Genomic DNA, 57,671 nt, shown 5'->3' on the forward strand with positions numbered 1-57,671 from the left:
GGTTCGCCGTACAGGGTCCATTGATTTTTATCGAATTCCTCTGGGGCATAGACCTTGCCGATACATTCCGTTTCCAGGGTGATCCCTTCTGCTGTTTCGGTGGTCACAATGGCCGACATTCCCGTTGCGTCCCCCGCTTTAATGGTCATTCCCAATGTTTCTGAATGCAGGTCCTTGTCGTAAGTATGGGGAATGCATTTTTGTGTCTGGGAAACCACGGTTAGGCCCATCCTGCTGCAAAGCCATCCGTTCTGATTCCACATATAGGATGGAATGTACACCCCTTCTTCAACCAGAGCGCCTATTTCTTCCGATGAAAGATCGTTGTAATTACCAATCTGCCTTTCAAATTCAGCAATGGTCAGCCCGGCGCCGTGTCCTTGTGCCAGTGCAATCCCGTAATCCTCCACATTGTAGCTGCTGCTGCCTTTGATCTTTGTGATCCGGGCAGAAGACGCAGCCAGGTTGGTAATCATCGTCCCCCAAAAGAGATCCGGGTAGCCGCTGCCGCACAGGGTACATCCATACTCTTTAGCCAGTGCGTCCAGGTCTTTGGTAATGACCGGCGAGGAGTTCCATGGATAAAGGGATTCTTCGCAAGTGGAAATGGCGTTGACCTTGTTTTTTGCGCAAACGGAGAAAGCTTCTTTCAGCTCTTCCATGGTACTTCTGGTAGCGATCATGCAAATATCGGGATTCGTCGACTTGAAAACACGGTCTGCCTGATCGGCGGGAGAAACGATGACACCCATCGGGCCGCAGCCCAGAATCTCCCCCACATCTTTTCCAATAATCGCTGAATTCATATCAAAAGCAGCGACCAGCTCCGCACCTTTTTCAACGGCATATTGCATCAAATATTTACTCATTTTGCCGCAGCCGTATTGGGCAACTTTAACCTTACGTTTCATAATGAGACCTCCTCAATGATTCACGCAAAAGCGATAAACGGATTTCAAATTATGCAGCCCGGGTGCTAATTCTCTTTCTTACTAATCAGTATAAATGTTATAGTAAGTATAAAGTCAAGACTTTTTTGACTATTTTTTCATAGGGACCACTGGAATTTCAATTTTGTAGAACATGTTCCTTTGATTGTCCTCAAAGACCGGAAATTCTACCAGCACTTCGCACAGGTAGTCCCCGCAGACTTGAAACCCGTTGTCGCGGATCAGCGCAAGCAGCTTTCTGGCGTTGGCTTTTTCAGCATAGAAATCGTCGGAACAGACGCAGTAATACATGGCTGCCGGAATCGTTTCCGCTGATACGGTCGCATCTTCCGGGTCCACGAAAAGAAAGACTTCATGGGAGGAAAAGTTTTCTTTCATTAAATTTTCCTGTTTCATGATTGTTCCCACATTACAAAAATAGCTCATTGCAAGATCATTGTTGGCCAGGTGCATTTTCAATTCACGGAGCATGTATTCGTACCCGGCATAGTCCTGGTCAAAAAAATCTTTTTCCGAAGTATAGCGATAGATGTAACGCTGGGGGATATATTCCATGAACATCTGCCCGTCCTTGGGAAGTGCCTCGTACTGGCGGTAGTTTTCCAGTGTTCTGGCGATGGAGCGCTTGCTGCGGATCAGTTCCTCGATCTGCCCGTCAATGGCGTCCTGCTGCTGGACCAGAAAACGCTGAATGGATTCCGAATCCCCCTCGTCCAGCTGCTGGCGAATCTGCTTGAGGGTCATGCCGTATGCTTTCATGTACTGGATCATGTCCAATCTGGCGGACTGGATGATGTGATAATAGCGGTAGCCGGTGTGGGGGTCTATAATCATCGGACGAAGAAGCCCTTCTCGGTCGTAAAGCCGGAGCGTCTGCTGGGATATCCGGTTCAGCTTTGCCATTTGTCCGATGGTTAGTCTCTGCAAATCCATAATGATACCTCCTAAGATTATACTAACTATAAAGTGATGTGCACAGTATAGCATAATTTACAGAAAAGGGAAAATCTTTAGGCGGTAAGGGGTCAAAAAAGAAAAACATGTGAATAAGACTGGTGTACGAAGCAAATCGCTTTTTATGCACCAGTCCTGTTTTCACACGTTTTTTATGATATCCAAGAATATGGAGATGGCCGACACGGCATACTCTTCGGCCTTTTTCCGATCGCCGCGGCCGTGCTTATAAGAAAGAAGAACTTTCTCAAACATGCCTTTCAGGGATGAAATGTAAAACCAGGTAAGCTTCTCTGTATCGTCATATTTTAATAATCCTTTTTCCAGCGCCTCATTGAAAATATTTAAGATCAGCTTGTCGTCCAGTGAAAAACATTGGTCAACTATTTTTTTATTTTCTTCACTGAACTCGTTCCAATAGGTTTCCGGAGCAATGCGCCAGACTGGCATATCGACTGTGGCGATAAACAATTCACCATATTTTTTCAGCTTTTCCATAGGATCGTCGATGGTTTTCAAGTGGGAATTGACCAATTCCATCCATTTGGCATAATTGGTCGTCAGAACACTGACAAAGATTTCTTCTTTACTCTTAAAATGCCAATAAACGCTGCCTTTGCTGATTCCCACCTGAGAAATGATGTCGTTCATGGAGGTTCCGGCGTATCCCTTAGAAGCAAAAAGATCCAGGGATGTATCCAAAATCCGTTGTTTTGTATCCGTTTTACTTTTCATACAATCCTCTTAACTTGGCCTTTAATCACGGGTGAATATAAATTCATTTATGAATAATAGTTTAGCATAGACTGCAGGCAAAATCAACGTTGACAAGGGAAGGAAGAACGATTATATTAAAACCATACCAACTGGTCGGTTTAGAAAATAACGCCAGCCAAGAAAGGAGGGGAAAATCAACCGTTATTGAAATGGGTTTCAGCGAATGCTAGGAGGAAATAAATGAATAGTAATACGAAAAAAGGTCTTCCGTTAAAGGTAATGGTCGGGTACGGGTCTGCCGGATATGCAACATTATTTACCTTTACAATCGTTATTACCTATGGTTTGTATTTTTTTACCGATGTAGTGGGATTATCGGCGGGATTTGCCGGAATGTTGCTTAGCATCGGTACACTTGTCGATGCAATTACCGATCCGCTGATCGGGACCATCAGTGATAAGCGAAATCCGAAAAAAGGGCGTCGCCGGCCATTTTTGTTAATGGCTGCCATCCCCTTCGGGCTCGTATCATGGCTTTTATTCACTGACTGGGGATTCGGTTCCGGCATGTCTATGGTTTATTTTGCGATTCTCATCATTCTTTTCTATGTAGTCCAGACGCTGATCGATGTTCCTTATACAGCGCTGGGATCGGAGATGACACTGGATTATGATGAGCGAACCAAGCTGAGTTCCATTCGTTATACCTGGGCTACAGTGGGCGGCATTGTCAGTGGATTTACAATGGCGATCACCGCTTATTTGGGAAAGCTGTTTGATTCAGCCAGCATGGGATGGTCCGCTGCTAATTTAATGTTCGGACTTCTGTGCACAATCACCATACTGATCGCCTGGAAAACGACGAAAGGCCGGGAAAGCACAGAGATGGCAGATGGGGAGCCCTTCAATCTGGCGAAAGCTTTCAAAGGTCCGTTTTCCAACAAATCGTTCAGGCACGTGGCCCTTTCCTATTTGTTTGGCATCGTGGGCCAGACCGTAGCCGTTTCTGTTACCGTTTACTATATGTCGTATAATTTGCAGCTGTCGGAAAATCAAATTTCCGCGGCAATGGTTATTATGTGGGTTGTGGCCTTTTTCTGGATTGCGCTGACAAACCATATCGCATTGAAATACTCCAAAAAAGTCGCATGGAATTTTTCAATGGTGATTTGGATCGCAACCCTGTTCATTTTCGTATGGGTGATCAATGCTCCGGGAAACGCCATCGCGGTATATGTCATGACCAGTATTTATGTGGTGGGATATAATGCCATTTACCAAGTTACGTGGGCATCCATACCGGATTGTGTCGAAGTGGATGAATTTAGAACCGGACAGAGAAAAGAGGGCCTTTATTATTCAATGGCCTCTCTCACGCAGAAACTGGGTTCGGCGATTGCAGTTGCCATCTGCGGGTGGATCATTACATGGCTGGGATATGATCCTGGTCTGGCGGAACAATCACAGACCACATTGACTGGATTCGCCGTTTTGTTGTCGGTCGGCACCAGCTTTTTTCTGCTATTGTCGATCATTGCTACTGCGACCAACCCTATGACAAAAGCTAGACACACAGCAATTAAAGAAGCCATTGCCCTGAAAGAAGCAGGAAAGCCGTATTCGACGGAATCCTTTAAAGAACTTTTGTAGGATAAGGAGGGAAATCATGGAATTTATTTTTAACGTGCCCAGTAAAGTGATGTTCGGTGAACATTACTCCGATAATACAGGCCAATATTTTAAGAATGCGGATGTAGATAAAATTATGTGCATCTATGACCAAGGGGTAAAAAGCACCGGCATTGTAGATCGTGTTTTGGAGAGCGTAAGAGGCGAAGGCATTGAGGTCCTTGAATTTGGAAAAGTGGTTTCCGATCCCCCGGCTGGTCTGATCGATCAGGCTGCCGCCATCGCTCGAAAGGAGAAGGTTCAAGGCATTCTGGGAATCGGCGGCGGAAGCACCATGGATACGGCAAAGTGTGTGAACGCGCTGTTGGGAAATGAAGGGAAGATTTTGGATTACGCCCATGACTACGATACTATGAAGTGCACGGGCGGGTATTTGATTTTGGTGCCCACCACCTTTGGGACTAGTAGTGAAGTGACAGATGGGGGAGTTTTGAGCGTCCCTGATGAAAAGCGAAAAGTGAGCATTTGGGGGAAAAACCTGGGAGCCGATTTGGCAGTGATCGATCCTGTCCTGGCGCTGGGGATTCCAAAAGGAATAACGGCCGCAACCGGTATGGACTCCCTGGCTCATGCGGTGGAATCCTATATGTCTATGATTGCCACGCCCATTACGGAAGCCATTTCCCTGCAAGCGATCCGCACGATTATTGAATATCTGCCAAAGGCTGTGGAAGCGGGCAGCTGCCTTGAAAACAGAACCGGGATGTGCCTGGGCTGCTTGACGGCCGGGCTTGCCTTTAATAATGCCTTTCAGAATCAGGGCCATGGCTTGGCCCATCCTATGGGCGCCTATTGGCATCTGCCCCATGGAGTCGCATGCGCCATCGCCTTGCCCTTTTCCATTAAAGATAACGTCCATGCTGTGCCCGAAAAAGTACGAGCATTGGGCGAAATCATGGGTCTGAAATTGCCGGAGGAAATGGACAACGATGAGCTGGGAACCCTGGTGGCAGAACGGGTAGAAGCATTCGCTGACGGCATTGGCATTCCCAATTTGAAAGAGCTGGGCGTCGAGCCCTCCTTGATTGAAACCGTGGCGGAAGCAGTAAAATCCGAGCCGGACCAATATACCTATCCCCATATTCCCAAAACAGAGGATATGGTCGAATTTCTCCACAAAAATTACGATAAATAGGCTATAGGATATTTTATTAAGGCCGGAAGCTGCCAGCCGGGAAATAAATGCCGCTATTAAAATCTTAAAAAACACATTCGTTTCAGACAGTTTCGGCCTATAATGCCCCTTTCCAGCGCTGCGCAAATAAAAAAGTATCAGGATTGAGCCCGCTACTACTCAATCCTGATACTTTTTTTAATGGTCCGCTTCAAAACTGTCAGTGAAGATGATGTTTTGGCGAAATACCGATACTTTAACTATCTAACAATCGTCTTTAAAAACAACTCAATGCCCGAGGCTGCGTAGTGCTCCAGTTTTTCATGATTGTTGTCCTGGTTCTTGTAGGAGAGAATGATCTTTTCGAACATGCCCTCCAGGCTGGAAATGTAAATCCACATCAGTTTTTCAGGATCTTCTCCGGAGATTAGGTTTTGGTCGATGGCCTCCTGGAAGATTCCCTGGAGAATAATATCGTCCTGAGAAAAACAATTATCTAAAATTTTCCTGTTTTCTGCGCTGAATTCGTTCCAGTAGGTTTCCGGCGAAATACGCCAGACAGGCATGTCGATGGTGGCGATAAACAATTCTCCGTATTTTCGAAGTTTGTCGATGGGATCATCGATAAGGGCAAGCTCCGAATTGACAAGGCTGATCCATTCCGCGTAGCTTTCCGTAATGACCTGCATAAAAATTTCTTCTTTGCTTTTAAAATGCCAGTAAACGCTCCCCTTGCTGATGCCGACGGCGGAAATAATGTCATTCATGGAGGTACCGCCGTACCCTTTGCTGGCGAAAAGCTCCAGAGAAGCGTTAACGATTTCTTGTTTTGTGTTTCGCGTTGATTTCATATCCAGACTCCAATACCTGCTTTCTTAATTACCAAGACATTTAAGCACAAAAAAAATAAAAAGTCAATTCTTGATATTGGGTGTTGACAATTTTCTGAAAATATTGTACTATTTCAGTACCGACCGGTCGGTCTAGTAAACATGCCGGCCGATTTTAAAAAAACTACCACCCAAATATACTTTTTGAGTAAAGAGGAGGAACAACAATGGCTAGAACATTAAAGAGCACACCGAAACAAGATGGATTCAGAATGCCTGGAGAATTTGAAGAACATGAACGGTCCTGGCTGATCTGGCCGGAAAGAACCGATACTTGGAGAGACGGAGGCAAGCCCGCGCAGAAAGTTTTCGTAGACGTTGCAACCAAACTGGTTAAATATGAACCTTTGACAGTACTGGTTTCTGCTACCCAGTATGAAAATGCAAGAGCAAGACTGCCGGAAGAAGTTAGAGTGATTGAAATGTCCACCGATGATGCCTGGACCCAGGATAAAGGACCCAGCTTTGTAATTAACGACAAGGGTGAGGTAAGAGGTGTACATTGGGGATGGAACGCTTACGGCGGTTTGGAAGGCGGACTCTACTTCCCGTGGAAGCTGGACTCCCAGGTAGGCCAAAAAATCCTGGAAATAGAAAACTGTGACCGCTATGATGCAACGAAATTTGTCCTGGAAAACGGCGCCACACAGGTGGACGGTGAAGGAACGCTGATCGTTACAGAGCAGGTATTCATGAATCATAATCGAAACGGCGACATGACCAAGGAAGAAACAGAAAGATATCTGAAAGAATATATGAACATCGATAAAGTGATCTGGCTGAAGCGGGGCATGGCCTTTGATGAAACCGACGGCCACGTGGACGATGTATGCTTCTTCGCAAGACCCGGCGTAATCGTTCTGTCTTGGGTGGACGATCCCAACCATCCCCAGTATTCTTGCCTGAAGGAAGCTTACGATATCCTTTCCAACGAGACAGATGCCAAGGGAAGAAAATTCGAAATTATTAAGATTCACATTCCGGAGGTTTTATATATCACCGAGGAAGAAAACGATGGTATCGATATTTGCCAGGATGCGGCTTCGAGAGAATCGGGACTGCCACTGGCCGTTACCTATATCAACTCTTATCTGATCAACGGAGCAGTCCTCGTTCCCCAGTTCGGAGATCCGAGAGACAAGGAAGCTATGGAGAAGATGCAGGAAATCTATCCGGACAGGGACATCGTTCCAATTTACACTAGAGAGTGGTCCCTGGCGGGCGGAAACGTTCACTGCATGACGCTTCAGCAGCCAAAAGCTCAGTGTAAGTAAATCATTGCACCATTTTCTAGCGCGGAAAGGAGACCGGCATGGAAGATAAAACACTACAAGACGGAACTCTACAGAAAGGATTAAAAAAATTACACGTGCAGATGGTTGCTTTGGGAGGCGTAATCGGCTCTGCCTACTTTTACGGGGTAGGCGGATTCATCCAAATGACCGGACCGGCAGCATTCCTGGCCTTTGCGCTGGGCGGCATCCTAGTATTTTGTACCTTGTACTGCCTGGGAGAACTGCTAGTGGCAATGCCGACAACTGGTTCCTTCATTTCTTACTCCAGAGAATTCATCTCCGATGGATGTGCTGCCGGTGTAGGCTGGACGTACTGGATTGCAATTATCGTTTACATACCATCTGAGTGCATCGTAATCGGGACGATCCTCAATATGTATGTGCCGCAAATCTCAGTATTCGCAGGCGCGGTGCTGGGATGCCTGGTCATCACCATCATCAATCTGAGGCAGGTAAGCAATCTGGGCAAGATTGAATCGATTCTGGCCATTACTAAGGTGGCGGCCATTGTGGTCTTCGTTGTACTGGCTGTTTTAATCGCCTTCGGCGTAATTGGAACCCATGAAGCGCCGGGCATGTCCAATATGACCGGACGGGGCGGGCTGTTCCCGCTGGGGGTAATGGCTATTTTCGCCAATCTATCCATCATCGTTATGAATTTTGCGGGAATTGAGATCGTGGCCCTGACAGCCGGGGAAACGGAAAATCCGGCCAAGGTTATGCCAAGCGCAGTAAGGGCCGGAGCTATCCGCGTGGTGCTGCTGTTCATCATTCCCACTTTCCTGGTTACGGTGATTCTGCCCTGGACGACTTGCAGCTATGACACCAGCGCTTTTGCGGATGCACTTTCGTACAATGGATTCGGCGCGCTATCTCACCTATTTAACCTGATCATTATTGTTGCGGCGCTGTCTTGTGCCAACTGCAACTTGTATGCTGCAATTCGGGATATGTTCTCCATGTCCAAGGAAGGCATGTCACCCGGAGTTATGGGTAGAACGACGAAAAAGGGCGTTCCCATTACGGCAGCTGTGTTCTCCCTGGTTGTAGTTTGGATTATCCTCTTTATCTACTCCTTTGACAGCTCCGGCTCCTTCTATGCCTTCCTCCTTTCCGTATCGGGGATCGCGACAATCTTCTGCTGGACTGCGATTTGCATTTCGCAGCTGATTTTCAGAAAACGGCTGAAACAGCACGGGCTGACCAAAAAGAATTTAAAGTTCCATACACCGCTGTATCCACTGCCCAATATTATTGGGCTGGTCATTCTGGCACTGGCCTTTGGCATCACTGCTTACTATCCGGATACAAGAATCGCGGTTATCGTGGGAATTCCATGGTTCCTGATTCCATATGTAATCTTTACGGTTATGAGCAAGAGCGGAAAATACAAGGTGAAAAAGGAAATTGATTTCGATGAAGTTTTGGAAGAAATTAAATCGGAAGACTATTTGAAAGACTAAGTGAATGCAGTAAGAAAATTGGCCCCGGGAGCTCCCGGGGCTTTTTACTTGCAGCTTTATTTTTACAGAAGTTTTCCGGAATGTGAGGGGGCTGCAGCTTGAGGATATTCGGGAAAAAATTGAAAAAAGATTTCGCTTTTTACGCAAGTTCCAACGATCTGGCGCTGTCAAATTCGTAACAAGGCCGCGAGGGCCGCATAGTTGGCGGGATCAGGTCCCGCCAACCCACAACTTTGCGTAAATAATTCGATTTCTTTTATAAATTTTCCGCGGGCCCATGGGCACACCTAAAGAATAGAGGCGATTAACTCCACGGTTTTATCAACTCCGGCGGTGCCGGTATCCACACAGAGGTCATAGTTAGAGGCCATGCCCCACACCTTGCCAGTGTAGTATTTATAATGGGTTGCCCGCTCCTTATTCACTTCCTTTACATGCTTTAAAGCGTTGGATTCAGACATCCCTTCCCGCCTCATGATCTCTCCAACCTTATGGCCCTCATCTGCATAAAGAAAAATGCGGCGCACGTTGGTGAAATCTTTGCAGATGTCGTCGGCGCATCGGCCTACGATTACACAGTTTCCCTTGGATGCGGTATCCAGGATCACCTGCTTTTCTGCTTCGTAAACATCATCCAAAATCGGCTTTTGTTCGGAGAAGTCGTAGAGCTGTGAAAGCATATCATATAGAAAAATACTAGTAATTTTCTGATCCTTTTTCTCCACTTCCCGCTCATCCATATGGAGTTTAGCAGCTGCCTGAGAAAGGATGTCCCGGTCATAAAAGGCAAACCCCAGCTCTTGGGAGAGCTTTTCCGCGATTTTTCTGCCGCCGCTTCCATACTCTCTGGCGATTGTGATAATCATGGGTTCCTCTCCCAAAGAAGCGGTTTTCTCAGAAGCAGGCTCCTTTTCCTGCGCAGCAGGCCGGAAGAAAACATCTTCAACTTTGGCGCCAATCTTTCGTTTAAGAAAACGGGCGATCATGCCGACGAGAACTGCTGCAATAATCGTCCCTTCCCGAACACCGGCCAGACCGCGGAAAAGGATCAAGCTCATGATTACGGCTGTAATTGCCATCGAAGAATCAAAAGCGACCTTTGTTTTTCCAAAGTCCGTATGAAAGGTTTTGGAAATCGCGTTAACAAAACATTCGCCTGGAAGCATAACCACATCTGCCGCCATTTCCATAAAGACGCCCGTTCCCAGAATCAAGCAGCCCAAAAGCAGACAGAGAAATTGTACAATATAGGCTTCCGGCGCCAAAAACCTGAGCAGATACATGGTCAGATCGATAAAGGCGGAAAACAAAAACGAAATCGGAATCTGCAGCCAGTACTGTTTGGGAAAGTTTTTTCGCAATAAAATCAGCTGCACGATCACCAGGACAATGCTCATATATAGGGTAAATATGCCTAAAGTTGGAGAAAAGGCCAGGCTGAGGGTGTAAGGAACACTGGAAATAGGCGAGGTTCCCAAGGCGGCTTTGGTAATGAGACTGATGCCGAAGGAGTTGATGAACAGCCCCAAAAAGAAGAATATGTATCGTTTTAATAATTCCATTTTACTCATTGCAGCACCTCAAAATCCGTCATTTTTTTACAGAATTGCAAAAGCGTGCGCGTCAATTCCTTTTGCTGCAGCGGATTCAAATCCGACAGCAGTTTGTTTTCACATTTTTTAAAAGCAGCCATAACTTCTTTCTGGCGCGCCCACCCAAGCTCGGTCAAATAGATATGAAAGGAGCGGCGGTTGCCAGAAAGGCTCCGTCTCTCAATCATCCCTTTGTCTTCCATCCGGTTGAGCAGTCCGGTGAGGGTGGCCGGGTCGATCTGGCATCCTACTGCAATCTCTTTTTGCACGCTTCCGTCGTGACGGCCCAGATAATCCAGCACTTTTGGCTGGCCCGCCGTCAGTCCCAGGGGAGAGAGCTCAGCCAATACCTGTTTCTGAAATAAAGAATGTACGATCATAATTAAATAGTGTAAACTTGTATCCATAAAAACGAACTCCTTTTTTAGTTAGCATACAAATAGTTTGTATGCTAATATTTTATCGTATATTTAAACTTTGTCAATTCTTTTTGTGGAATTTGGGCGGCTATGTCGAATTCAAAATTGAATATGCTATAATACTTTCATGGTAAACACACGCAGCGTTTCTTCAAGATAATACTGCTATGAATAGTTTTTTTGGCTGGATATGGATTGCCGCGGTGTTTTAGGATAAAAAATCCAGGATCGTTTTGGGGAAAAAGAAAGAATAGGAAAGGAGATCGGAACAACAATGATCCAGACAAAAAAAGTTTCATGGATACAAGGGACTCCTCTTGGACTCAGCATTTATTCAGCCAACTCTCTTTCCACTCAGCTGCAGGAAGGGGTTCTTGAAATCATTATGTGCATAAAAGGGAGCATCCGCTTTTCATATGCATATGAAGAGTTTACCCTCCACCAGGGAGAGTTCATTTCCGTGGACCGGGATGCCTACTATCTGGCGGAGGGCGACGGCAGCATCTGTGTCTCCTTTTACATTGATTTAGATCCCTTTTATGAAAAATATCCGGCGACACGAAACTCCATGTTCGTTTGTGAGGGACTGAAAGAATCCGAGCAGCCCTATCCTACGAAAGCTCACCTGGAGCTGCAGGGTCTGCTGCTGGGGATTCTGATATATCTCAATGAGGAAAATCAGCCTGATCTGGAAGTGGTCAACCGGGCTACTGATAAAATCATGCAAATGATGGTGCGTGAGTTTGACATTCTTTTCTATCTCGTCTCCCGGGAACAGCTCAGCGAGAAGTATATCGAGCGTTATCACGAAATAAGCGTCTTTCTGTGGAAACGTCTTCATGAGCCGGTGACCCTTCAGGATCTGGCAAAGGAGTTCCACCTCACAGAATCCTATGTCTCGGAGTTCATTCGAAAGAGCGGTCTCAGTTTTAAAAAAATGGTGGCTTACAACCGAGCCAATGCCTCGGAAAAAATGCTGCTTACGACTGATAAAAGCATCGCTCAGGTTGCTGAAGCCTATGGGTTTTCCGACGTAAAGCTGTACTATGCTGCATTCAAGCGCTGGTACCGATGCACGCCCAAGCAGTTCCGCGATAAATATAAATACGGCGTGCAGGATGATCTGGAATATGTGGAAATTCGGGATATTAAGGATGATGTCATGCAGATATCCATGCAGAATCATAGGACGAAGTTGTTTTTGTAAGGGCTCTTGTTCTATCCTCGGTATACGATTTTCCCTTGCTTCATGGTCAACTTAACGACCGTTTTATATATTTGGCCTACTTCTGTATGAAACAGATCCCGGTCCAGTAAAATCAAATCCGCATCCTTTCCGGGGAGCAGACTCCCGGTCGACTTTTCCCTAAACCACGAGGCGGCCGCATAGATCGTATATGCTTTGATTGCTGTCTTTAAATCAACTTTTTCAGAAGGATTCAGGATATGCGCTTCATCTTCATAAGAAGCATCGGGTGCGCACCTGGTGATAGCCTGCTGGATTCCTTGCCAGGGACTGAATGGTATGGGCAGCAGTTCTTTGGTCACCCCAATCGGTGCGTCGCTTCCGCAGGTCGCGAGAACGCCAGCATCAAAAAAGCGTCTGAATAGATATTCTGAATCTGCCCGTTCGCATCCCAAGTACGCGACGTCTACCTCTCGATACATACGCTCTTTTTCAAACCATTGCGGAGTCATTACAGGAATGGCGCCCAGTGAAGCAAACCGCTCTAAATCCTGCTCTTTCATTAATTGAATATGTGCAATCATATTTCTTGCATGGCGGCTGCCATTTACAGCAGAGGCGTATTCCATACCATCAAGGGCGGTGCAAACTGCTCGGTCGCCGATGGCGTGTATATGAATTTGAAGTCCCTGTTCATCCGCCAGTCTGCAAATTTCATTAAAATCTTCGGGTTCCCAGAGCAGGGTGCCTCTATTATTTGGATCATCTGAATAAGGCTCCTCGACCGCACCTGTTTTTGCTTCACAAACGCCGTCCAAAAAAATTTTCACTCCACCCGTATAGTAATTTCCACGGTTAAACATTTCAATTTTTTGTTGGGCTGCTTTAAGCTTTTCCCGGTTGCTTGTTTCATGATTGGAGGGGATAACCACATCCATAAACAGGTTGATCGGCAAATCTTCATCCAGCATCCGCAGGTAGGCTTCGTAGGCCGGCTCATCGGATATGCCGGCTTCCCGCACCGAAGTAACGCCAACGGATACACAGTCCTCAAAAAATCCGCTGGCTGTGCCATCCTCATTACGATCAATGCGGCCTCCTGCTGGATCTGCAGTATCATTTGTTATTCCTGCGTCCATGATAGCTTTTGAATTGGCCCAGGCATTACGGTTTTGCCTGCCGCATCGATTATTTCCGTCGTACTCCCAATGCGGCTTCGGATGAAAGACTCCTTTCCTACACAAAGAATTTTGCTTCCTTTAACCGCTATGGCCTCAGCCATGGTATCTTGGTCATCAGCTAGATATACGTTTGCGTTCAGAATCACAATATCGGCTATTTCCTTTTTGTTTTCCATGTTTATAAATTTCTCCTCTCCAGGATTTATTTTATCAATTCCTTAAATTTTTCCACGCTGAATGGCTGGCCTGTTTTTTTCTGTTCCGTAGCCTCAAGAATTGCCTGATAATTTTTTTGATTAATCGGGTATAACCAAAGGAAAACAATTCCAAATAGAATGGAGATTGCAGGGGCTATGGTATTAAGGAAAAGAATCCCCTTTTCGGTTGCCGTAGATTGAACTGCCTGGGTACCGTCATAATTAAAAAACGAAAGTAATAAGCCGCTGATCCACATGCCTAAGGCAGATCCTAGTTTTTGCGTAAAGGAGGTCAATCCCGTAACAGCGCCTTCTCTTCGGCAGCCATGTAAAAATTCGTCCACCTCTATACAATCGTAACTTAGGGAATACCCTAAAATCCAAAGTGCTGAGTTTCCCAGCTGATATAGAAAAGAGAATATTACTAATTGGACAAAACTATCAATACCTACGACATAGTATAACACGCATCCTCCTGCGGCCAGAGCATTCAGCAAAAGCAAAGCGTTTCGTTTTCCGATTTTATTAGCGATTACATTACAGATGGGAAGTACGATGAAAGTGATCACCGTATAACATGTCCAATAAAATGCCTGTGTTGTTTCCGAAAGGCCCAAATTATTATTCATCAAATAAACCAGGGCCGCCGATTCAATCGAAAAGGAGATGCAGAGGCAGATCATTGTCAGTGTAATATTCCGCAAAGGGCGCTGTTTTAAAAGTTCAATGTAATTACGCAGAAAGCCCCTTTCTATTTGTGTATTGGCATCCTTCACAAGAGTACTTCCAGCGGACAACTCTTTTCCTCTCGTAAAATTCCAGCAAATAAGTCCGCAGATAAGCCCGGCTCCGCCTATTACAAGCGCTGAAATGATCCATGCCAACTGATCAGAACCGCCTGCAAGAGACACCCTGTCCCAGATGAACATAGGAAGTGCGGTAACGCCCCAAACCGTAAGATAAATAAAAAATCCCACCACTGTTCGTAAATTATTGCGATCGTTAAAATTTTGCGTTAACTCCGCACCTAATGCGGAAAACGGTACCACATAAAAATCGTAAACAGTCCAGAACAAAATGCCGATTATAATATAGTAAGCATAGGAGGCTGTTGTGCTAAAATTAACAGCAGTAAACAGCAATACCGTAAAGAGAAGTAAAGGAAAAACAGCGGCCAGCATAAAAGGTCTCCGCCTCCCGTATTTTGACGTTGTTCGGTCAGCGATATACCCGATGATTGGAGTAACCATTGCATCCCATAAGATTACAATTAACGAAATTGTTCCGCCCATATAGGCAGCTGCTATATAGACACTTTTGTGGTGCAGGTGGGTTTCTTGGGTCGATATAAAAACCGAGCAGCGGAGGGGATCTTCAAGCCACATCCGCCTCGCATTCCGAAAATCCATGTCGCCTGCAATTTGAGAAAAACATACTTAAAGCGGCAGGCTAAAAAACAAAACATTATGGTAAATTTCATGTTTTTTAAACAATAAAATACCCTAAAAATTGAATTGCAGTATTCTGAAAATACTGTATTGTATAAATATAAGCACTCATCAAATGTAATTTGTTTATAGGAGGAAGAACATATGGAAGCAAAGGCTGTAACGGAACAAGGCCAGCTGAAACGAACGTTAAAGCTGCCGCAGTTATTTTTCATAGGAATGGCATACTTGTCTCCTGCCGCAGTTACCATGTACTTTGGTATTCTCAGCGTGTTGTCAGGCGGACATTATCCGATTGTCATTGCGATAACTGCAGTAGCCATGCTCTTTACTGCGATTAGTTATGCAAAGATGACCCGGCGCTATCCGGTAGCTGGCTCTGTGTATACTTATACACAAAAAACAATGAATCCTCATTTGGGATTTATGGTGGGATGGGCGATGCTGGCAGATTACCTGTTGCTGCCTATGGTTTGCTATTTGAGCTTCGGAATTTATCTCAATGTGGCGATGCCGTCAGTACCAATCTGGGTATGGATCATCATTGGAGTATTGATTGTAACCCTGTTCAATTTACGGGGAATTACAGTGGCTTCCACCGTAGATACAATCATTTCTCTCCTGGGAATTGCAGCACTGGTGGTAACCATCATTCTGGCAGTAATCTATGTGTTCGACGGCGGCGGAGAAGGAACTCTCTTTGCGACAGATATTTATATTAAGCCGGAATCCTTTACCATGACGGGTGTATTAGCGGCATCGGCTATTCTGGCCGTAGGTTTTTTGGGCTTTGATGCGGTTAGCACCATGGCTGAAGAGACGGTAAACCCCGAAAAGACAATCGGCCGTGCAGCCGTGCTTATCTGTTTGGGAGCGGGCCTCTTGTGGGTAGTGACAGCAATTATCATGAATGCGGCCTGGCCAAACGCCTTTTCAGAAGTTACGGATCCGGATTCTGCAATTACGGAATTTTATGTAAAAATTGGATATCCCATGTTCAACTACATATTTATTGTTCTTAATTCCGTATGCTGCATCGCGATTTGCATTACCGGCCAGATGGCAGTTTCCAGAATTATGTACAGCATGGGAAGAGACGGATTTTTGCCTCAAAAGGTGTTCGGCTATCTCAGCCCTAAGACAGGCGTCCCAGTATATAATATATTAATTGCTGGAATCGTAGGTCTGGTAGCAATCATTTTCCAGGGCAATATGACAGGAGCTGCTTCGCTGGTCAGCTTCGGCGCACTGGTAGGCTTCTTTTTCGTCAATTTGTCTGTCGTCATGCAGTATTGGGTCAAAGACCGCAAGAGAGGGGGAAAAGCTGTGTTTCAATATATTGTGATTCCAGCTATTGGAGCAGTGGTCATTCTTTACCTGTTTTTCAGCCTGGAGACAAATGCCAAAATTATCGGAGGAATCTGGCTTGCGGCAGGGCTCGTTTATCTGCTGTTTAAGACAAAAGGACTGAGACAGCTTCCTCCCCAAATCGAGCTGTAAACAGACTGACTTTACTGCGATACTTAGCGCACTTCGCAACTTACAGCCAAAGCGGCTGCCAATTATTACAACCTCAGGCACAAATTTATTTAAGGAGGCAATTATTATGAAATCGTTTACTTTCCGTGATGAAAATGGGAAATTCTACTATGGGTGGTGGATCGTCCTGGCCGCCGCCATCTTCTGCGGGCTGGTCTACAGCGGAATCGTTTCTGTGACCGGGGTGTTCCTAATGCCGGTTACCCAGTCCCTGGGCCTTCCCGTGGCAGGCTATTCTTTTTACATAACCATCATGTCCCTGACCCAGATCATAACCCTGCTTACTATTTCAAAACATTTCAATGAAAAGAACATGAAAAAGATCATGATTATCGCAGGATGTGTGGGAATTATTTCCTTTATTGGATTTGCCATGGCGAAATCTCTGATGTGGTTTTACATCTTCGCGGTTCCGCAGGGATTCTGCTTCGGCGCCTTTACCATGACACCGTGCCAGATCCTGGTCAGCAACTGGTTTGGCGAAAAGGCCAGGGGCAGGGCCATGAGTATCTTCTTGGCCATCATGTCCATTATTACCGTCATTCTCATGAACGTACTCAACTTTGTGATCCTTTCCCGCGGATGGAGAGTCGGATACATCATTCTGGCCGCCTGCGTTGCGGTCTGCGTATTAATCGCTTTAAAAGTTGTCGTTTGGAGCCCGGCCCAAAAGGGAATCCAGCGGGTCGGCGACCTGGAGGAAAGTGAATTGGCAGCCATGCAGCAGGGAACCGCTTCCGGAATCGGCTTTGCCGCAGCCTTGAAAAAACCCATCACCTGGCTGGCTTTCATTTCCTGCACGTTGGCCGTTATCGTTTCTGGCTCGATCCTCCAGCACGGCATCGCGACCATGGTGATCGGCGGAATCTCACAGACAAAAGCCACAGCTCTAATTTCCACCATGTCCCTCATTATGATCGTAACCGGACCAATTATCGGCATTATCTGTGACAAATTCAAACTATCGGTGGCAGCGGTAGGCACCAGCCTCTTCTTTGCCATGGCAGTGTTCGGCCTGGCTTATACCGGTACGGCCGGATGGGGCATTCCAGTGTTCATGATCGGTTACATGTTCGGCGTTCCGGCAATCAATATTATCTCACCTTTAATGATGAGCCACATGTACGGAGAAAAAGATCTGAGCAGGCTGATCGGCTACGTGAATGTGTTCATCGGAATCGGCGGAGCCATTGGAGCCACTGCAGTGGGTGTACTCTACCAGACGTTCGGAGCTTATCATATTCCTTGGCTGATTATGACCGGCGTGCTGGTACTGGTAGCGGTAATTCGAGGAATTTGTACCTCCTCCAAGAGAAAGTACACCGAGTTCAACGAAAAGTCGTTATAAAAAAGATCGCGAGGCAAAGCATATGATAAACACGAAAAAGACTGCAGAACTGGTTTTAAAAAACGGGCAGTTGTACTCCATCGATGAAGCAAGATGCAAAAAAGAATATCAGGCAATGGCGGTCTGCGGCGGACAGATTTTGTCGCTGGGATTGGATGAAGAGATGGAAAGCTGGATCGGTCCGGACACAAAGATCATCGACCTGGAAGGAAAGACCGTTCTGCCCGGGCTGGCAGATTCCCATCTTCATGCATCCATGACTACAGAACTGATCTTTGATTTTGATCTGCGGGGAGTTGATTTCGCGCCGGACAAAACCAGGGACGACTATATCAAAGAATATCAGGAGAAAATCAGGGCTTATGCGGAGAACCACAAGGATTCCGCCATCATCCGCGGCGCCGGCTGGAATCCCACCCTGTTTGTCTCCGACCCCATGGGGCAGCCCATGGCAGCGGACATCGATGCCGTCTGCCCGGATATCCCGGTGATTCTCCGGTCCTTTGACCATCACTATTTATGGGTAAACAGCAAGGCCATGGAACTGGCGGGAATTAACAGAGACACCCCGTCGCCCCGCAATGGAGTCATCGAAAGGGGACCTATCGGCAACCCCACCGGCATTTTCCAGGAAACCACGGCCACGGACCTGCTGCTGCGCAATCTGCCTGGAGCCGACTATTCGGTGGAGGAATACAAGGCGGGGATTGAATATTATCAAGACAAATTTGGAAATTCTTACGGCACGACCTTGATTTTCGACGCATACTGCAGCGAAAATGCCAGGAAAGCCTATCAGGAGCTGGAAGAGGAAGGGCGGCTCAACCTGCGGGTCAGGTCCTCCTTTTACGCGGATCCTTCCCTTCCCGCCAGCCAGATTGATGAGATCCTGGCTGACAAGGATAAATATCGCACAGACGGATTCGCCATCCAAACAGTAAAATTTTTTATCGACGGATCCGGTTTGACCTTTTTCCTCAATGAGCCTTTTGAAAAGGACTGGCTGGCCAGCATCGGCATGGAGGAAGGCTACCTGGGATATTCCCAATGGAGCCAGGAAGAACTCAACGAATACTTTCTCAAAATCGACAGCGCCGGGCTGCAGATCCATCTCCATTGCATGACCGACGGAGCGGTGCGCATGGCCCTTGACGCATTTGAATATGTGGCAAAGTTCAACGACTTAAAAGAGAATCGCCATACCATCACCCACCTGATGCTGGTAGACGAAGCGGATATCCGCAGAATGGCCCAGCTGGGCATAATAGCGGCGATCCAGCCCATGTGGGCCATCGCCGACAGCATGAGTGAAGAGACAGGAGCTGCCATGCTGGGCGCGGAGCGGATTCACAGGACCTATCCCTTTGGAAGCATCAAAAATGCTGGATGCCGGATTACCTGCGGAACGGATTTTCCTGTGACCATTCCTCCCAGTCCTTTTCTTGGCATACAGACTGGTATCACCAGGACCATCACGCCGCCCCATCCGGAATATGAGCACTACAAAGGCGTATCCCTGGGCGCGGAGCAGGAAAAGGTCGGCCTTAATGATATGATCGAAGGATACACCATATCAAGTGCTTATCAATGTTTCCTTGAGGATGTGACCGGGTCTCTGGAAATCGGAAAATCCGCGGATTTTGTAATTTTGGATAAGCGGATCACGGAAACTGATCCGCAAGCAATCGGAAGCCTGCGGGCGGAGAAAACCTTCTTTAAAGGAAGAGAAGTATATCCTTTGAACGAGAGCGAGGAAAGATGATGAATACAGCGGACTTAGTTTTAATCAATGGAAAAACCCTATCGGTTGACCTGGCGGGCAGCGTGACCCGGGGCGAAGCAGCAGCGGTGAAAGACGGAATTATTATAGCCGCGGGCACATCGGAAGAAATGAACCCGTTTATTGGAAGCAGGACAAAGGTGATCGACTGCAAGGGCCATACGGTGCTGCCGGGCCTGTGTGACGGACACTGCCATGCGGCTTCCAGCGCCGGGACCTATGCTGCCTGCGATTTATTTAATATTTACCAGGAAGAGGGAGAATCCAACGAGGATGTCATTAAAAAATATACGGATCGGCTGCGAGCCTATATTGAGGCCAATCCCGATCTGGAAGTGATCCGGGGAAACGGCTGGAACCGGGCCTGGTTCAATGGTTCCAACGGCGACGGCAGAATGCCCAGCCGCCACGATTTGGATGAGGTTTTAAGCGACAAACCCATTGTTCTGGAATCTTACTGCTTGCACAATATTTGGGTCAATACAAAGGCTCTTGAACTGTCCGGCGTGACCGAAGAGACGCCTTCACCGGATACGGGGGTTATCCACAGAGAAAAGGATGGATATCCAACCGGCATCTTTGAAGAGGCTTCGGCAATTGAACTGATCAAGGCCAATCTCCCAGGATATGATTATACAGTGAAACAGTATAAAGAGGTGCTGCTCAAATACCAGAAGGAGCTGGCAAATAACTATGGCGTGACCCTGATCTGCGATGCCTTTCACACCGACAACGCCCGCCAGGCATATGTGGAGCTGGCTGAAGAGGGCCGGCTTACCATGCGGGCCAGGGGCGTCTATGCCCTGGATAACAACCGGGCGGAGGAGGATTGGCAGACGGCTCTTTCCAGAAAAGGCAAGGATAACCGGGGCGACCTGTTTCAGATCAATACCATCAAAATGTTCATGGAAGGCACGCCCTGCATGATTGAGCCATACAGCGCCCAGGTCAATAAAACCGCGGGCCGGGAGGAAGACTACCGGGGCGATCTCTTCTGGACGGTGAAGGAAGGCGCAGAATATATGAGCCGGGCGATTGAACAGGGCTTTCAAATCCACATGCACGCAATGGGTGATCAAACGGTCAAGACCTCCATCGACTGTCTGGAAGAGGCGCAGAAGCATTCGGACGGCGATAACCGCAACGTCATCGCCCACCTGATGGGCGTGCGGGAGGAAGATGTGCAGCGGATAGCCGACCTTTCCATCGTATGCTCCTGCCAGCCCAGATGGATGATCTATGATACGGATGTGGAAGACTTTTATAAACCATGCTTTGGCGAAGAGCGGGCCATGAAGTTTTACCCCAACAAAAGCTTTGCGGACGCCGGGGCGATTGTGGCCTACGGAACCGATTTTCCAGTGACCCCGCCGCCCAATCCCTTCCACGAAATTCAGTGCGCCATGACCAGGAGCGTATTTCCTGACGCGCCCGACTATGATCGATTCAAAGGAAAGGTCCTGGGCGAGCAGGAACGGGTTTCTCTGACGGAAGCAATCCGGGCTTTGACCATCAACGGTGCTTACCAGAATTTCCTGGAGGATGTGACCGGGACCATTGAAGTGGGTAAATCGGCGGATCTGGTCATTCTGGACTGCGATATCGAGGCCGTGCCGGTTGATGAAATCTATAAAATAGAGGCAGATCAGACGATTTTTAAAGGAAAGGTCGTATACGAAAAGTAAGGAAAAAGAGAGGGATTATGATTACGCTACTGAGGAACGCGCGTATCTTCACCGCGGATGATGAACAGCCGTGGGCGGAGGTTCTTGCGTATAAAGACGATAAATTGATCTATGTAGGAAAGGATGAACCGAGAACAGAGGGCGAAGAAGTGCGGACCATCGATCTTGAGGGGCGGTTTGTGCTTCCCGGCTTTATCGACAGCCACATTCATCCTGCGGCCGTTGCCATGAGCAGCTGGCACATCCCCATGCCCATGTTTGAAAACGTCCGGGACCTTCTGAGCTATGTAAAAGATTATGGAGACAAACATCCCAAAGAGGAAGTGCCGTTTCTGTATTTTGAATATTATCTGACCAATCTATTTGGTGCCGAGGGACCGACAAAAGAGCTTTTGGATACGGCAATCAGCGATCGGCCATGTCTCTGCCAGGACTTTGGCGATCATATGCACTGGGTCAACTCAAAGATGCTGGAGCTGATGGAGGTGGATGCTTCCACGCCAGATCCGGTTCCGGGCCTGGAGATGTTCGTCCGTGACCAGGACGGCAATCCTACGGGCTGGGTCAAGGAGATGGCTTGGTTCCATTTCGCGGATAAGATGTATGAAAAGATCGGATGGACGCCGCCGATCGAGGTGACAGAGCCGGCCATGAAACGAGTTTTAGACTTTTTTAAATCCAAAGGAATCACGGCTCTCTTTGATGGGGTCATTGAAAGCGAAGAACAGATGCGGGTTCTGAAAAATCTGGATGATCGGGGCGAGTTAAAAGTCTATTATGACGGAGCGGTGCGCTTTTGGTCCTATCAGGATTTGCCGGGGAAGATCGAGCTTTTGCGCCATTACCAAAAACAATACGGAACAAAGCACATCAAGGTTCAGACCATGAAACTGTTTCTGGACGGCACCAACGAATCGGGAAACGGCGCTTATCTGGAGCCCCATGTCAGCGATCCTGAGGGCAAAAATTATGGAGAAATAAAGATGGAACAGGAAGAGTTGAAAAACTGTTTCCTGCTCTGCAACGACGAAAAGCTGGATGTCCACCTGCATATTGTGGGTGACCGGGCTTTCCGCACCGGATGGCAGGCAGTTGCGGCGGCTAAAAAAGAGGCGGCGCTCCAGGGAAAGGAATGGGGTTCCCAGATTGTGTTTGCCCACTGCGAGCTTGTGGCTGCAGATGATATGGGAAAACCGGCTGAACTGGGCATCGCGGTCAACTGGAGCTGCCACTGGTCGGGCGGGTATTTCGGCGATGAGGCAAAGCGCTTTATCGGGGAGGAGAAGTGGAACAATATGTACCAGTTCAACCCCATGATCAGATTTGGCGCCCAGGTGGCGTTTTCCAGCGATGTCATAACGGATTACGAGCTGAATCGAGCCAATCCGTTCTTCGGCATACAGGTTGCCAATACCCGGATCGACCCCCAGTTTCCGCTGGATGAGGGGCTCTACCCAGGCGGCATGCGCCCGCCGGAAAATGCCCGCATCCCTTTGGAAACTCTACTGAAAGGGTACACGGCGGCGGGGGCCAGACAGCTTCACTGGCAAACCATCATGGGCAGCCTGACTCCGGGAAAACTGGCTAATTTTTGTATCGTGTCGGAGAACCCTTTGGAGGCGGATCCGGCAAAGGTAAAGGATATTGACTTTGGAGCAGTGGTTTTTGAAGGGGAGGTCATCTATGGAGAGCTATAAAGCAGAGATCAAAAAAATACCAGGCTGCATTATCTATTATAAAGACTATTTCGCGCCGTCGCTGGAATCCTTTTTTAACTTTACGAAAGATGAAAACTTTCTTCAGGATTTATCCGACCGGGTGATGAAGGAAAATCCCCAGATTCAGCTGGTGGATCCGGACTATAATGTGCTGATCTACATGGATGGAGAATTCCGGGATAAGGAGGTGCATTACCGGTTTTGCGATGCGGTCACCGGGTTTGGGCAAGACTGCGAGGCGTATCAGTTTGGAGAGCTGGAGCCGGTCACGGTTGTGTCAGTCCTCCACAAGGGTCCATATAGGAACCTGGGAAGAGCCCATGCATTCGCCAGATCGTGGATAAAGGAGCATGGCTATGAGCAAGCGGGACCGCCCAGAGACAGCGCCATCGACGGATGCTGGAACAGGGAGCGGGAAGAAGAATACCTGACAGAGATACAGATTCCCGTTAGAAAGGCGCGATAAGAAAGTCCTGGGCCTGGATAGTTAAAAGGCCGGTTTGGAGAGCAAGATGCCAATTTTTACAGGAGTTTATCAGAATTTGAAGCCCCGGCGGGGTGAAGCAGTGAAGTGGGATTCCTGGGGAAAATCTGAAAAAAGATTTTACTTTTTACGCAAATTTCAACGGTTGCAGGCTCTCAGCTCCGTTTGTCAGAAGCCAAGCGAGGGTTTCCTCGATATGAGGGTCCGCAAACCTACAACTTTGCGTAAAAATACTTCAAATTTTTAAAAATTTTCCACGCGCTGGACCGGAGGGCGTCGGTTACAACAGAGAAAAAAAGTATCAGGATTGAATGCCACTGGGCTAAATTCTGATACTTTTAACTTTTTTCGGTTCGCGCTCTCGGCCTTGGGAGGCGCAGCTGTCCAACTTTATTAAGTTTCTTTAATGAATATGCTCAGACGCTTACGCGGCAGCTCGTTTTCTTGCGATGCTTCTTCCCACCAGGCACATCACAACCAGGACCGCCATCAAAATAAGGGCGGCCACACCCACAAAGGTAAAGCCTTTGGTGAACATTCCGGTCAACAGCAGCGAAAAAGTAGTGCCTTCGCCTGTTTCCTGGATGTAGCTGCTGAGCAAATTACTGGAAGTACCCAAAAGTACAAATACCGATCCGAGAATGAAGCTGATGAATGCCCACCAGATGAATCCCAGCTTGCTTCCCCAGAAAAGGGCGATGAGGAGAATACCAAGAATCAGGCAGACTGCCGACAAAGCCACTCTCATGGGTGTGCCCAGGAAGGACTGAACCTGGGAAATCGCTGCCATTTCGCTGCTGCCTGCCGCAGCGCTATCGTTCATCACCGGCAGCGTGTCATTGATTTCTTTAACGATGGCAGGACCGTTTTTATCCACATAACTGAGGACTTGTTTCTTCTGGCTTTCCGAAATGGTTACCCCGGTCTGCCCCGATAGTTCCGCCAGGCTGTCTTCCGCGATGCGCGCCAAATCCTCCTGAGTAAACTGTTCATATTTTTCGCCGTATAAAACCGAGTTGATTGCGGACGATGCATATTCTCCAAGGGCTTTGGCTGCGGTATCTGTGCCCATGGCCTGTTGTATAAAAGTCTGGACCTTTTCATCGGCGGCCTCATTAGACGCGGCCGCCTGATCGTACAGCTGCTTTGTAAAGTTCGTTTCTTGAATCGCTTTGGTCACCGAATCGGCGGAAAAGGAACGGTCACATGCAAACGCCCCCATCAAAATCCCCTGCGTGCAAATAAGCAGGAACGATATAATCAATGCAACAATAACTTTTAATACTTTCATCTCATTATCTCCTCTTTAATTTCCTATACTCGTCAAGCCGGCGTTTCATTTCATCCATTGCCTCAATATGCCGGGTGGATTTTACACTGGGAAATGCGTTCAGCAGTCTGCGCTGCCCATAGGTAAGCTTTCGTTCCAATTCTTTTTTATAATTTTTTATGTCGTCTTTTTCAGCAGCGATCCTGGCCTTGAGCTCTTCGGTTTCTTTCCTGGCCCGCTTTGCTTCCTCTTTCGCCATAACAGCTCCTTCATAAAGAACCTCGGTGATATCATCGGAAACCTCTTTGAGCTTGGCCGCTCCTTCATCGATCCGCTTTAATTCTTTGTTAAAGCCGATCATGGTCTTAATGGTTGCGGCACAATCCGTTAAAAAAGCGGCGCCGAAAACGGACAGCGCTGCAATTCCCAACGTATGAGGGAACCAATCCACCAGCCTCACTATGGTTGGATGGATGATATACACGACAAAGACGCATGCGAACCCCCACATGATGGAAAACCGCAGACAGATGTAGCCGCCAATATTAAAGGGCTCATCTGCATAATCCCACCATTTCTGATGAAACAGTTTTTCCAGGACAAAGCCGGTTATCCATTCTAAAATCGAGCAGAGCAGAATCGATGCAAAGAACAAAACCAATCCATGGGACGCCAGCGGCTCTAAAAGCCAGACCACGCAGGTCACGCCGACTCCGTAAATCGGACAGATGGCACCGTTCAGAAAACCACGATTGACCAGTTTGCCCTTGCTCAAGGCCTGAAAACAAACCTCCGTACACCAACCTAAAAAACCGTATATAAAAAAGAAAGCTGCAAGCTCATAGACGGATAAATCCATAAAAATCCCCTTTCCCTTGGAGCTATTATACCACAGCTTGGAAAACATGCGATAAGGATAATTAAAAAGATTAATTTTTTATGGAAAATAATGGTTGACAGCAAAAGCTAAATACGCTATGATATGGAAAACAATGTAAATGTAAAAAAATTACATAGAAAGGGAGCTATAAAAAGATGAAACCGTTGCCGCAAAAAAAGAACCCTCAGACAAAAATCGAATCTTTGCTTGCAGAGATCCGTCAAGAGACGTTTCGCTCAGGCTATCGGGAGGGACGGATCGAAGCCAGGATTTCAATCGTCCGGCGTATGAGAAGGATGGGCATGGAATGGTCGATAATTGAGCAAGTTACGGGCCTGAATTGGAAAGATTACCGGGATTTGCGGAAATACTGGCCTGGACAGATATCATAGCAGGAAACTTAGTTGTCTGAAATAAGGAAGGGCGTTATCATGGCAGTAATTGATCGGCAGACTTTGGCTGAAGGCTTCTCATGCGGCGATTTGCCCGAATGCGGGAAAAGAGTAGCAGCCTTTGCCCAGATGGCATTGGATTCCGTTCATAGAGATATGCTTGTACAGATATATTATGATTGGATCATCGCCATTCATAAGGAAGATTTAATTTTCAATACAGGGGAGCCTCATTATAAAATTTTTTCCGGAGGTCAAGCAGCGCTCCGCTACCTGGCACATAATTCGCCGGCTCGGTGCGGTACTGTGAGAACCCTGAGGCGGCTAAACGATCTGGGTATTTCTATGAGCCGGGAATTTTACCATGCTCAAGGGCAGCAGGTAGAGGCGGCGAATATACGGCAGGCAATGGGTTATTTAAATGAAGAATTCGGGCTGGACAAAAAAATCTTTGATCTTCACAGACCATGCTTTATACGGCTGGGTCAAAGCCATACAACGGAGCAGGACCATTGGCGAATTATTCAAACTGACATGAGCAGCAGCATCAGCATATATTTTTATCCTTGTTGTATTAATATAGAAGAACCGATTCATCGGCTGTTTCGCCAGTTGGCGGGCATTTGTTATAATCGGTTCCGGTCAGAAAAGAGAGATTTGTCTCGATCCATTGAGGACGAGATTAAAAGCTGGTGCTGTCCAGAAGTGGATCTGCTGACAGAAAGAAGGCAAAAAGAGATGATTGTAGAAGGCATTTGTCTCGGCCTTATACATGGGAGCCCTTTTGAGGATGGGAATCTTCCCAACAATGTAAAGACTAGGCGGCGTCGGATAAAAATGCTTATTCAACAAACGCTGCATAGATTATAGGAGAGAGCATGCGTATTTTTATCGCCATTAATTTTAATGATCAAACCAAAAATAGACTAGGGCATACAGCCTTAGCCCTGAAAGAATTTATGCGGAAGGGAGCTTTAACTCCTATTGAGAATCTGCATCTGACGTTAGCCTTTCTGGGCGAAGTCCCTGAGGATCGGATATACGATGTATGCCGTGCAATGGACGATGTTCACTGCCCGTTATTCGAGCTGAATTTTTGCCAGCTTGGACGGTTTCAACGCGGAGCAGAAGGCCTCTATTGGCTGGGAATTACAGAAAACCAAACACTTTTTGAAATACAGCGGAGGTTAATCGGTCAACTTCAGAAGAGGGGCGTTCAGCCGGACCGAAAAGCGTTTCGGCCCCATATCACACTGGCGAGACGAGTCGTGATGAATGGGGCGTTTAATATCAGCGATTTTAACCGACAATTGCCCCAGATCGGTCAGCAGGTGTACGGAATCAGCTTGATGAAGTCAGAGCAGAGCCATGGTAAGGTCTGTTATACAGAGCTGTACTTTAGAAAGTGTGATTAGACGGTCCGCTCATTGGCTTTCATAAAACATAATTTGATGTTTGGTATGTATAACAAAAAAGCGGCGTTATTTTTAGTCATGTGCCCATTTCTATTTGTTGCCTGGATTTGTATAATGGTTTTAAAATAAGTTCATGGAAAAGCGAGAAGTCCGCAGACAGCGGTTTCTACAAACGGAGGTAAGGAAATGAAAAAGAACGCCGGCACCAGCCGATCATGCTCCACGTTGATCGCGCTTCAAAGTGCCACGAAACAGGGAGATATTATCTTTGGCAAAAACAGCGACCGTCCGGTCAACGAATCTCAGCCATTGGAATATTATCCTCCTGCCGATCATCAGCCGGGCGAAATGGTACAATGCACCTACATCAAAATTCCCCAGGTGGAGCATACCTTTGGATACATCGGTTCCAGGCCATATAACATCTTTGGATTTGAACACGGGATCAATGAGCATGGAGTAATCATCGGCAATGAGGCGGTTACAGGCAGAGAAACTCCCGAACGTCAGTGGGGTCTTATTGGCATGGACATGCTCAGACTGGCTCTGGAGCGGGCCGACAGCGCGGCAAAGGCTGTGGAAATTATCGGCAGGCTGCTGGAAACCTACGGAACAGGTGGAGATCCTTTGATCCGGCCTCAGTATTTCAACGCCAATTATATTATCGCCGACTATGAAGAGGCGTACATCTTCGAATCTTGCCAGCGGATGTGGGCCGCTAAAAAAATCGACCATGTGGGACACATCGGAAATATCTATGCCTTGACGGACGACTACCAGATGATTGGAAGCCAGGTGATTGAAGAGGCATCCAAGAAAGGCTGGTGCAGGAAAGAAGATCGGATCAACATCAGCCAGACTTTTTCCATCTCAGACTGCGACTATGAAGATGGTGAAGCATATTTTCGATATATCCGGCAAGAAGAGCTGATGACGGGCAGAGAGCCGTTTACTGTGAAAATGATGATGAATAATCTGAGGGATCATTACGATCTTTCTTACAGAAAACCCCTTCCATACGACATCGCCACCTCTAAGATGCCGACGATCTGCTGCCATCCGGGAGGCATGAATGGATGCGCGTCAGCGGCAAGCGTGGTCTGCTCATTGGATAAGGATGCTGCCGATCCCTTTAAATTTGTTTATTGGGGAAGTATGGCACCGCCGTGCTGCTCAATCTTTACGCCCAAGTTTAATATCGGATGGATCCCCCAGGAACTGGCGGATGCCGATGGAATGTACAATCCTGACAGCCCTTGGTGGACCTTTACAGAGCTGGAACGGTATATCGCGCTCAGCTACGATGACTTTGCTCCCATGGCAAGAGAAGTCTTTAATCCCATGGAAGAGGAATTCATTCTGCAGGTGGAGAGCGCGAAAAAAGAATTTGATGGCAACAAAGAAAAGCTGAAAGAGCTATCGCAAGAAGCCTTTACGCGAAGTCTGGAATCTGCCAGAGAGCTGACGAAAAAAATTAAAGGCCGGCTGGCGCAGACTAGAATCAACTATCTGATGTTGGATTACTTCCGGGACTCAGCGGCAGGATGCAACATGCCGTATGATCAGAGCTTGATAGAAAGGATAGGAAAATGAGCAGCAATGGATTGAAACAACATAAAGTAGGGGTAATCGGAATTGTTGGGATGATCTATGCCATGACCGCGGCCGGAGCTTACGGAATCGAAGATATGATTTCGGCGTCAGGGCCGGGTATGACAATCATCATGCTTTTGGTGCTCCCCCTTGTATGGGCATTCCCCATCGCACTGGCTTCCTGCGAGCTGGGATCGGCCATTCCCGATGAATGCGGATTTTACAGATGGGTTCAGCGGGCCCTTGGAGAGTTCTGGGGATTTCAGATCGGCTGGCTGAAAAATATCGGCATCTACATTAATGTGGCGGTATTTGTTGTTTTAGCTACGGATTATCTGTCCTCTTACATAGGAATGAACCATTTTCAAAGCTATATCTGCAAGGTGATCATCATTGGAATTTTCACCTGGATAAATTTACGCGGAGTTAAGGATGTGGCCATTGTCAGCTCTATTATTTCCGGGGCGATTCTGGTTGCCTTTGCGGGCATAGCAATTATCGGATTTTTAAATTTTTCTCAAAATCCCTTTGAACCGGTGATTGCCACTGGACAGACGGCTATTGGCAGCATCGGGTCCAGCATTGCGATCGGTATGTGGATGTATGCCGGTTATGAATCCATGTCCAGCCTGGCAGGCGAATTGGAAAATCCTCAGATCATTCCCAAAGCCATTATCATTGCGCTGCCGCTGATTATCGGAACTTATGTGCTGCCCACCATCGCTTCCCTCGGTTCAGTGGGACAGTGGGAAAGCTGGGGTTCTGACGGCGTTTCTTATGTCAACGTAGCGATGCAGTACGCTCCCGCATTCGGTGTGGCCTTTATGCTGGTGGCATTTATTTCAAACATTTCCATGTTCAACGTTTATCTGGCTTCCGGAGCAAGGGGATTTTTCGTAATGGCAGAGGATAACCTGGCTCCCAAAGCATTGACCAAATGCGATAAAAAACACGGTGTTCCTTATGTGGCCATTCTCAGCCTTTCGATTGTTTCGATGGTTTTATGCGCCTTTAACTTTGACATTCTGGTGACGATCGTTGCCCTGTTCAACCTGGGACTCTATTCCTTGATTATGATTTCCCAGATTGTGCTGCGGCGCACAGAGCCGGACCTGCCCAGACGCTATAAGATTCGTCTGGGAAAAGTGGGAACCGATATCTTCTGCGCGATCCCGGTAATCGTAGCTTTCATCGCTCTGTATATCAACGGCGCCGACTATTTTGTCCTGGGGCTGCTGGGGATGATCAGCGGGCCGATCGCCTATATCATCTTCAAGCGGGCCTACGGCGGACTTTATAAAAACGATCCTCAGAAATATCCCATCAACAGCCGCACAAAGCTGGCGGTAGGGGATACGAAGCGATTATCCTTTGCCTTTGGGTTATTGTCCGTGCTGATGATTATCGGGAGATTATTCCTGCCCGGATATGAGGATCCCCAATATTATACGGAGGTTTACGGGCCGGAAACGATCTTTCAAACGTTCATGCTGTTGATTACGGCAGCGGCTGTGATCTGTGCAGCGGCGGCAGTTGTCTTTGGAGTAATGTATAAAAAGCTGGAATTAAAGGAAGGAAAGAATGAATAAAAAGGCTCCGACAAAAGAAAAATATGTAATCATGCCGGATTCCTTTAAGGGAACGATGGATGCCATTGAAGTCTGCCGGATCATGGAAACTTCCATAAAAGCATATGATCCCCAGGCACAGATCATCAGTGTTCCCATCGCCGACGGCGGGGAAGGAACTGTGGATTGTTTTCTTCATGCCTTTGGCGGCGAAAAAAAAGAAGCGCAGGTGACCGGTCCTTTCGGAGAAACTGTGCATGCGTGCTATGGAAGAATTGGAGAAACGGCCGTTGTGGAAATGGCGGCTGTTTCGGGGTTTTCCATTGGAAAAAAGGGAGGAAATAATCCTTCCACAGCCACGACTTATGGGGTTGGCGAGTTAATCAAGGCCGCTGTATCCGGCGGCGCAAAAAAGATTGTTTTGGGACTGGGCGGCAGCTGCACCAACGATGGCGGCGCAGGAATGGCTGCTGCTCTGGGAGTTCGCTTTTATGATGAACAGGGAAATCTTTTTCTTCCGACAGGAGGGACCTTGGACCAAATCAGCCGTATCGAAACTTCTGAGTGCGGCAGGTTTTTGAAAGGGATTCAGATTGAAGCCATGTGCGATATAGAAAATCCTCTCTACGGGCCCAATGGTGCGGCGTATGTCTTTGCGCCGCAGAAGGGCGCGGACCCGGATATGGTAAAGGATTTGGATTTGAATCTGCGTATCTATGCCCAGCGAATTAAGGAATGGACGGGAATCGACGTATCCGAGATCAAGGGAGGAGGAGCGGCCGGAGGAATGGGAGCCGGCGCCTTTGCCTTTCTGGGCGCCGAGCTGAAACAGGGGATCGGCGTAATTTTAGATTTGCTGGACTTTGAAACTACCCTCAGAGATTGCCGGGTTATTTTTACCGGGGAAGGGCAGTTGGACCGGCAGAGCCTGGGAGGCAAGGTGATCGCAGGGATTGCCCGGCGCGCAAAGAAGGTGCAGGTCCCTGTAATTGCAGTCGTGGGAACCGTAAAGGGAGATATATCGCCAATTTACGATTTGGGAGTATCCAATGTGTTTCAGACGGATCCCGGTACATATAAAAATGAAGAGGAACTGAAGCGCAATTGCCGCAAAGATCTGGCCAGGGCCATGATGCAGGCGCTGACCCATGCCTGACGGACCGTTGCTTGTTACTCCCGTGTGATCAGCGCGGCATCGCCTCTCTGCGGCAGGCGGGCTGACAAAATCGGCTAAAAGAAAGAGAGGAACGCTGCCATTACCTTGCAAAAGGTGGATGGCGGCGTTTTTTTTTTTGCGGCATCCTAATAAGAAGTGTAGAATGATCTGCCGACTATGAAGAAACAGACGACGTTGAATTTGAATGAGCTGGAATGTCAAATACCTTTCTGAAGCCGGAAAATAACAAAAATATTTCTTGAATTTTACTCATTTTCCAACGATTGAGCCGCCTCAAATCAGTTAGCATGCAACCAAACCCTTCTTTCCCCAACATGAGGCCCGCAACCCCGCAACTTTGCGTAAAAATCACAAAAATCATTTAAAAATTTCCGAATACTCGTTTCGGCCTCGGCAGAGCGCAGATACCAGCTTCATTGGACGCCTATTCCCCACAGCGTAAAAAATACTTAATCTTGCATCGATGCGTCTAGCAGGGTATAATATTTATCCGTTGAATGTGGCGCTGTCCAAGGCGGAAATTAAGAGTTAGCTCAACTATCGATGAAAACAATAATACATTGTTGAACCAATTGTTTCATTGGACAATTTTCGACATCGCCCCCGGCGAAGCTGTTCCAATTCGAAATCACCCTGGGCGAAGCCGTACCAATCCGGCGCTGCCGCAAGACACAAAGAACTAAGGAGGGGACAACAATCGACATTAACCAGATCATTCTATATATCATGGTCTTTTTTGCGCTGCTGGGCGCGGCGGACCGCATTTTCGGCAGCCGGTTCGGGCTGGGAGAAAAATTTGAGGAAGGAATCATGGCCATGGGACCCCTTACCATATCTATGGCAGGACTGCTGGTACTGACGCCGGTTCTTTCCAGATATTTGAGCCCGGTGATCGTTCCAATTTTTCAGAAGATCGGCGCTGATCCGGCCATGTTTGCCGGAATTTTCTTTGCCATCGATATGGGCGGAGCGCCCCTTGCGGCAGAGATGACGGCTGATGCCCAGGCAGCCGCGCTGGGAGGCATTATAACCGGCGCCATGCTGGGTGCCACCATCGTCTTTACCATACCCGTTGCTTTGGGTATCGTCCATAAAGATGATCGGAATATTCTTGCAAAGGGAATCCTGACCGGCTTAATAACAATCCCCCTGGGCGTCTTAGTCGGCGGACTGACAGCGGGATTTCCCATAGAAATGGTAGGAATAAATACCATTCCCATCGCTGTCATTTCGCTTGCCATCGCTTTTGGCATGTGGAAATGGGAGCGTATTTTGATTACGGCTTTTATCTGGCTCGGCAGACTCATCGTCACCGTCAGCATCATCGGCCTTGCGCTGGGTTTGACAGCCCAGCTCACCGGTTTTGAGGTGTTTGAAGGGATGACGCCCCTTTCACAGGTGTTCTTAATTATTGGGAACATCGCCATCTTGCTGGCGGGAGCCTTTCCCCTGGTACATTTAATCACCCGCCTTTTCCAAAAGCCCCTGATTAAAGCCGGAAGGCATCTGGGAATCAACAAGGCTGCCGCTGCTGGTTTTCTGGTCAGTATGGCCAACAGCATACCCATGTTTAACATGCTGAAAGAGATGGATACCAGAGGAAAGGTGATGAATGTGGCCTTCGCTGTTTCCGGGGCCTTTGCCCTGGGCGATCACCTGGGATTTACTGCCGGCTACAGCCCCAATATGATCGTACCCCTATTGGCGGGCAAACTGACAGCAGGCGTGACGGCAGCAGCACTGGCCTTCTTTCTTAACCGGGCCTAGTCCGAAGGTGCCGATTGGCCCCAGCGGCGGAACATCTCGACACTGCTGTCCGCTGGCGTCTGACTCAGAAAATTCGAAAAAATCAGCAATTCGCATCAAAACGTAAAATTACGAACGATACGGTTTGATGTAGACAAGAATGTTCGTTATACTTCAAAAAAACTTCTTTTTTTCGCCCATTCTTCATTGAACAAATCCCCTAAAGATGCTAAAATTATTCCGTAAACTAAGCGAAAATTTACAAAAAGGCGAACGATATTTGCCTGTGATACGAAAAATGTACGGAAAGGGCGAAAACATGGTAAGAAGAATATATGTAGAAAAGAAGAAGGGCTTTGACGTAGAGGCGCGCAGCATGCTGGAGGACATTCAGCAGAACCTCCACGTAGAAGGACTGACCGGCATCCGGATTTTAAACCGTTATGACGTGGACGGCATAGACGATGCCACCTACCAGAGAACCAGATATACAGTGTTTGCAGAACCAGCCATTGACACTGCTTATGACGAGCAGATGCCGGAGGAGCTGAGTTCTGCTACTTTTTTTTCCGTTGAATACCTGCCAGGGCAATATGACCAGCGGGCGGATTCAGCGGCGCAATGCATCAAACTGATCAACGCTGAAGCAGACGCTGTTGTCAAATTTGCAAGAGTGATTGTGCTGGAAGGAGATGTGACGCCGCAGCAGCTGAAAGAGATTGAAAACTATTGCGTCAATCCGGTGGATTCCCAGATCGCTGATAACGCCAAACCGGAAACCCTGGATATGGAAACCGTTGTACCGGAGGATGTGCAAATCATCGAAGGATTTATAAATAAAGACGAAGACGCCCTGGAACAGTTCCGCAGGGAAATGGAATTCGCCATGAGCCCGGACGACCTGCGAGCGATTCAGGAATATTTCAAAAACGAAGAAAAGCGGGACCCGTCCATTACCGAACTGAAGGTTATCGATACCTATTGGTCGGATCACTGCAGACACACCACCTTCAACACAAGCCTGACAGACATCCAATTTGACGAGGGCCCATATGGAACCATGGTCAAAAAGGCCTTTGGAGAATACATGGACATGCGCAGAGAAGTCTACGGCGACCGTGAAAAGGATATTTGCCTCATGGATATGGCATGCATGGGGACCAAATATCTGAAAAAACAAGGAATTCTCCATGACCTGGACGAATCGGAAGAGATCAACGCCTGCAGCATCAAAGCAAAGGCGAAGATCAATGGCAAGGAAGAAGACTGGCTGGTCATGTTTAAAAATGAAACCCATAACCATCCGACGGAAATCGAACCCTTCGGCGGCGCGGCCACATGTCTGGGCGGCGCCATCCGCGACCCGCTTTCAGGCAGAGTCTATGTTTACCAGGCTATGCGTGTAACCGGCGCGGCCGATCCCAGACGACCGGTGTCAGAAACGATTCCGGGAAAACTGCCGCAGAGAAAGATCACCCAGGGCGCGGCTTCCGGCTATAGCTCTTACGGAAACCAAATCGGACTTGCTACCGGCCTTGTGGATGAACTATATGATGAAGATTATGCGGCAAAGCGGATGGAAATCGGAGCTGTCATCGGCGCAGCTCCGGCGGACCACGTCATTCGTAAAGTTCCTCAGCCGGGCGATGTGATCGTCCTCGTGGGCGGCCGCACAGGAAGAGACGGCTGCGGCGGGGCCACCGGCTCATCCAAAGAGCATACGGAAGAATCTATTCTCGAATGCGGAGCGGAAGTACAAAAAGGAAATCCGCCGGTAGAACGAAACATCCAGAGAATGTTCCGCAGAAAAGAAGTTGCCACATTGATCAAGCGCTGCAACGATTTCGGTGCCGGAGGCGTATCGGTGGCCATCGGCGAACTGGCCGAGGGACTGGACATCAACTTGGATCTGGTGCCGAAAAAATATGAAGGACTGGATGGAACCGAGCTGGCCATTTCCGAATCACAGGAACGAATGGCCGTTGTCATTGAAAAGGAAAAAGAAGAAGAATTTATCGCCTACGCCCATGAAGAAAACCTGGAAGCGACAACCGTAGCCAGAGTAACGGACGAAGGCCGTGTAAGAATGTACTGGAGAGACAAGTGCATTCTCAACCTTTCCAGAGCCTTCCTGGACACCAACGGCGCAAAACAGAAAGCAGCCGTAGAAGTCAAAGGCGGCTTTGACATCAAGCAGCTGACCCAGACCCTTTCACCGGAAGAAGCGCTGAAGGACCTGAACTGCTGCAGCAAGAAGGGCCTGATCGAGCGGTTTGACAGCACCATCGGAGCTTCGACCGTGCTGATGCCGCTGGGCGGAAAATACCAGCTTTCACCGGCGCAGGGCATGGCGGCCAAGCTGCCGGTAACAGAAGGCGAGACCACCACCGCCACTCTCATGACCTACGGTTTCAACCCTAAGATCGCCAAGGCCAGCCCATTCCACGGGGCCATGTACGCGGTGATCGACTCCGTAACCAAGATGGTTGCCATGGGAGCGGATTATAAGACGATCCGTTTGACCTTCCAGGAATACTTCGAAAAGCTGGGACAAGACCCCAAACGCTGGGGCAAACCAATGGCCGCCCTTTTGGGCGCGCTGCGGGTGCAGAAGGAACTGTCCATCCCGTCCATCGGCGGCAAGGACAGCATGTCGGGAACCTTTATGGACATCAATGTTCCGCCGACGCTGGTTTCCTTCGCCGTAGCAGTTCTGGACGCAGAGCAGGTAGTATCCACCGAGCTTAAAAAAGCCGGAAGCAGACTGGTTTATCTGCCGTCTGTTAAGGATGAGGAAGGAATCCTGGATTTTGAAGCGTATCGCAAGACCATGGATAAAGTGAGAAGCCTGACCGCGGCAGGCAAAGTGCTGGCAGCTTCCGCCATCGGCGAAGGCGGCCTGTTCATGAGTCTGGTCAAGATGGCCGTAGGAAATAAGATCGGCGTATCGGCTCCGGATACGGAAAACACTGGCCTCGATTACGGCGGACTGGTTCTGGAGCTGGATGCCGGCGAGCAGCTGGATGACCTTTTGGCAGGCGTAAGATACGAAGAAATTGGAAAAACTATGGAAGAGCCTCGAATTGAAATGAAGGGTATTTCCATGAATCTGGATGATATTATCAAAGAATGGGAGCAGCCGCTGGAAAGCATTTTCCCGGTTAGAACAAAAGATAACGGCCAGGAAACCGTGGAGACACTTTCCTGGACAGAGCGCAATACCAAGGCTCCGGCCATCAAGATCGCCAAGCCCCGCGTATTAATTCCAGCCTTCCCGGGAACCAACTGCGAAATGGATTCCAAGCGAGCCTTTGAGCGGGCAGGCGCCCAGGCGGATATCCACATCATTCGCAATATGACCCAGAGCCAGCTGATCGACTCCATCCAGGAATTGGAGCGCAAGATTAAAGAAAGCCAGATCATCATGATCCCGGGCGGCTTCAGCGGCGGCGACGAGCCCGACGGCTCGGCCAAATTCATCACCGCCGTGTTCCGCAATCCGCGGATCAAGGAGGCGGTTACCGATCTGCTGGAGAACAGAGAAGGCTTGATGCTGGGAATCTGCAACGGTTTCCAGGCGCTGATCAAGCTGGGACTGGTACCTCAGGGAAAAATCGTCGATCCGGATGAAAACAGCCCGACCCTGACCTACAATAAGATCGGACGGCATGAATCCTGCCTGGTGCGCACCAGAGTGGCTTCCGTCAAATCGCCGTGGCTGGCGGGAGCGGAAGTGGGCGACATTCACACCATTCCCGTATCCCACGGAGAAGGAAGATTCATCGCCGGGGAGGAAACCCTCCGGGCCATGATCGCCGGCGGACAGGTCGCCACCCAGTATGTGGACTTTGACGGAAACCCGTCCATGGATATCGCCTTTAACCCCAACTTCTCCAACATGGCCATCGAGGGAATCACTTCCCCGGACGGCAGAGTACTGGGCAAGATGGGACACTCAGAGCGAATCGGACCGTTTGTTTATAAAAACGTAGACGGAGCAAAAGATCAGAAGATCTTTGAATCAGGCGTAAACTATTTCAAATAATGGATAAAAGATAAAGCAGGAGGTAACAAAGGTGAAAGTTGCAATTATTATGGGAAGCAAATCAGACTACCCAGTAGTACAAAAAGCAGAAGATATTTTAAAACATTTCAATGTGGAAACAGAAACAAGGATCATTTCGGCTCACAGGACGCCGAGAGTGGCCGAGGAGTTCGCCGCAACCGCGGAAGAAAAGGGCTTTGAAGTCATCATCGCAGCGGCTGGAAAGGCCGCCCATCTGGCGGGCGTGCTGGCGGCGACAACACCGCTGCCCGTGATCGGAATTCCAATGAAATCCAGCACTCTGGACGGACTGGATTCCCTGCTTTCCGTGGTACAGATGCCCAAAGGTGTTCCCGTTGCCACAGTGGCTGTTGACGGAGCGGAAAACGCAGGATTGCTGGCAGTGCAAATCCTCAGCACCAAGTATCCTGAGCTGAGACAGGCCATCAAAGATTACAAAAAGAAGATGGAAGAAGATATCATTAAGCTGGACCAGGAATTCAATGCGCCGCCGGAACAGAAAGTCATTATTTCAGATAAATAAAGGGAGGAAAGACCGATGCAAAAATTAGAACAGCTCTATGAAGGAAAAGCAAAGAAAGTATTCAAAACTGACGACCCCAACTTGTACATCGTAGACTACAAAGACGATGCCACTGCCTTCAACGGCGAAAAGAAAGGCCAGATCGCAGGTAAAGGCGCAGTAAACAACGTGATGAGCAATATCATGTTCCAGCTGCTGGAACAGAAGGGGGTTCCCACCCATTTCGTCGAGCAGCTCAGCGAACGGGAAACCGTAGTAAAAGCAGTAAAAATTCTGCCTCTGGAAGTAATTACCAGAAACGTTTCCGCAGGATCCTTTGCTAAGAGATACGGTGTGGAAGAAGGAATCGTATTCGACAAGCCGACCTTTGAATTTTCCTATAAAAACGACGATCTGGGCGATCCACTCATGTGCGAATCCCATGCCCTTGCCCTGGGACTGGCGACGGAAGAACAGATCGAAACCATTAAACAATATACGGCCATTGTCAACGAAACACTGAAAGAATTCTTCCTGGACAAGGGACTGAAGCTCATCGACTTTAAGATCGAATTCGGACTCTTTGACGGAGACGTGATTCTGGCCGACGAAGTTTCACCGGACACTTGCAGACTGTGGGATGTGAAAACCAACGAAAAAATGGACAAAGACCGTTTCAGAAGAGACCTGGGCAATGTGGAAGAAACCTACCAGGAAGTGCTGAAGAGGGTACAAAAATAAAAATACAGGGGGATTAGGGATGAGAGAAGGTAAAATTGAATATGGATGGGGCCGGGCCGCAGAAGATGAAAAATTTCATGACGCATGCGGCGTTGTAGGCGTATATGCTCCGGGGAAACAAGACATTGCCCGCGGCGTCTATTTCGGACTGCACGCTCTCCAGCACAGGGGACAGGAGAGTGCGGGCATCGCTTCCAACAAGGACGGGAAAATCCAGTACTATAAGGATATGGGCCTTGTTCAGGAGGTCTTTAATGACGAGATCATCGGCCGGCTCCAGGGGGATATTGCCATCGGCCATGTGCGCTATTCAACGGCGGGGGAAAGCCACGCTGTCAACGCCATGCCACTGGTAGTCTATTACCGTGGCGGAGCCATCGCGCTGGCCCATAACGGAAATTTGGTGAACGCCCATATCCTGCGCAGACAGATGCAGGAAAACGGCGTCATTTTTCAGACCGGTATTGATTCAGAAGTGATCGCGGCCCTCATTGCCAAGCATGTGAACCAGCACACCATTGAAGAGGCCATTACCAAAACCCTGGACGTGATCCGGGGCGCTTATGCGCTGGTGATTACCGTGGGCGGCAAACTGATCGGCGTACGGGATCCTGGCGGGATTCGTCCGCTCTGTATCGGAAGAAATGATGAAGGCTTTGTCCTCGCATCGGAAAGCTGTGTTTTTCCAGTGATGGGAGCAGAGTTCCTTCGGGATGTGGAGCCGGGAGAAATGATCGTAATTGAAGATGGGGAGCTGAAATCCTTAGACTATACCCAAAAGAAAAGACGGGCTTCATGCGCGTTTGAGTATGTTTATTTCTCAAGACCGGACAGCAAGCTGGACGGAGTCGGCGTATATACGGCACGCAGCGAATGCGGAAGGATTCTGGCAAGAGAATGCCCGGCAGCCGCGGACATGGTCATATCCGTTCCCGACTCGGGGACAGTGGCGGCGATCGGCTATGCGGAGGAATCGGGAATTCCTTACGGTGAAGGGCTGATTAAGAACCGCTATGTGGGCAGGACCTTCATTCAGCCGGATCAGCGGATGCGGGAGCTGTCGGTAAAACTCAAGCTGAATGTGCTCGAGGGCAATGTGGAAGGAAAGCGGATTATCATGGTGGACGATTCGGTGGTGCGGGGCACGACCAGCGGCAAGATTGTTCAAATGTTGAAAGACGCAGGGGCCAGAGAGGTCCACTTGCGGGTGGCGTCCCCTCCGGTTACAGACCCATGCTTTTTTGGAATCGATACCCCGGACAAAAGTAAACTAGTTGCAGCAGCCCATTCTGTCGACGAAATCCGCGAGATGATCGGAGCGGATTCGCTGGGCTACCTCAGTGTGGAAGGCATGCTGAAAGCCATTGGAATGGGCAATGATAAAACGTGTACGGCCTGCTTTACGGGTGATTATCCCATGGAGCTGCCGGAACTGGACATGGAACGGGAGGATGAACCATGGATGATAGGAAAAAACTGACCTACAAGGATGCAGGTGTAGATACAAAAGAAGGCGAGCGTGCAGTATCCCTGATGAAAGATCATGTAAAACAGACCTTTAATGAGAATGTGCTCACAGGTCTGGGCAGCTTCGGCAGCCTTTTTCAGATCGATGTGGCCACGATGAAACAGCCGGTCCTGGTATCCGGTACCGATGGGGTGGGAACCAAGCTGAAGATCGCTTTCTTAATGGACAAGCATGACACCGTGGGAATCGACTGTGTGGCTATGTGCGTCAACGATGTGCTGTGCCAGGGAGCCAAACCCCTCTTTTTCCTGGACTATATTGCCACAGGAAAAGTGAAGGCAGAGAAAATTGCCGATATTGTCAAGGGCATTGCCGAAGGCTGCAGACAGGCCGGCAGCGCTCTGGTGGGCGGAGAAACCGCGGAGATGCCCGATTTTTACGGAGAAGGGGAATACGATATGGCGGGATTTTCCGTCGGCATGGCAGATAAAGAAAAGATCATTACCGGCAAAAAGGTGGATGAAGGAAATGTGATCGTCGGCATCGCTTCCAGCGGAATCCACAGCAATGGCTATTCTCTGGTGAGAAAAGTATTCTTTGACAAGATGGGCATGGATGTTAAGGACCACGTGGAAGAACTGGGCATGAGCCTGGGAGAAGCGCTGCTGACTCCCACCAAGATCTATGCGGCCGCTTGCAATGCGGTCATTCCCAAATTCGATGTCAAAGGAATTGTCCACATTACTGGCGGCGGTTTTTTCGAAAACATTCCCAGGATTCTGCCAGAAGGACTGGCGGCTAAAATCAAGATTGGTACATGGGAGGTACCGCCGATTTTCCCATACATCAAGAAGTGCGGCAACATCGACAAGATCGAAATGTTTTCCACCTTCAACATGGGCGTAGGAATGATGATGATCGTAGATGCTAAGGACGCCGATGCAGTAGTAAAGGCGCTGCGCGCAGCGGGCGAGACTGCGGACATCATCGGCCAGGTGGTTAAAACCGATGACGATCAAGTAATATTGGAGGACAAATAGATGGTCAATATTTCCGTACTGGTTTCCGGCGGAGGCACCAATCTGCAGGCCCTCATCGATAAAATTCAGGCCGGCGAACTGGAAGGGGTCAGGATCGTTCAGGTGATTGCCAGCAGAGAAGACGCCTACGCCCTGGAGCGGGCGGCCAAAGCCGGAATCAAGGGAAAAGTGGTCAAGGAAACTGGACGGCTGCTTTCAGAGCTTGCTTCCGAAAACACCGACCTGATCGTGCTGGCCGGTTATATGAAGGTGCTGGAGCCGGCGGTGATCGACGCTTACCGAAAACGGATCGTCAACATCCATCCGTCCCTGATCCCAAAATACTGCGGCAAGGGTTTTTATGGCAAGCGTGTGCATCAGGCTGTCATCGACGGCAAAGAGAAGGTTTCCGGCGCTACCGTACATTTTGTGGACGAAGGAGTGGACACGGGAGAGATCATTTTGCAAAGAGAAGTCCCCGTCGAGCCCGGCGACACGGCGGATACCCTGGCTGCGAGAGTTTTAAAAACGGAACATGTAATTTTAGCGGAAGGAATTAAGAAAGTTATGGCAGAACTGCCAGAAAAAGAAGGAGGCAAGAAATGGGCGGAGTAATTGGGTTTGTTTCCAAACAGGACTGCGTGATGGACCTGTTTTTCGGGACAGATTACCACTCTCACTTAGGAACAAAGAACGGCGGCATGTGCGTCCTGCAAGAGGACGGGTTTAACCGCTCCATTCATAATATACAGAACTCACCGTTTCGAAGCAAATTTGAGAGCGATATCGAAGAGATGAAGGGGAATATGGGCATCGGCGCTATCAGCGATGGCGATCCACAGCCGCTGACCGTCTGCAGCAGACAGGGCGACTATGCCATTACCACAGTTGGGCGTATTAATAACAAAGAGGCCATTGTAAAAGAACTGCTGAAGGATCGACCGACTCAATTTATGTCCATGAGCGGCGGTACGATTAATAATACGGAGCTGGTAGCAGCCCTGGTTTCCACCGGACGAGATATCGTCGATGGAATCCGTATCGCCCAGGCAAAAATCGACGGCTCCCTGACCATGCTGATTTTGACCAAAGAGGGCCTTTACGCGGCAAGAGATAAATACGGAAGAACGCCGCTGATCATCGGCAAAAAGGACGGAGCTTACTCCGCCGCATCCGAATCCTTTGCCTTTATCAATGTGGGATACAAATACCAGAGGGAGCTGGGACCGGCGGAAATCGCCTTTCTGACAGCGGATAGCGAAAAGACCGTCAGCGAGCCCCAGGAGGGAATGCGGATCTGCGCATTCATGTGGACCTATTTCGGATACACCACATCTATTTACGAAGGCAGGAATGTAGAGCTGATGAGAAACCGCAACGGCGAACTGCTGGCTCAGAGGGACGGCGATCTGGATGTGGATTATGTTGCCGGCGTTCCCGACAGCGGCATTGCTCATGCCTTAGGCTACGCCAACCAATCACGGGTTCCCTATGCCAGACCCCTGATTAAGTACACGCCCACCTGGCCCCGCAGCTTTATGCCCCAGAACCAGAAGGCGCGTAACTTGATCGCCAAAATGAAGCTGGTACCTGTATTCCAGATTATTCGCGACAAAAAGTTCGTGTTGGTTGACGACTCCATCGTACGGGGAACGCAGCTTTCCGAAACCGTTTCTTATCTGATTGATAACGGGGCCAAAGAAATTCATGTCAGGTCCGCCTGCCCGCCGATCATGTACGGCTGTAAGTTTCTCAATTTCTCCCGGTCCGTCAGCGATCTGGAACTGATCACCAGACGCGTTATCCGGGATTTGGAAGGCATCAAAGGCGACGAGATTTCAGAGGAACTTTTGGCAGAGTACGCGGACAGCAATACGGATAAGCACGAGGCCATGGTCGAGGAGATCCGCAAACGGCTGAAATTCGACAGCCTGAAATTCCAGAATCTGGAGGATACCATTGAGGCCATCGGCGTGGACAGCTGCAACCTTTGTACTTACTGTTGGAATGGAAAGGAATAGGAAAAATGAGAGCATTACTGAGTGTTTCAGATAAAAGCGGAATTGTAGAATTCGCACAGGAGCTTGAACAGCTGGGCGTTGAAATTATTTCCACCGGGGGGACCCACAAGCGGCTCTCCGATAATGGCGTGAAGGTCATGGGCATTTCGGAAGTCACCGGATTTCCCGAATGTCTGGATGGAAGAGTCAAAACCCTTCACCCTGCCGTGCACGGGGGAATTCTGGCCATGCGTGATAAGCCGGAGCATATGAAGCAGCTGGCTGATTTGAACATTGAAACCATCGATATCGTGGCCATCAATTTATATCCTTTCAAGGAAACGATTTTAAAGCCGGGGGTAACGCTTCCGGAAGCCATTGAAAATATCGACATCGGCGGACCGACCATGCTCCGTTCGGCGGCGAAAAACCACAAGGATGTGGTGGTTGTCTGCGACCCTGGCGACTATGCAAAAGTAATCGAAGAGCTGAAAGAAAACAAGGCGGTTTCCTACGATACCAAATACAGGCTGGCGCTGAAGGTGTTCCAGCATACGGCTGCCTATGACGCCATGATTTCCGACTATCTGAGAAAGGAGATCGACGGTGAGCTGCCGGATAACCTGACTCTGACTTTTGAAAAAGTCCAGGAGCTTCGTTACGGAGAAAACCCCCATCAGAAGGCTTCTTATTATAAAGAGATCAAGCCGGCTGAAGGCAGTCTGGTTATGGCGCAGCAGCTCCACGGAAAAGAGCTTTCCTTCAATAATATCAATGACACCAACGGAGCACTGGCAGTGCTGAAAGAGTTCACAGAGCCTACGGTGGTAGCCGTAAAACACGCCAACCCGTGCGGCGTTGGAACAGGATTTGATATTTTGAGCGCTTATAAAAAAGCATATGCGTGCGATCCGACCTCCATCTTCGGAGGCATCGTAGCAGCCAATCGGGCCATCGACGGGCCGACGGCTGAGGAAATCAATAAAATCTTTATCGAGATTGTCATTGCCCCGGACTTTACTGAGGAAGCGATGACTGTTCTGACCCAGAAAAAGAACATCCGTCTGCTCAAGCTGGAGGGCATCGACAAGAAAGGTCCTGCAGGAGAGATCGATATTAAGAAAGTCAGCGGCGGCCTCCTGGTGCAGGGAACCGACGATGTGCTCTTTGATGAAGCGGAATTAAAGGTTGTGACCGACCGTATTCCGACGGATAAGGAAATGGAGGACATGCGGCTGGCCATGAAAGTGGTGAAGCACATCAAATCCAACGGCATCGTCATTGCCAAAGACCAGGCCACCCTCGGTATCGGGCCTGGCCAGGTGAACCGCATTTGGGCGGTGGAGAATGCCATTCGTCAGGCGAACGCTCCGCTGCAGGGCGCAGTGCTGGCATCGGATGCCTTCTTCCCCTTTGATGACTGTGTAACCGCAGGGGCAAAAGCCGGGATCACAGCCATTATTCAGCCGGGCGGCTCCATGCGGGATCAGGAATCCATCGATAAAGCCAATGAGCTGGGAATCGCCATGGTATTTTGCGGAGTCCGTCATTTCAAACATTAATTGCAGGAGAGGAATATGAGAGTACTGGTAGTGGGCGGAGGCGGCAGAGAACACGCTATTGTGTGGAAGCTGGCCCAAAGCCCGAAAGTTGATAAAATTTATTGTGCCCCCGGCAACGCGGGCATTGCCCTGGACGCAGAATGCGTGCCTATTAAGGCTGAAGATATAGAAGGCATATGCGCCTTTGCCAAAGAAAATCAGGTGGACCTGGCCGTAATCGGACCGGAAGTTCCGCTGGCAATGGGGATTGTGGACGAACTGGAGAAAACCGGAATCACCGTCTTTGGCCCCAACAAAAAATGCTCCCAGTTGGAAGCCAGCAAGGCCTTTACCAAAAGCTTTTTGGAGCGGCACCAGATTCCCACGGCCGGATATAAAGAATTCACAGACAAGCAGGAGCTTTTAGAGGCGGCAGGCTTGTTCGGCTACCCGATGGTTTTGAAAGCCGACGGTCTGGCTGCTGGCAAAGGTGTTGTGATTGCGGAAAACGAAGAAGATGCGAAAAAAGCCATTGAAGAGATGATGGGCGACCGGGTTTTCGGCAGCGCCGGTGATAAAGTGGTGGTAGAAGAATTTCTGACCGGTGTGGAAGCTTCCATGCTGTGCTTTGTTGATGAACATACCATCGTCCCCATGGAGTCAGCTCAGGATTACAAACGGATTTACGACGGTGATCAGGGACCCAATACGGGTGGAATGGGAACCTATTCTCCAAGTCTGGTGTTTGATAATGCGCTGGAAGAGCAGATTCGTGAGGAGATTCTGATTCCAACCCTCAAAGGCTTTCAGTCGGACGGGCTTGATTTTAAAGGCGTGCTGTTCATCGGTCTGATGATCTCCAAGGACGGCCCCAAGGTGATTGAATTCAACAATCGTTTCGGCGATCCAGAGGCTCAGTCGGTTCTGGCCAGACTGGACAGCGATCTGCTGGACATCTTCCTGGCTGTGACGGAAAACCGGCTGGCCGACGTAGAGATAACGTGGAGCGATAAGAAAGCAGTCTGCGTTGTTCTGGCTTCCGGAGGTTATCCGGGAAGCTACGAAAAAGGAAAGGAAATTACGGGACTGGAAAAAGTGGATAGTGACGTGGTTGTATTTCATGCAGGAACGGCTTCCGAACATATCTGTGATGAACAGTCCTGCCGCAGCGCGGTGGTGACTTCCGGCGGCAGAGTCTTGGGCGTCACTGCCATAGGTAATACCCATGAGCAGGCCAGGGAAAAAGCTTTTGATAATGTAAAACGAATCTCCTTTGATGGAATGCAGTACAGAAATGATATTGGAATAATCAACTCAAATCTGTTATAATAGAAAAAATAAATCAAGGGAGGCAACGTTATGAAAAAGCAAATTATAACCATCAGCCGTGAGTTTGGAAGCGGGGGCAGATTGATCGGAAGACGTTTGGCTGACGATTTAGGGATTCCCTATTATGATAAAGAACTCCTTTCAAGAATTGCCGAAGAGAGCGGCTTTTCCAGAGAGATGATGGAAGAGGCGGAGATGAAAGCGAAAAACAGTTTCTTTTACAGCCTGTCCTCTGCTTTCGGAACGGGAGACTCCGGGCCGGACAGCTTGTCTCTGAATGAACGCTTTTTCTTGGCTCAGTTTGATACTATCCGTAAGATTGCAGATGAGGGCTCCTGCGTTATTGTCGGAAGATGTGCCGATTATGTTCTTCGAGGTATTCAAGGTGCAACCAACATCTTTATCTACGCGGAGGCAGAGGATAAGATCAAACGGGCTGTAGAAGAGTACGGAGTGCCCGAAAAGGATGTTAAAAAAATCATGAACGACACGGATAAGGCTCGTGCCAATTACTATAATTATCATACCGGCCGCAAATGGGGAGACCCGGTAAACTACAATTTGTGCATTGACAGCGGCTACATTTCTATAGAAAATATCGTGAAGATTATTAAAGACTATCTGGAACTTAAACTGGATCGATAGCGGCAAATCAATCTTCAAGCGGTGTAAAGCGAAAATGACCATGCAAGAGTTGAAACGCTCGCGCATGGTCATATTTTATTCCGTCATGCACACGTTTTTTATATTTTCCGTTTTATCAAAATGCTGCCATTGTTCCGATCATATTGTCTATTGTGGGAGCGCTACTGAATGTACTGGTATATTTATTTGTGTTAAATGTAGAATAAAATTAAAACTTAAATCCTTTGTCAAGTTTTTTCGAATTTAGCGTAAAAACTATTTATTTTTATAAAGTTTTTGGATATAATCATAATAAAGATGGAGTAGGTTGATTGCCGCTGTCTAAGAATTAAGGGGGTCAATATTATGATTATCCGATCAAACTATATGGACATGCTGAAAACATATCGGGATGTGCCGCTTGTCAAAATACTGGCGGGAGTTCGGCGCTGCGGCAAATCCACGATTTTCGAAATGCTGCGGGATGATCTGCAAAGCAGCGGCATTCCAGCAGATCATATTATCAGTATGCGCTATACCTCGGAAGATTTTGACGATGGTATGACAGATAAGGATATGCATAACAGTATCAAAGAAAAAATGGTTGATGACAGCCGGTACTATCTTCTGCTGGACGAGGTGCAGGAAATTGACGGGTGGGAAAAAGCGGTCAACAGCCTGCTTGAAAATGCAAATACCGATATTTATGTGACTGGCTCAAACTCAAAATTGCTGTCAAGTGAAATATCGACCTATTTAACAGGCAGATACATTTCGATTCCGGTGTTTACGCTGTCTTTTGCCGAATATCTGGATTTCAAAAAGTCAAGTGGCCTTTCCGTGAAAGAACTTTTGAATGAATATATCCGTATGGGCGGTTTTCCCATTGTCGCTCGCAGCAGCTTTGACGAACAATCCGCATATCAGATTGTGGAGGGAATCTACAATTCTGTGATTACAAATGATATCACCAGGCGGCATAACATAACCAACTTTGATTTATTCAACCGGGTTGTAAAGTATATTGTTGAAAATGTAGGCAAAACTTTTTCAGCCAATGCTATCGTGAAATTCCTGAAAAGCGAGGGACGCGCGCTCTCCGTCGAAGCCGTGTATAATTATCTTCAATGGTTAGAAAAAGCTTTTGTAATCTACCGTTGCTCACGCTATGATCTACAAGGAAAATCGGTATTAAAAACGCAGGAAAAATTCTATCTTGCCGATGCTTCTCTTAAATACTGCATAATGGGATTCAATCCCAAGTCCATTGCAGCGATGCTTGAAAACATCGTGTACTTTGAATTGCGCCGAAAAGGATACCAAGTTTATATCGGAAAAAACGAAACCAAAGAAATTGATTTTGTGGCGATACGGCGTGACGAACGAATTTATGTTCAGGTGTGCCGCAGACTGCCGGAGGAATCTGACAGAGAGCTTGCCAATCTTCTTGAAATCAAAGACCATTACCCGAAGTATATCGTAACACTTGACGAACTGGCCGCCGGCAATGTAAATGGTGTCAAAATTATGCATTTAGCAGACTTTCTGCTGAAGAAGGACTATTGAAGATTATGGTAAACTAAAGCGCATATGTTGAATTTCAGACGTCATCGCTTTTCCGGAAAATAATTAAAATAAATTTTGATTTTTACGCAATTTTCAACGATTGCTCCCTATCAAACTTAGCTGCAAGCATCAAAACCTGCTTCTTCTCAATATCAGGTCTCGCAAACCCATAACTTTGCGAAAAAAATGAAACCTTCTAATAAAATTTTCCCTAATTAGTCAAAATGTCATACTAGCTGGAGGTATCCGCTGCCTTCGGCGGATGATTACTGCTTTTACCGCATGTGTGATTCGGTATTGAGTTGGACATACTAACGAAAAAAAGGAAAGGAGAGCTGTGAGATTATGAACCAAGTTTACGGGTACGCGAGAGTATCTACGCGGGAACAAAACGAAGATCGGCAGATGATCGCACTAAAGGAATTTGCTGTTCCGGACGCCCATATTTATTTGGACAAGCAGAGCGGCAAGGATTTTAACCGGCCCCAATACAAACGGCTTTTGCGGAAATTAAAGCCGGGAGATGTGCTGGCGATAAAATCCATTGACCGGCTGGGGCGCAATTATGAGGAGATTTTGGAACAATGGCGGATTCTGACCAAGGAAAAACAGGTGAACGTGGCGGTGCTGGACATGCCGCTGCTCAATACACAGGGGACCAAGGACTTGACGGGAACACTGATCGCAGATATCGTGCTGCAGCTGCTCAGCTATGTTGCGCAGACGGAACGGGAGAATATACGCCAGAGGCAGAACGAAGGCATTGCGGCAGCCAAGGCTCGGGGAGTCCGCTTCGGCAGGCCGCAAAAACAAATCCCAGAGGATTTCTTTTTTTTATGCGAAATGTGGAGATCGGGGAAAATCAGCGGCAGGGAAGCGGCGAGGCGTCTGAATGTGACCCATAACACTTTTTTCAAATGGACCAAAGACTGGCTGTAGGCATAAACCTTCGTGATAGCATCCGACATACCTGGCGAAAAAAGTAGACAAATTTCGCCAGCCGTGATATACTTTTTTTAGTAGGTTTTTCCCTCGATTTATGACGATTTTACTCTATGTACCATATAAAGCAAGGTGGTTAAAAAAGTCTGATTTTCTGACCAGGCAAATGCAGGAGGTGATGGTTACCATGGAAGACAGCGACATATTGTTGGAAGAAATCGCAAACAAAACCGGATGCATGTTTCTGTCTGACTTGCACCAGCCCTGCAAGCTGCCCGAGATCGGCAGAGTCATCGAGACCATACCCTATAACCTTTACTCCCTCCAGAGCTGGAAAGACGCAGCATCTTATATCAGCAGCGAGAAGTGTATGTTGGGCACAGAGGCTGAGTTACGGACATTTTTATCAAATTATTGTAAGGAGCATTCAGACATATAAAAAGATTGCAAGAAAATGGCATAAAGAGCCTAACAGAATAAATATATGAAAGATTTCATGAAAGCCGAATGTCGCAAAGATGTTCGGTTTTTTTACTATGTACATGACAGCGCCGACCGAGTAGAGGATCCCTCCTGCGGCCAGCCAGTAAACAAAGTCTGTCGATACGGTAAGAGAACCAATCTGAAAAACGATGGCCCAGCCCATAATCAGGTAGAGCGAAGTGTACAGCCAGCGGGGTCCGTTGAGCCAGCAGACCTTGAGAATAATCCCAACAATGGCCACGCCCCAGACAGCAATCAACCATATGCGTCCTTTGTCCGCATCCATACAATTGGCCAGTACCGGAGTATAGGTTCCGGCGATGAGGACATAAATCATCGAATGATCCAGCTTGCGCAGCCTCTGAACCCGGCTTTCAGGCCCGCGGACATAATGATAGATGCTGCTGCAGGAATAAAGGGCGATCAGCGACAATGCGAAAACGAGAAAGGACCATGAATGTTCACTGGTGTGGAAAAACATGAGCAAAAACGCGGAAAAAACGGCCAGGACCGCGCCGATGAAGTGGGTCCAGAAGCTCCAGTAATCTCGTGGATTGAAAGTACGTGTAATCATAATAAATATCTCCTAATATAATTTTAGATATCATTTATTAAAGTATGACAGATTATAAATAAAAAAGCAATCAATATTTTTGACAATGGAGACTATATCCGCTAATATATTCCTTAGAGTGTTACAAACCATGCGCGCAGCGCTGAGAGGAGAATAGAACGTGAAAGAACTGGAATTAAAATACGGATGCAATCCCAATCAAAAACCAGCAAAAATCTATACGAAGGAAGGCGAACTTCCCATTGCCATTTTAAACGGACGTCCCGGATATATCAACCTTTTGGATGCCTTCAACAGCTGGCAGCTGGTAAAGGAGTTAAAGCAGGCGACCGGAATGGCGGCAGCTGCATCCTTCAAACATGTCAGCCCGGCAGGAGCAGCGGTCTGTACGCCGCTTTCCGAGACCTTAAAAAAGATTTATTTTGTTGAAGGCGCAAAGCTTTCTGATGTGGCCACCGCCTACATAAGAGCCAGAGGCGCAGACCGCATGTCATCTTACGGTGATTTTGTGGCCTTGTCGGATGAATGCGACGAGCAGACCGCGGAATTCTTAAAACGGGAAGTTTCTGACGGCATCATTGCTCCGTCCTATTCTGAAAAAGCGCTGGAAATCTTAAAAAGCAAACGAAAGGGCAGCTATTTGGTGATCCAGATCGATCCGGACTACACCCCGCACCAGCAGGAAACCAAGGAGGTGTTCGGCATCACTTTTGAACAAGGCAGAAACAATGCACCCATCACGGAGGCTCTCTTGGAGCAGATTCCCACCGATAACAAAGAACTTCCCCAAGAAGCAAAGCGGGATCTTTTGATCGCGCTGATCACCCTCAAATATACCCAGTCCAATTCGGTTTGTTATGTAAAAGACGGCCAGGCCATCGGCATCGGCGCCGGACAGCAGTCCCGCATACACTGCACCAGACTTGCGGGCAACAAGGCTGACACCTGGTTCCTGCGCCAGCATCCAAAAGTTATGGCCCTTCCCTTTAAAGAAGGGATCCGAAGAGCTGATCGGGATAACACCATCGACGTGTATATTTCCGACGACTATGACGACGTCTTGCGGGACGGGACATGGCAGCAGTTTTTCACTGAAAAACCGGACGTGCTGACCAGGGAAGAGAGAAAAGCGTGGCAGGAAAAGCTGGACGGCGTATCGCTGGGATCGGATGCCTTCTTCCCCTTCGGCGACAACATCGAGCGGGCCCATAAGAGCGGAGTTTCATATATTGCCCAGGCTGGCGGATCAGTGCGGGACGATCATGTCATCGAGACCTGCAATAAATACGGAATTACAATGGCCTTCACAGGGCTGAGACTGTTTCATCATTAATCGGAAGGGGAAGGGAAATGGAGATTGAAATCATAAAAGCGATTGTCCTGGGGATTGTGGAAGGCATAACCGAGTGGCTGCCCATCAGCAGTACCGGCCACATGATCCTGGTGGATGAATTTATCAAAATGAAGGTAACGCCGGAGTTTCTGGAAATGTTTCTGGTTGTCATACAGCTGGGGGCGATCCTGGCCGTGGTTGTCATTTATTGGCGGAGGCTGATCCCCACCAGCAAAAAGACCTGGATCATGTGGGTGAAGATTATCGTCGCTTGCGTGCCGGCGGCTGTAGTGGGACTGCTTTTGGACGACGTGCTCAACGCATGGTTTTATAATTATCAGACGGTCGCCATCATGCTGATCCTTTTCGGCATCCTGTTTATTGTCATCGAAAACCGCAATAAAAGTGCTGTCCCCAAGGTGAACAGCATCGATGATCTGACTTACAAACAAGCATTGATTATCGGGGTGTTCCAGCTGATCGCGGCCGTTTTCCCCGGCACGTCCAGGTCCGGCGCCACCATCCTGGGGGGACTTCTGATCGGCGTCAGCCGGACAGCAGCGGCGGAATTCACCTTTTTTTTGGCGATTCCGGTTATGTTCGGTGCCAGCCTTCTCAAGCTGGTGAAATTCGGGATGCACTTTACCGGCGAGGAATCCATGCTTTTGCTCAACGGCATGGTGGTGGCGTTTCTCGTTTCCATGGCTGCCATCAAATTCTTGATGAGTTATATTAAGAAACATGATTTTAAAGTTTTCGGATGGTACCGGATTGTTTTAGGCGTGATCGTGCTGGGGTATTTTGGGGTTAAAATCTTTTTGTAAGAGACGGTGTGAAGAAGTGCCGGGCCTTGAACATCGGAGCATCCTGTGTTGTACGGAAGCCGGATCCTGCCGGGTCGGCCAGGCAGGCCAAAAAACTTTTTTTACTGATTTCTGTTCGAAATGGCCTGATTTAGAGGCAAAGTCCATAGAAAAACAGGTCGTTTTGCTGTTTTTTCAGCAAGCAAAGTGGAGGAAATCCATTTGTTTGCTGCATAGATGCGAGTGCTGGCAATTTATATGCGGTTAGCCGCATATAACAACCAAATTGAAGCAGACAACAGAGTGATTTTACGCCATTTTATATGGACATTGCCTGCAAAAAGGCCGGTTTCGAATAGGATTTGCGAACATTTTTGTTTTGGAGAGCGGCAAGGAGCTGCCGCCCAAAAAAGGAGACAAGCGCCTGCGACGCAGACGCTTACATGATTTCATTTATGACTTATGTATTTACAAAACCGGCTTTACGCCAGTGATGCACCAAGTTTTTATGCGGCTACGGTCAGCTGAACGACCGACTTGCCGCGGTTAAATAAATTCCAATATATGGACCTGCACTTTTCAAATCGGGCAAAAAGTTTTTCCGCTTCACATTCGTTGCAATAAACCTTCCAGCAGCCGCAGCAGCGGCTGTTTCTGCCCTTGTTGTCGATGAATCCTTTAACGTCGTCGAGAGGGTAGCCCAGAAACAGACCGATCTCGTGAGGAAATTCCAGGTGAGAAGATATGCGCACACTGAGATATTGCAAACAATGTTCGAGCCGGTCCGTTTCGTAGCCATAGTTTGAAAGGAAGTCCAAAACACCCCGTCTTTGTAATTCTTTCTGGACCCTGGCGCTGCGGTACACATAGATCAGGGCACGTTTTCCTGATCTGCGCAGCACACGGAGGGATACGCCTTTTGGACGAAGATCGGCGCGGAGAAGCGCTAGCTGCTGCTCTAAAAGTTTTATTGATTTGAAAGAGTAATTAAATATATTGGCACTTTTCAGTCCCGCTAAGGTTGGCGAGCAATGTGCAACCAGATGCTTATCTAACATGAGTTCCTCCTGATCCTGAAAGTTAGTTTATGCTAACCAAATAGGGTAAAAAATATGGAACCTAGCAAATTCCATAAGCGACTTGTTCAACAGGTGGTTAGCTTTAACTAACCAAGAGTATACAGGAATCTTTCAGGTCTGTCAACACTTTTTTGAAAAAGATTTTAGCCTTGATTGACGGACACCACTAAACCATGATATTCTAATAACTACGGCGGTCCGCCTCACGAATGGACATGCCCGAGCGTGCCCAGGTACGGCTGGCATGCTGCAAACACCGCTGCTGCTCATTTGCAGCTGGCGTAAGAAAGGAATGATTGAAAATGACAGAGAAAAAGGGCAAATATTATATTACAACGCCTATCTACTATCCGAGTTCCAACCTTCATATAGGACATACCTATTGCACCGTAATGGCGGATGCCATGGCGCGCTTTAAACGTTTGTCAGGCTATGACGTGCGGTTTTTGACAGGTACGGACGAACACGGACAGAAAATCCAGACCATCGCCGCCGAGCAGGGCGTTTCACCGCAGGAATACGTAGACAAGATCGTAGACGGCATCAAAGACCTGTGGGAGACGATGGAAATTTCCAACGACGATTTTATCAGAACCACAGAACCCCGCCACGTAGAGCGGGTTCAGAAAATATTTATGGAGCTTTATGAAAAGGGCGATATCTACAAGGGCGAATACGAAGGTATGTATTGTACCCCTTGTGAATCCTTCTGGACGGAAAGCCAGTTGGTGGACGGAAAGTGCCCAGACTGCGGACGTCCGGTGGAGAAGGCCAAGGAAGAGGCCTATTTCTTCCGCCTTTCCAAATATGAGGACAGACTTCTAGACCTGTTTGAAAACAACCCGGACTTCCTCCAGCCAGACAGCAGAAGAAACGAGATGATCGCCTTTGTTAAGCAGGGCCTTGAGGATTTGTGCATATCCAGATCCACCTTTGACTGGGGAATCCCGGTTCCCATCGATGAAAAGCACGTGATCTATGTATGGCTGGATGCGCTCACCAACTATATTACGGCCCTGGGTTACCCGGACGATCCGGACCTATACAACGAATACTGGCCGGTGGATGTCCATCTGGTGGGCAAAGAGATCGTCAGGTTCCATACGGTGATCTGGCCGGCTATGCTCATGTCCATGGACCTGCCTCTGCCGAAGCAGGTAAGGGGGCACGGATGGCTGCTGCTGGAAGGCGGCAAAATGTCCAAGTCCAAGGGAAATGTGGTAGATCCGGTGAAGCTCATCGACCGCTACGGCATCGATGCGCTGAAATACTTCCTGCTGAGGGAATATACCTTCGGGCAGGACGGAATTTTTACCAATGAGGTTATGCTCAAGAGAATGAACTATGATCTGGCCAACGACCTGGGCAACCTGGTTTCCAGGACCGTTTCCATGATCGAAAAATATAACGGCGGCTACGTGCCGGAAAGCACAGCTCCGGAAGATGAAACGGACAAAGATCTGAAGTCCATTGCTGTTTCCGCCGCAGGCAAGGTGGAAGCCCATATGGATAAGTTCGAATTCAACCTGGCTTTGGAGGAGATTTGGGTTGCCGTAAGGCGGGCCAATAAGTATATCGATGAGAATACACCTTGGATCCTGGCCAAAAATGAAGCGGACAAGCCTCGTCTGGATACGGTGCTGCACAATCTGGCGGAAACGCTGCGAATCGTTTCCATCCTGATCTATCCTTTCATGCACACCACATCGGGCGAAATCAGAAAACAGCTGGGTCTGTGGTATGCGGACGTAGCCTGGGAAGACGCCTTTAACTTTGATATGATGCAGGGAGAACAGGTGAAGAAAGGAAATCCAATCTTCCCCAGACTGGATATTGAAAAGGAACTGGAAGAGCTGGAAGCGCTCAAGGGCGGCGGTGAGGATGAAAATATTCCTCTGGAATTAAAGGATCAGATCGAATACGATGACTTTGATAAGCTGGACCTGCGGGTAGGAACGATCCTGTCCTGCGAAAAACATCCAAAAGCCGATAAGCTGCTGGTGTTCCAGGTGAAGATGGGAACAGAGAAACGGCAGATCATATCCGGCGTCGCTCAGGACTTCAAGCCTGAAGAATGCGTCGGCAGAAAGGTGGTAGTCGTTGCCAACCTCAAGCCGAGAAAACTGAGAGGCTTGGAATCTAAAGGAATGCTGCTTTTTGCCGATAATGTGGTGGATGGCAAACAGCGGTGTGAATTTGTTACTACAATTGCCGATGATGGAAATCCAGTAACATAGCGTTTAATGGGTATCGGGCGGGCCGCTTTGACGGCCCGCTTTTTTTCAGGAGGAACGTGAATATGAAAAAGAAAAGGATCGCGCTGCTGTTTGCAGCAATTTTTGCAGCTATTGCCCTGTGCTCCTGCGGACCGGAAGACATTGATCTGGGAATGGGAAAAACCCAAGTGCTGGAGAATTATATTGAATTTACCCCAGTCAACGCCATCATGTGCAGCGACGAAATCTATGCGCCGGTGGGCAGTGAAAGCGGATGGGTGTACAACGGCGACATGGAAGACCCGGCCTATGTGGCATTGGTGGCAAACGTTAAGAATCTGACGGACAAAGAAATCAAGATGCAGAATTTTGCAGTGCCCATCCTCAAACAGGGCGGTCAAGAATACGAGTCCTATCAGAACCTGCTTCTTGTCAACAATGATACCCTGCTTTCTTCACGAGAGGCGATCGGCCCCAAGGAGGAAGGCACGGTCTATATTCTCATGGATGGCCAGCAAAAGACAAGAGGAAACGCTGAGGTGGAGCTGACCTTTGACAACGATGACTACGAGAAATATGATATTTACCATTTGAAGCTGGATACCAGCAAGAACATCGATCAGACCCTTCCGCTGAAAAAGGACAAAGCCGTTACAGCTGATGGATACGGAGAAATTACTTTGAAAAAGGTGGATACCGGCAAAAGGGTAGAGCCGACCAAGGCGTCCAAATACGACGGATATACATACTTTACGCCTAAGAAACCGGATACGGTTTTGCTGGACATTCAGATTGAGGCCGAAAACCTGCAAAAGGAAAAGTGCCCGGATGTGAACTTTGTCGGCGCGCGGGCAGTAAAAGGAGAGAAAACCTGTTACGGGTATGTGGTTACGGAAACCAAGGACAACAAGAATCTAAAGGACTTGGTGGACTTAAAGCCGGGCGAAAAGAGGCTGGTACATGCGATCATAGAAGTTCCCTCTGAATGGAAGAGCGGCGGAGTCCAGCTTTACCTGTATTTCAACGGCCAATTTTATGAATACAGCTGGAAGTAATCAAGTGTTTGAAACGATAGGGAGATTGGAGGAATGAGAAAATGTTGTTTGATTCCCATGCGCATATAAACAATGAATCCTTTACAGAGGAAGAACGTCAGGCGCTGATCGAAAAGATTGAAGCGTCCAACCTGGATTATGTGATGGACATTGGGTTTAACCTGGAAAGCTCGGCGATGGCGGTAAAACACGCCCAACGTCTGCCCTGGTGCTACGCGGCGGTGGGATGCCACCCCCATGACACAAAGGATATGGACGAGATGCAGCTGGCCATGATAAAAGGGCTGGCGAAAAAAGATAAGGTCCAGGCCATTGGAGAGATCGGGCTGGATTTCCACTACGATTATTCAGACCGGGATATCCAGCGATACTGGTTCCGCCAGCAGATCAAGCTGGCCAACGAGCTGAAAATGCCCATTGTGATCCATGCCCGGGAAGCGGATCAGGAAGTGATGGATATTCTCAAAGAGGAAGGTGCTTTTTCTCAGGAAAGGAAAGGCTGGTTTCCGACCCGCTATGATGGCAGCGGGGATGCCCGCGTCCTGCTCCACTGCTTTTCAGGAAGCAGGGAGCTGGGCAAGCAGTATGTCAAGCTGGGCGCTACCATTTCCATTGCCGGGCCGGTGACCTACAAGAATAA

General features: G+C 48.3%; 49 protein-coding genes (2 of these 49 only partly in view). 36 read left to right on the forward strand and 13 right to left on the reverse strand.

Annotated elements, in window-relative coordinates; genetic code table 11:
• The 3 genes from NIA71_RS14430 to NIA71_RS14440 form a co-directional block, all read right to left on the reverse strand.
• Positions 1–911, reverse strand: the 5' portion of a protein-coding gene (locus NIA71_RS14430) for a dihydrodipicolinate reductase (RefSeq protein ID WP_253020765.1). It extends 172 nt beyond the left edge of the window; the window shows 911 of its 1,083 coding nt (coding positions 1–911); its start codon is at positions 909–911; the stop codon falls past the left edge of the window.
• A 129-nt stretch (positions 912–1,040) separates the two neighbouring features.
• Positions 1,041–1,883: a MerR family transcriptional regulator gene (locus NIA71_RS14435; RefSeq protein ID WP_253020766.1), complete on the reverse strand. Its 843-nt coding sequence runs from the start codon at positions 1,881–1,883 to the stop codon at positions 1,041–1,043.
• Between the two features lie 162 nt (positions 1,884–2,045).
• On the reverse strand, positions 2,046–2,639 hold the full coding sequence (locus tag NIA71_RS14440) for a TetR/AcrR family transcriptional regulator (protein WP_148397073.1): 594 nt from the start codon (positions 2,637–2,639) through the stop codon (positions 2,046–2,048).
• A 222-nt stretch (positions 2,640–2,861) separates the two neighbouring features.
• Between NIA71_RS14440 and NIA71_RS14445 the strand changes: the two genes are divergently transcribed.
• A complete protein-coding gene (locus tag NIA71_RS14445; RefSeq protein ID WP_253020767.1) occupies positions 2,862–4,271 on the forward strand; it encodes an MFS transporter in 1,410 nt (469 codons plus the stop codon).
• 16 nt (positions 4,272–4,287) lie between these two features.
• A complete protein-coding gene (locus NIA71_RS14450) occupies positions 4,288–5,445 on the forward strand; it encodes an iron-containing alcohol dehydrogenase (protein WP_253020768.1) in 1,158 nt (385 codons plus the stop codon).
• Between the two features lie 239 nt (positions 5,446–5,684).
• Here NIA71_RS14450 and NIA71_RS14455 read toward each other — a convergent pair whose 3' ends face one another.
• Positions 5,685–6,275, reverse strand: a complete 591-nt coding sequence (locus NIA71_RS14455; protein WP_148397070.1) for a TetR/AcrR family transcriptional regulator — start codon at positions 6,273–6,275, stop codon at positions 5,685–5,687.
• A 206-nt stretch (positions 6,276–6,481) separates the two neighbouring features.
• On the opposite strand from NIA71_RS14455, the gene aguA reads away from it, so the two are divergent.
• Together aguA and NIA71_RS14465 are read left to right on the forward strand one after the other, a co-directional pair.
• Complete coding sequence (gene aguA, locus NIA71_RS14460; RefSeq protein ID WP_148397069.1) at positions 6,482–7,588, forward strand: agmatine deiminase; 1,107 nt, start codon at positions 6,482–6,484, stop codon at positions 7,586–7,588.
• Between the two features lie 38 nt (positions 7,589–7,626).
• Positions 7,627–9,072 (forward strand): amino acid permease, encoded by a 1,446-nt coding sequence (locus tag NIA71_RS14465; RefSeq protein WP_253020769.1) that lies wholly within the window; start codon positions 7,627–7,629, stop codon positions 9,070–9,072.
• A gap of 287 nt (positions 9,073–9,359) precedes the next feature.
• Here NIA71_RS14465 and NIA71_RS14470 read toward each other — a convergent pair whose 3' ends face one another.
• Both NIA71_RS14470 and NIA71_RS14475 read right to left on the reverse strand, forming a co-directional pair.
• On the reverse strand, positions 9,360–10,643 hold the full coding sequence (locus NIA71_RS14470) for a cytidylate kinase family protein (protein ID WP_253020770.1): 1,284 nt from the start codon (positions 10,641–10,643) through the stop codon (positions 9,360–9,362).
• Positions 10,640–11,071 carry a MarR family winged helix-turn-helix transcriptional regulator gene (locus NIA71_RS14475; protein ID WP_253020771.1) on the reverse strand — a complete coding sequence of 144 codons (432 nt, stop codon included), beginning with the start codon at positions 11,069–11,071 and terminating at the stop codon, positions 10,640–10,642. The genes NIA71_RS14470 and NIA71_RS14475 overlap by 4 nt, the downstream gene beginning before the upstream one ends.
• Positions 11,072–11,357: 286 nt before the next feature.
• Here NIA71_RS14475 and NIA71_RS14480 point away from each other — a divergent pair, with 286 nt between their 5' ends.
• Entirely contained in the window at positions 11,358–12,290 is a 933-nt protein-coding gene (locus NIA71_RS14480; protein ID WP_253020772.1) for a helix-turn-helix transcriptional regulator, read from the forward strand.
• Between the two features lie 11 nt (positions 12,291–12,301).
• Here the strand turns inward: NIA71_RS14480 and NIA71_RS14485 are convergent, their stop codons facing one another.
• From NIA71_RS14485 to NIA71_RS14495, 3 genes are read right to left on the reverse strand one after another with little or no spacing between them, the layout of a single operon-like run.
• On the reverse strand, positions 12,302–13,408 hold the full coding sequence (locus NIA71_RS14485) for an amidohydrolase (RefSeq protein WP_253020773.1): 1,107 nt from the start codon (positions 13,406–13,408) through the stop codon (positions 12,302–12,304).
• Positions 13,393–13,626 carry a hypothetical protein gene (locus tag NIA71_RS14490; RefSeq protein ID WP_253020774.1) on the reverse strand — a complete coding sequence of 78 codons (234 nt, stop codon included), beginning with the start codon at positions 13,624–13,626 and terminating at the stop codon, positions 13,393–13,395. Before NIA71_RS14490 ends, NIA71_RS14485 begins: the two co-directional genes overlap by 16 nt.
• Before the next feature lie 26 nt (positions 13,627–13,652).
• Positions 13,653–15,056, reverse strand: coding sequence for an MFS transporter (locus tag NIA71_RS14495; RefSeq protein WP_332108552.1), 1,404 nt, complete (start codon positions 15,054–15,056; stop codon positions 13,653–13,655).
• 183 nt (positions 15,057–15,239) lie between these two features.
• Between NIA71_RS14495 and NIA71_RS14500 the strand changes: the two genes are divergently transcribed.
• The 6 genes from NIA71_RS14500 (at position 15,240) to NIA71_RS14525 (ending at position 23,631) form a co-directional block, all read left to right on the forward strand.
• The gene (locus NIA71_RS14500; RefSeq protein ID WP_253020776.1) at positions 15,240–16,595 is read left to right on the forward strand and encodes an APC family permease; all 1,356 of its coding nucleotides are present in this window, start codon (positions 15,240–15,242) and stop codon (positions 16,593–16,595) included.
• A gap of 106 nt (positions 16,596–16,701) precedes the next feature.
• The gene (locus NIA71_RS14505) at positions 16,702–17,982 is read left to right on the forward strand and encodes an MFS transporter (protein WP_253020777.1); all 1,281 of its coding nucleotides are present in this window, start codon (positions 16,702–16,704) and stop codon (positions 17,980–17,982) included.
• A 22-nt stretch (positions 17,983–18,004) separates the two neighbouring features.
• Complete coding sequence (locus NIA71_RS14510) at positions 18,005–19,744, forward strand: amidohydrolase (protein WP_253020778.1); 1,740 nt, start codon at positions 18,005–18,007, stop codon at positions 19,742–19,744.
• Positions 19,741–21,447, forward strand: a complete 1,707-nt coding sequence (locus NIA71_RS14515) for an amidohydrolase (RefSeq protein WP_253020779.1) — start codon at positions 19,741–19,743, stop codon at positions 21,445–21,447. Before NIA71_RS14510 ends, NIA71_RS14515 begins: the two co-directional genes overlap by 4 nt.
• A gap of 17 nt (positions 21,448–21,464) precedes the next feature.
• Positions 21,465–23,144, forward strand: a complete 1,680-nt coding sequence (locus tag NIA71_RS14520) for an amidohydrolase (RefSeq protein WP_253020780.1) — start codon at positions 21,465–21,467, stop codon at positions 23,142–23,144.
• On the forward strand, positions 23,131–23,631 hold the full coding sequence (locus NIA71_RS14525; protein WP_148397059.1) for a GyrI-like domain-containing protein: 501 nt from the start codon (positions 23,131–23,133) through the stop codon (positions 23,629–23,631). The genes NIA71_RS14520 and NIA71_RS14525 overlap by 14 nt, the downstream gene beginning before the upstream one ends.
• A 442-nt stretch (positions 23,632–24,073) precedes the next feature.
• Here NIA71_RS14525 and NIA71_RS14530 read toward each other — a convergent pair whose 3' ends face one another.
• The gene (locus NIA71_RS14530) at positions 24,074–24,940 is read right to left on the reverse strand and encodes a hypothetical protein (protein WP_148397058.1); all 867 of its coding nucleotides are present in this window, start codon (positions 24,938–24,940) and stop codon (positions 24,074–24,076) included.
• A 4-nt stretch (positions 24,941–24,944) separates the two neighbouring features.
• On the reverse strand, positions 24,945–25,778 hold the full coding sequence (locus tag NIA71_RS14535) for a putative ABC transporter permease (RefSeq protein ID WP_253020781.1): 834 nt from the start codon (positions 25,776–25,778) through the stop codon (positions 24,945–24,947).
• A 176-nt stretch (positions 25,779–25,954) separates the two neighbouring features.
• Here NIA71_RS14535 and NIA71_RS14540 point away from each other — a divergent pair, with 176 nt between their 5' ends.
• From NIA71_RS14540 to NIA71_RS14635, 20 genes are all read left to right on the forward strand, one after another.
• Positions 25,955–26,191, forward strand: a complete 237-nt coding sequence (locus NIA71_RS14540) for a hypothetical protein (protein WP_148397056.1) — start codon at positions 25,955–25,957, stop codon at positions 26,189–26,191.
• 39 nt (positions 26,192–26,230) lie between these two features.
• The gene (locus NIA71_RS14545; protein ID WP_148397055.1) at positions 26,231–27,061 is read left to right on the forward strand and encodes a hypothetical protein; all 831 of its coding nucleotides are present in this window, start codon (positions 26,231–26,233) and stop codon (positions 27,059–27,061) included.
• Positions 27,062–27,069: 8 nt separating this feature from the next.
• On the forward strand, positions 27,070–27,606 hold the full coding sequence (gene thpR, locus NIA71_RS14550) for an RNA 2',3'-cyclic phosphodiesterase (RefSeq protein WP_148397054.1): 537 nt from the start codon (positions 27,070–27,072) through the stop codon (positions 27,604–27,606).
• Positions 27,607–27,792: 186 nt separating this feature from the next.
• The gene (locus NIA71_RS14555) at positions 27,793–29,199 is read left to right on the forward strand and encodes a carcinine hydrolase/isopenicillin-N N-acyltransferase family protein (RefSeq protein ID WP_148397053.1); all 1,407 of its coding nucleotides are present in this window, start codon (positions 27,793–27,795) and stop codon (positions 29,197–29,199) included.
• A complete protein-coding gene (locus tag NIA71_RS14560; protein ID WP_253020782.1) occupies positions 29,196–30,788 on the forward strand; it encodes an APC family permease in 1,593 nt (530 codons plus the stop codon). Before NIA71_RS14555 ends, NIA71_RS14560 begins: the two co-directional genes overlap by 4 nt.
• Complete coding sequence (locus NIA71_RS14565) at positions 30,781–31,923, forward strand: glycerate kinase (protein ID WP_253020783.1); 1,143 nt, start codon at positions 30,781–30,783, stop codon at positions 31,921–31,923. Before NIA71_RS14560 ends, NIA71_RS14565 begins: the two co-directional genes overlap by 8 nt.
• Before the next feature lie 735 nt (positions 31,924–32,658).
• A complete protein-coding gene (locus NIA71_RS14570; protein ID WP_367177918.1) occupies positions 32,659–33,711 on the forward strand; it encodes an ethanolamine utilization protein EutH in 1,053 nt (350 codons plus the stop codon).
• Positions 33,712–34,009: 298 nt separating this feature from the next.
• Positions 34,010–37,735, forward strand: coding sequence for a phosphoribosylformylglycinamidine synthase (locus NIA71_RS14575; RefSeq protein WP_253020784.1), 3,726 nt, complete (start codon positions 34,010–34,012; stop codon positions 37,733–37,735).
• Positions 37,736–37,766: 31 nt separating this feature from the next.
• Complete coding sequence (gene purE / locus NIA71_RS14580) at positions 37,767–38,279, forward strand: 5-(carboxyamino)imidazole ribonucleotide mutase (protein ID WP_269477887.1); 513 nt, start codon at positions 37,767–37,769, stop codon at positions 38,277–38,279.
• Between the two features lie 15 nt (positions 38,280–38,294).
• The gene (purC, locus tag NIA71_RS14585) at positions 38,295–38,999 is read left to right on the forward strand and encodes a phosphoribosylaminoimidazolesuccinocarboxamide synthase (RefSeq protein ID WP_253020785.1); all 705 of its coding nucleotides are present in this window, start codon (positions 38,295–38,297) and stop codon (positions 38,997–38,999) included.
• A 19-nt stretch (positions 39,000–39,018) separates the two neighbouring features.
• A complete protein-coding gene (gene purF, locus NIA71_RS14590; protein WP_253020786.1) occupies positions 39,019–40,479 on the forward strand; it encodes an amidophosphoribosyltransferase in 1,461 nt (486 codons plus the stop codon).
• Entirely contained in the window at positions 40,458–41,507 is a 1,050-nt protein-coding gene (purM, locus tag NIA71_RS14595) for a phosphoribosylformylglycinamidine cyclo-ligase (RefSeq protein ID WP_148397046.1), read from the forward strand. Before purF ends, purM begins: the two co-directional genes overlap by 22 nt.
• The gene (purN, locus tag NIA71_RS14600) at positions 41,508–42,101 is read left to right on the forward strand and encodes a phosphoribosylglycinamide formyltransferase (RefSeq protein WP_253020787.1); all 594 of its coding nucleotides are present in this window, start codon (positions 41,508–41,510) and stop codon (positions 42,099–42,101) included.
• Positions 42,089–43,507, forward strand: a complete 1,419-nt coding sequence (locus NIA71_RS14605) for an amidophosphoribosyltransferase (RefSeq protein WP_148397044.1) — start codon at positions 42,089–42,091, stop codon at positions 43,505–43,507. Before purN ends, NIA71_RS14605 begins: the two co-directional genes overlap by 13 nt.
• A 5-nt stretch (positions 43,508–43,512) precedes the next feature.
• The gene (gene purH / locus NIA71_RS14610) at positions 43,513–45,048 is read left to right on the forward strand and encodes a bifunctional phosphoribosylaminoimidazolecarboxamide formyltransferase/IMP cyclohydrolase (RefSeq protein WP_253020788.1); all 1,536 of its coding nucleotides are present in this window, start codon (positions 43,513–43,515) and stop codon (positions 45,046–45,048) included.
• A 15-nt stretch (positions 45,049–45,063) separates the two neighbouring features.
• Positions 45,064–46,356 (forward strand): phosphoribosylamine--glycine ligase, encoded by a 1,293-nt coding sequence (gene purD, locus NIA71_RS14615; RefSeq protein WP_253020789.1) that lies wholly within the window; start codon positions 45,064–45,066, stop codon positions 46,354–46,356.
• 30 nt (positions 46,357–46,386) lie between these two features.
• Positions 46,387–47,001: an AAA family ATPase gene (locus NIA71_RS14620; protein ID WP_148397041.1), complete on the forward strand. Its 615-nt coding sequence runs from the start codon at positions 46,387–46,389 to the stop codon at positions 46,999–47,001.
• Positions 47,002–47,346: 345 nt separating this feature from the next.
• Positions 47,347–48,546, forward strand: coding sequence for an ATP-binding protein (locus NIA71_RS14625; RefSeq protein ID WP_253020790.1), 1,200 nt, complete (start codon positions 47,347–47,349; stop codon positions 48,544–48,546).
• Positions 48,547–48,891: 345 nt separating this feature from the next.
• Complete coding sequence (locus tag NIA71_RS14630) at positions 48,892–49,485, forward strand: recombinase family protein (protein ID WP_253020791.1); 594 nt, start codon at positions 48,892–48,894, stop codon at positions 49,483–49,485.
• Between the two features lie 181 nt (positions 49,486–49,666).
• Positions 49,667–49,927, forward strand: coding sequence for a hypothetical protein (locus NIA71_RS14635; RefSeq protein ID WP_253020792.1), 261 nt, complete (start codon positions 49,667–49,669; stop codon positions 49,925–49,927).
• Here the strand turns inward: NIA71_RS14635 and trhA are convergent.
• Entirely contained in the window at positions 49,916–50,545 is a 630-nt protein-coding gene (gene trhA / locus NIA71_RS14640) for a PAQR family membrane homeostasis protein TrhA (RefSeq protein WP_253020793.1), read from the reverse strand. The genes NIA71_RS14635 and trhA overlap by 12 nt on opposite strands.
• Positions 50,546–50,705: 160 nt before the next feature.
• On the opposite strand from trhA, the gene NIA71_RS14645 reads away from it, so the two are divergent.
• Positions 50,706–51,878: a phosphoribosylaminoimidazolecarboxamide formyltransferase gene (locus tag NIA71_RS14645; RefSeq protein ID WP_253020794.1), complete on the forward strand. Its 1,173-nt coding sequence runs from the start codon at positions 50,706–50,708 to the stop codon at positions 51,876–51,878.
• A 17-nt stretch (positions 51,879–51,895) separates the two neighbouring features.
• Entirely contained in the window at positions 51,896–52,702 is an 807-nt protein-coding gene (locus tag NIA71_RS14650) for an undecaprenyl-diphosphate phosphatase (protein ID WP_148397035.1), read from the forward strand.
• Positions 52,703–53,187: 485 nt separating this feature from the next.
• On the opposite strand, the gene NIA71_RS14655 is transcribed toward NIA71_RS14650, so the two are convergent.
• Entirely contained in the window at positions 53,188–53,739 is a 552-nt protein-coding gene (locus NIA71_RS14655; RefSeq protein ID WP_148397034.1) for a DUF3793 family protein, read from the reverse strand.
• A gap of 323 nt (positions 53,740–54,062) precedes the next feature.
• On the opposite strand from NIA71_RS14655, the gene metG reads away from it, so the two are divergent.
• The 3 genes from metG to NIA71_RS14670 form a co-directional block, all read left to right on the forward strand.
• Positions 54,063–55,997 carry a methionine--tRNA ligase gene (gene metG, locus NIA71_RS14660; RefSeq protein WP_253020795.1) on the forward strand — a complete coding sequence of 645 codons (1,935 nt, stop codon included), beginning with the start codon at positions 54,063–54,065 and terminating at the stop codon, positions 55,995–55,997.
• A gap of 62 nt (positions 55,998–56,059) precedes the next feature.
• The gene (locus NIA71_RS14665; RefSeq protein ID WP_253020796.1) at positions 56,060–57,031 is read left to right on the forward strand and encodes a hypothetical protein; all 972 of its coding nucleotides are present in this window, start codon (positions 56,060–56,062) and stop codon (positions 57,029–57,031) included.
• A 41-nt stretch (positions 57,032–57,072) separates the two neighbouring features.
• On the forward strand, positions 57,073–57,671 hold the 5' portion of the coding sequence (locus tag NIA71_RS14670; protein ID WP_253020797.1) for a TatD family hydrolase. It continues 220 nt past the right edge of the window; only the first 599 of its 819 coding nucleotides appear in the window; its start codon is at positions 57,073–57,075; its stop codon lies off the right edge, out of view.

Origin of the sequence: Ihubacter massiliensis (assembly GCF_024125305.1) — a bacterium.
In the GTDB taxonomy this organism is placed as follows: Bacteria; Bacillota; Clostridia; order Peptostreptococcales; family Anaerovoracaceae; genus Hominibacterium; species Hominibacterium faecale.

Bases quoted from the DNA above. Each gene is read 5' to 3' on its own strand.
- NIA71_RS14435 (WP_253020766.1), bottom strand. From the start codon at position 1,883: ATGGATTTGCAGAGACTAACCATCGGACAAATGGCAAAGCTGAACCGG.
- NIA71_RS14440 (WP_148397073.1), bottom strand. From the start codon at position 2,639: ATGAAAAGTAAAACGGATACAAAACAACGGATTTTGGATACATCCCTG.
- NIA71_RS14445 (WP_253020767.1), top strand. From the start codon at position 2,862: ATGAATAGTAATACGAAAAAAGGTCTTCCGTTAAAGGTAATGGTCGGG.
- NIA71_RS14450 (WP_253020768.1), top strand. From the start codon at position 4,288: ATGGAATTTATTTTTAACGTGCCCAGTAAAGTGATGTTCGGTGAACAT.
- NIA71_RS14455 (WP_148397070.1), bottom strand. From the start codon at position 6,275: ATGAAATCAACGCGAAACACAAAACAAGAAATCGTTAACGCTTCTCTG.
- aguA (WP_148397069.1), top strand. From the start codon at position 6,482: ATGGCTAGAACATTAAAGAGCACACCGAAACAAGATGGATTCAGAATG.
- NIA71_RS14465 (WP_253020769.1), top strand. From the start codon at position 7,627: ATGGAAGATAAAACACTACAAGACGGAACTCTACAGAAAGGATTAAAA.
- NIA71_RS14470 (WP_253020770.1), bottom strand. From the start codon at position 10,643: ATGAGTAAAATGGAATTATTAAAACGATACATATTCTTCTTTTTGGGG.
- NIA71_RS14475 (WP_253020771.1), bottom strand. From the start codon at position 11,071: ATGGATACAAGTTTACACTATTTAATTATGATCGTACATTCTTTATTT.
- NIA71_RS14480 (WP_253020772.1), top strand. From the start codon at position 11,358: ATGATCCAGACAAAAAAAGTTTCATGGATACAAGGGACTCCTCTTGGA.
- NIA71_RS14485 (WP_253020773.1), bottom strand. From the start codon at position 13,408: ATGGACGCAGGAATAACAAATGATACTGCAGATCCAGCAGGAGGCCGC.
- NIA71_RS14490 (WP_253020774.1), bottom strand. From the start codon at position 13,626: ATGGAAAACAAAAAGGAAATAGCCGATATTGTGATTCTGAACGCAAAC.
- NIA71_RS14495 (WP_332108552.1), bottom strand. From the start codon at position 15,056: ATGGATTTTCGGAATGCGAGGCGGATGTGGCTTGAAGATCCCCTCCGC.
- NIA71_RS14500 (WP_253020776.1), top strand. From the start codon at position 15,240: ATGGAAGCAAAGGCTGTAACGGAACAAGGCCAGCTGAAACGAACGTTA.
- NIA71_RS14505 (WP_253020777.1), top strand. From the start codon at position 16,702: ATGAAATCGTTTACTTTCCGTGATGAAAATGGGAAATTCTACTATGGG.
- NIA71_RS14510 (WP_253020778.1), top strand. From the start codon at position 18,005: ATGATAAACACGAAAAAGACTGCAGAACTGGTTTTAAAAAACGGGCAG.
- NIA71_RS14515 (WP_253020779.1), top strand. From the start codon at position 19,741: ATGATGAATACAGCGGACTTAGTTTTAATCAATGGAAAAACCCTATCG.
- NIA71_RS14520 (WP_253020780.1), top strand. From the start codon at position 21,465: ATGATTACGCTACTGAGGAACGCGCGTATCTTCACCGCGGATGATGAA.
- NIA71_RS14525 (WP_148397059.1), top strand. From the start codon at position 23,131: ATGGAGAGCTATAAAGCAGAGATCAAAAAAATACCAGGCTGCATTATC.
- NIA71_RS14530 (WP_148397058.1), bottom strand. From the start codon at position 24,940: ATGAAAGTATTAAAAGTTATTGTTGCATTGATTATATCGTTCCTGCTT.
- NIA71_RS14535 (WP_253020781.1), bottom strand. From the start codon at position 25,778: ATGGATTTATCCGTCTATGAGCTTGCAGCTTTCTTTTTTATATACGGT.
- NIA71_RS14540 (WP_148397056.1), top strand. From the start codon at position 25,955: ATGAAACCGTTGCCGCAAAAAAAGAACCCTCAGACAAAAATCGAATCT.
- NIA71_RS14545 (WP_148397055.1), top strand. From the start codon at position 26,231: ATGGCAGTAATTGATCGGCAGACTTTGGCTGAAGGCTTCTCATGCGGC.
- thpR (WP_148397054.1), top strand. From the start codon at position 27,070: ATGCGTATTTTTATCGCCATTAATTTTAATGATCAAACCAAAAATAGA.
- NIA71_RS14555 (WP_148397053.1), top strand. From the start codon at position 27,793: ATGAAAAAGAACGCCGGCACCAGCCGATCATGCTCCACGTTGATCGCG.
- NIA71_RS14560 (WP_253020782.1), top strand. From the start codon at position 29,196: ATGAGCAGCAATGGATTGAAACAACATAAAGTAGGGGTAATCGGAATT.
- NIA71_RS14565 (WP_253020783.1), top strand. From the start codon at position 30,781: ATGAATAAAAAGGCTCCGACAAAAGAAAAATATGTAATCATGCCGGAT.
- NIA71_RS14575 (WP_253020784.1), top strand. From the start codon at position 34,010: ATGGTAAGAAGAATATATGTAGAAAAGAAGAAGGGCTTTGACGTAGAG.
- purC (WP_253020785.1), top strand. From the start codon at position 38,295: ATGCAAAAATTAGAACAGCTCTATGAAGGAAAAGCAAAGAAAGTATTC.
- purF (WP_253020786.1), top strand. From the start codon at position 39,019: ATGAGAGAAGGTAAAATTGAATATGGATGGGGCCGGGCCGCAGAAGAT.
- purM (WP_148397046.1), top strand. From the start codon at position 40,458: ATGGATGATAGGAAAAAACTGACCTACAAGGATGCAGGTGTAGATACA.
- purN (WP_253020787.1), top strand. From the start codon at position 41,508: ATGGTCAATATTTCCGTACTGGTTTCCGGCGGAGGCACCAATCTGCAG.
- NIA71_RS14605 (WP_148397044.1), top strand. From the start codon at position 42,089: ATGGGCGGAGTAATTGGGTTTGTTTCCAAACAGGACTGCGTGATGGAC.
- purH (WP_253020788.1), top strand. From the start codon at position 43,513: ATGAGAGCATTACTGAGTGTTTCAGATAAAAGCGGAATTGTAGAATTC.
- purD (WP_253020789.1), top strand. From the start codon at position 45,064: ATGAGAGTACTGGTAGTGGGCGGAGGCGGCAGAGAACACGCTATTGTG.
- NIA71_RS14620 (WP_148397041.1), top strand. From the start codon at position 46,387: ATGAAAAAGCAAATTATAACCATCAGCCGTGAGTTTGGAAGCGGGGGC.
- NIA71_RS14625 (WP_253020790.1), top strand. From the start codon at position 47,347: ATGATTATCCGATCAAACTATATGGACATGCTGAAAACATATCGGGAT.
- NIA71_RS14630 (WP_253020791.1), top strand. From the start codon at position 48,892: ATGAACCAAGTTTACGGGTACGCGAGAGTATCTACGCGGGAACAAAAC.
- NIA71_RS14635 (WP_253020792.1), top strand. From the start codon at position 49,667: ATGGTTACCATGGAAGACAGCGACATATTGTTGGAAGAAATCGCAAAC.
- trhA (WP_253020793.1), bottom strand. From the start codon at position 50,545: ATGATTACACGTACTTTCAATCCACGAGATTACTGGAGCTTCTGGACC.
- NIA71_RS14650 (WP_148397035.1), top strand. From the start codon at position 51,896: ATGGAGATTGAAATCATAAAAGCGATTGTCCTGGGGATTGTGGAAGGC.
- NIA71_RS14655 (WP_148397034.1), bottom strand. From the start codon at position 53,739: ATGTTAGATAAGCATCTGGTTGCACATTGCTCGCCAACCTTAGCGGGA.
- metG (WP_253020795.1), top strand. From the start codon at position 54,063: ATGACAGAGAAAAAGGGCAAATATTATATTACAACGCCTATCTACTAT.
- NIA71_RS14665 (WP_253020796.1), top strand. From the start codon at position 56,060: ATGAAAAAGAAAAGGATCGCGCTGCTGTTTGCAGCAATTTTTGCAGCT.